General features: G+C 75.3%; 47 protein-coding genes (1 of these 47 running past the window's edge). 15 read left to right on the top strand and 32 right to left on the bottom strand.

The features are described from left to right. The 4 genes from uvrA to K1Y72_RS12545 form a co-directional block, all read right to left on the bottom strand. Positions 1-1651, bottom strand: partial view of an excinuclease ABC subunit UvrA gene (gene uvrA, locus K1Y72_RS12560; protein ID WP_220166281.1) — the 5' portion only. Its footprint begins 1187 nt before the window's first position; the window shows 1651 of its 2838 coding nt (coding positions 1-1651); the start codon lies at positions 1649-1651; the stop codon falls past the left edge of the window. A gap of 264 nt (positions 1652-1915) precedes the next feature. Continuing rightward, positions 1916-2512, bottom strand: a complete 597-nt coding sequence (locus K1Y72_RS12555) for a GNAT family N-acetyltransferase (protein WP_220166279.1) — start codon at positions 2510-2512, stop codon at positions 1916-1918. 67 nt (positions 2513-2579) lie between these two features. Then, positions 2580-4307 carry an MFS transporter gene (locus K1Y72_RS12550; protein ID WP_220166277.1) on the bottom strand — a complete coding sequence of 576 codons (1728 nt, stop codon included), beginning with the start codon at positions 4305-4307 and terminating at the stop codon, positions 2580-2582. A 98-nt stretch (positions 4308-4405) separates the two neighbouring features. Next, positions 4406-5215: an MBL fold metallo-hydrolase gene (locus tag K1Y72_RS12545; RefSeq protein ID WP_220166275.1), complete on the bottom strand. Its 810-nt coding sequence runs from the start codon at positions 5213-5215 to the stop codon at positions 4406-4408. Positions 5216-5532: 317 nt separating this feature from the next. On the opposite strand from K1Y72_RS12545, the gene K1Y72_RS12540 reads away from it, so the two are divergent. Further along, positions 5533-6774 (top strand): amidase family protein, encoded by a 1242-nt coding sequence (locus K1Y72_RS12540; RefSeq protein WP_220166273.1) that lies wholly within the window; start codon positions 5533-5535, stop codon positions 6772-6774. 88 nt (positions 6775-6862) lie between these two features. Here the strand turns inward: K1Y72_RS12540 and K1Y72_RS12535 are convergent, their stop codons facing one another. Continuing rightward, entirely contained in the window at positions 6863-10669 is a 3807-nt protein-coding gene (locus K1Y72_RS12535) for a tetratricopeptide repeat protein (RefSeq protein WP_220166271.1), read from the bottom strand. A gap of 124 nt (positions 10670-10793) precedes the next feature. Between K1Y72_RS12535 and K1Y72_RS12530 the strand changes: the two genes are divergently transcribed. Next, positions 10794-11459 carry an MBL fold metallo-hydrolase gene (locus tag K1Y72_RS12530; protein WP_220166269.1) on the top strand — a complete coding sequence of 222 codons (666 nt, stop codon included), beginning with the start codon at positions 10794-10796 and terminating at the stop codon, positions 11457-11459. Positions 11460-11562: 103 nt separating this feature from the next. Here K1Y72_RS12530 and K1Y72_RS12525 read toward each other — a convergent pair whose 3' ends face one another. Further along, complete coding sequence (locus tag K1Y72_RS12525) at positions 11563-11709, bottom strand: GPGG-motif small membrane protein (protein WP_220166268.1); 147 nt, start codon at positions 11707-11709, stop codon at positions 11563-11565. A 262-nt stretch (positions 11710-11971) separates the two neighbouring features. Beyond that, positions 11972-13399, bottom strand: coding sequence for an aldehyde dehydrogenase family protein (locus K1Y72_RS12520; RefSeq protein WP_220166267.1), 1428 nt, complete (start codon positions 13397-13399; stop codon positions 11972-11974). A 173-nt stretch (positions 13400-13572) separates the two neighbouring features. Between K1Y72_RS12520 and K1Y72_RS12515 the strand changes: the two genes are divergently transcribed. The 3 genes from K1Y72_RS12515 (at position 13573) to K1Y72_RS12505 (ending at position 16148) form a co-directional block, all read left to right on the top strand. Then, complete coding sequence (locus tag K1Y72_RS12515) at positions 13573-14658, top strand: S-(hydroxymethyl)mycothiol dehydrogenase (RefSeq protein ID WP_220166266.1); 1086 nt, start codon at positions 13573-13575, stop codon at positions 14656-14658. Then, positions 14658-15287, top strand: coding sequence for an MBL fold metallo-hydrolase (locus K1Y72_RS12510; protein ID WP_220166265.1), 630 nt, complete (start codon positions 14658-14660; stop codon positions 15285-15287). The genes K1Y72_RS12515 and K1Y72_RS12510 overlap by 1 nt, the downstream gene beginning before the upstream one ends. A gap of 138 nt (positions 15288-15425) precedes the next feature. Continuing rightward, positions 15426-16148, top strand: a complete 723-nt coding sequence (locus K1Y72_RS12505; RefSeq protein ID WP_308287031.1) for a hypothetical protein — start codon at positions 15426-15428, stop codon at positions 16146-16148. Here K1Y72_RS12505 and K1Y72_RS12500 read toward each other — a convergent pair. Both K1Y72_RS12500 and K1Y72_RS12495 read right to left on the bottom strand, forming a co-directional pair. Continuing rightward, the gene (locus K1Y72_RS12500) at positions 16109-17713 is read right to left on the bottom strand and encodes an adenylate/guanylate cyclase domain-containing protein (protein WP_220166264.1); all 1605 of its coding nucleotides are present in this window, start codon (positions 17711-17713) and stop codon (positions 16109-16111) included. The genes K1Y72_RS12505 and K1Y72_RS12500 overlap by 40 nt on opposite strands. Before the next feature lie 256 nt (positions 17714-17969). Next, positions 17970-18473 carry a winged helix-turn-helix transcriptional regulator gene (locus K1Y72_RS12495; protein WP_220166263.1) on the bottom strand — a complete coding sequence of 168 codons (504 nt, stop codon included), beginning with the start codon at positions 18471-18473 and terminating at the stop codon, positions 17970-17972. A gap of 113 nt (positions 18474-18586) precedes the next feature. Between K1Y72_RS12495 and K1Y72_RS12490 the strand changes: the two genes are divergently transcribed. Then, positions 18587-19963 carry an MFS transporter gene (locus K1Y72_RS12490; protein WP_220166261.1) on the top strand — a complete coding sequence of 459 codons (1377 nt, stop codon included), beginning with the start codon at positions 18587-18589 and terminating at the stop codon, positions 19961-19963. A 3-nt stretch (positions 19964-19966) separates the two neighbouring features. Here K1Y72_RS12490 and K1Y72_RS12485 read toward each other — a convergent pair whose 3' ends face one another. The 5 genes from K1Y72_RS12485 to K1Y72_RS12465 form a co-directional block, all read right to left on the bottom strand. Further along, complete coding sequence (locus K1Y72_RS12485) at positions 19967-20740, bottom strand: hypothetical protein (RefSeq protein WP_220166259.1); 774 nt, start codon at positions 20738-20740, stop codon at positions 19967-19969. Further along, the gene (locus K1Y72_RS12480; protein WP_220166257.1) at positions 20733-21233 is read right to left on the bottom strand and encodes an RNA polymerase sigma factor; all 501 of its coding nucleotides are present in this window, start codon (positions 21231-21233) and stop codon (positions 20733-20735) included. Before K1Y72_RS12480 ends, K1Y72_RS12485 begins: the two co-directional genes overlap by 8 nt. Before the next feature lie 94 nt (positions 21234-21327). Further along, the gene (locus K1Y72_RS12475; protein ID WP_220166255.1) at positions 21328-22719 is read right to left on the bottom strand and encodes a vWA domain-containing protein; all 1392 of its coding nucleotides are present in this window, start codon (positions 22717-22719) and stop codon (positions 21328-21330) included. 4 nt (positions 22720-22723) lie between these two features. Further along, complete coding sequence (locus K1Y72_RS12470) at positions 22724-23605, bottom strand: AAA family ATPase (RefSeq protein ID WP_220166253.1); 882 nt, start codon at positions 23603-23605, stop codon at positions 22724-22726. Further along, on the bottom strand, positions 23602-24069 hold the full coding sequence (locus tag K1Y72_RS12465; RefSeq protein ID WP_220166659.1) for a hypothetical protein: 468 nt from the start codon (positions 24067-24069) through the stop codon (positions 23602-23604). Before K1Y72_RS12465 ends, K1Y72_RS12470 begins: the two co-directional genes overlap by 4 nt. A gap of 174 nt (positions 24070-24243) precedes the next feature. Between K1Y72_RS12465 and K1Y72_RS12460 the strand changes: the two genes are divergently transcribed. Further along, entirely contained in the window at positions 24244-24597 is a 354-nt protein-coding gene (locus tag K1Y72_RS12460; protein ID WP_220166250.1) for a hypothetical protein, read from the top strand. A gap of 42 nt (positions 24598-24639) precedes the next feature. On the opposite strand, the gene K1Y72_RS12455 is transcribed toward K1Y72_RS12460, so the two are convergent. From K1Y72_RS12455 to K1Y72_RS12405, 11 genes are all read right to left on the bottom strand, one after another. Then, complete coding sequence (locus K1Y72_RS12455) at positions 24640-26838, bottom strand: acyl-CoA dehydrogenase family protein (protein WP_220166249.1); 2199 nt, start codon at positions 26836-26838, stop codon at positions 24640-24642. A gap of 77 nt (positions 26839-26915) precedes the next feature. Further along, positions 26916-27932 (bottom strand): TerC family protein, encoded by a 1017-nt coding sequence (locus tag K1Y72_RS12450; protein WP_220166248.1) that lies wholly within the window; start codon positions 27930-27932, stop codon positions 26916-26918. Positions 27933-28104: 172 nt separating this feature from the next. Next, a complete protein-coding gene (locus K1Y72_RS12445; protein WP_258572370.1) occupies positions 28105-29229 on the bottom strand; it encodes a glycosyltransferase family 4 protein in 1125 nt (374 codons plus the stop codon). A 64-nt stretch (positions 29230-29293) separates the two neighbouring features. After that, on the bottom strand, positions 29294-30907 hold the full coding sequence (murJ, locus tag K1Y72_RS12440; protein ID WP_220166246.1) for a murein biosynthesis integral membrane protein MurJ: 1614 nt from the start codon (positions 30905-30907) through the stop codon (positions 29294-29296). A gap of 34 nt (positions 30908-30941) precedes the next feature. After that, the gene (locus K1Y72_RS12435) at positions 30942-31919 is read right to left on the bottom strand and encodes a hypothetical protein (protein WP_258572349.1); all 978 of its coding nucleotides are present in this window, start codon (positions 31917-31919) and stop codon (positions 30942-30944) included. A gap of 9 nt (positions 31920-31928) precedes the next feature. After that, entirely contained in the window at positions 31929-32885 is a 957-nt protein-coding gene (locus K1Y72_RS12430) for a copper transporter (RefSeq protein ID WP_220166245.1), read from the bottom strand. After that, entirely contained in the window at positions 32882-34138 is a 1257-nt protein-coding gene (gene steA, locus K1Y72_RS12425; RefSeq protein ID WP_220166244.1) for a putative cytokinetic ring protein SteA, read from the bottom strand. Before steA ends, K1Y72_RS12430 begins: the two co-directional genes overlap by 4 nt. A gap of 125 nt (positions 34139-34263) precedes the next feature. After that, complete coding sequence (recN, locus tag K1Y72_RS12420) at positions 34264-35961, bottom strand: DNA repair protein RecN (protein WP_220166243.1); 1698 nt, start codon at positions 35959-35961, stop codon at positions 34264-34266. A 60-nt stretch (positions 35962-36021) separates the two neighbouring features. Beyond that, entirely contained in the window at positions 36022-36951 is a 930-nt protein-coding gene (locus K1Y72_RS12415) for an NAD kinase (protein WP_220166241.1), read from the bottom strand. Further along, positions 36948-37748, bottom strand: a complete 801-nt coding sequence (locus tag K1Y72_RS12410; RefSeq protein WP_220166239.1) for a TlyA family RNA methyltransferase — start codon at positions 37746-37748, stop codon at positions 36948-36950. The genes K1Y72_RS12415 and K1Y72_RS12410 overlap by 4 nt, the downstream gene beginning before the upstream one ends. Next, entirely contained in the window at positions 37745-37945 is a 201-nt protein-coding gene (locus K1Y72_RS12405) for a hypothetical protein (RefSeq protein WP_220166237.1), read from the bottom strand. The genes K1Y72_RS12410 and K1Y72_RS12405 overlap by 4 nt, the downstream gene beginning before the upstream one ends. Before the next feature lie 114 nt (positions 37946-38059). Between K1Y72_RS12405 and K1Y72_RS12400 the strand changes: the two genes are divergently transcribed. Beyond that, complete coding sequence (locus K1Y72_RS12400; RefSeq protein WP_220166235.1) at positions 38060-38401, top strand: SCP2 sterol-binding domain-containing protein; 342 nt, start codon at positions 38060-38062, stop codon at positions 38399-38401. On the opposite strand, the gene K1Y72_RS12395 is transcribed toward K1Y72_RS12400, so the two are convergent. From K1Y72_RS12395 to K1Y72_RS12380, 4 genes are all read right to left on the bottom strand, one after another. Further along, on the bottom strand, positions 38398-39447 hold the full coding sequence (locus K1Y72_RS12395) for a glycerophosphodiester phosphodiesterase family protein (protein WP_258572348.1): 1050 nt from the start codon (positions 39445-39447) through the stop codon (positions 38398-38400). The genes K1Y72_RS12400 and K1Y72_RS12395 overlap by 4 nt on opposite strands. Positions 39448-39521: 74 nt before the next feature. Beyond that, entirely contained in the window at positions 39522-40616 is a 1095-nt protein-coding gene (locus K1Y72_RS12390; protein WP_220166233.1) for a glycerophosphodiester phosphodiesterase family protein, read from the bottom strand. Between the two features lie 70 nt (positions 40617-40686). Then, entirely contained in the window at positions 40687-41700 is a 1014-nt protein-coding gene (locus tag K1Y72_RS12385) for an HAD-IIA family hydrolase (protein ID WP_220166231.1), read from the bottom strand. 44 nt (positions 41701-41744) lie between these two features. After that, complete coding sequence (locus K1Y72_RS12380) at positions 41745-42170, bottom strand: tetratricopeptide repeat protein (RefSeq protein WP_220166229.1); 426 nt, start codon at positions 42168-42170, stop codon at positions 41745-41747. 72 nt (positions 42171-42242) lie between these two features. Between K1Y72_RS12380 and K1Y72_RS12375 the strand changes: the two genes are divergently transcribed. Continuing rightward, positions 42243-43550, top strand: a complete 1308-nt coding sequence (locus K1Y72_RS12375; RefSeq protein WP_220166227.1) for a DUF1015 family protein — start codon at positions 42243-42245, stop codon at positions 43548-43550. Positions 43551-43565: 15 nt separating this feature from the next. Further along, the gene (locus K1Y72_RS12370; protein ID WP_220166225.1) at positions 43566-44504 is read left to right on the top strand and encodes an MBL fold metallo-hydrolase; all 939 of its coding nucleotides are present in this window, start codon (positions 43566-43568) and stop codon (positions 44502-44504) included. 33 nt (positions 44505-44537) lie between these two features. Here K1Y72_RS12370 and K1Y72_RS12365 read toward each other — a convergent pair whose 3' ends face one another. Both K1Y72_RS12365 and K1Y72_RS12360 read right to left on the bottom strand, forming a co-directional pair. Continuing rightward, the gene (locus K1Y72_RS12365; protein WP_220166223.1) at positions 44538-46301 is read right to left on the bottom strand and encodes a GMC family oxidoreductase N-terminal domain-containing protein; all 1764 of its coding nucleotides are present in this window, start codon (positions 46299-46301) and stop codon (positions 44538-44540) included. After that, complete coding sequence (locus K1Y72_RS12360; protein WP_220166220.1) at positions 46298-47116, bottom strand: hypothetical protein; 819 nt, start codon at positions 47114-47116, stop codon at positions 46298-46300. The genes K1Y72_RS12365 and K1Y72_RS12360 overlap by 4 nt, the downstream gene beginning before the upstream one ends. A 159-nt stretch (positions 47117-47275) precedes the next feature. Here K1Y72_RS12360 and K1Y72_RS37130 point away from each other — a divergent pair, with 159 nt between their 5' ends. The 4 genes from K1Y72_RS37130 to K1Y72_RS12340 all read left to right on the top strand — a co-directional run bounded on the left by K1Y72_RS37130 (position 47276) and on the right by K1Y72_RS12340 (position 54918). After that, on the top strand, positions 47276-48862 hold the full coding sequence (locus K1Y72_RS37130) for a GMC oxidoreductase (RefSeq protein ID WP_220166218.1): 1587 nt from the start codon (positions 47276-47278) through the stop codon (positions 48860-48862). A gap of 476 nt (positions 48863-49338) precedes the next feature. After that, entirely contained in the window at positions 49339-51021 is a 1683-nt protein-coding gene (locus K1Y72_RS12350) for a stealth family protein (RefSeq protein ID WP_220166216.1), read from the top strand. A gap of 43 nt (positions 51022-51064) precedes the next feature. Further along, positions 51065-52090, top strand: a complete 1026-nt coding sequence (locus tag K1Y72_RS12345) for a hypothetical protein (protein WP_220166214.1) — start codon at positions 51065-51067, stop codon at positions 52088-52090. Next, complete coding sequence (locus tag K1Y72_RS12340; RefSeq protein ID WP_220166212.1) at positions 52087-54918, top strand: stealth family protein; 2832 nt, start codon at positions 52087-52089, stop codon at positions 54916-54918. The genes K1Y72_RS12345 and K1Y72_RS12340 overlap by 4 nt, the downstream gene beginning before the upstream one ends. 57 nt (positions 54919-54975) lie before the next feature. On the opposite strand, the gene K1Y72_RS12335 is transcribed toward K1Y72_RS12340, so the two are convergent. Continuing rightward, entirely contained in the window at positions 54976-56046 is a 1071-nt protein-coding gene (locus tag K1Y72_RS12335; RefSeq protein WP_308287030.1) for a hypothetical protein, read from the bottom strand. A 9-nt stretch (positions 56047-56055) separates the two neighbouring features. On the opposite strand from K1Y72_RS12335, the gene K1Y72_RS12330 reads away from it, so the two are divergent. Next, positions 56056-57671, top strand: a 1616-nt coding sequence (locus K1Y72_RS12330; RefSeq protein ID WP_220166210.1) for a hypothetical protein, incomplete at its 3' end; no start/stop codon positions are given.

Below are 57671 nucleotides of genomic sequence, written 5' to 3'. Positions count from 1 at the left end.
GCTCGACGACGATCAGGGTGTTGCCCATGTCGCGGAGGCGCAGCAGCGTCTCCAGCAGGCGGTGGTTGTCGCGCTGGTGCAGGCCGATGGACGGCTCGTCCAGCACGTACAGGACGCCGACGAGGCCGGAGCCGATCTGGGTGGCCAGCCGGATGCGCTGCGCCTCGCCGCCCGACAGCGTCGCCGAGGCGCGGTCGAGGGACAGGTAGTCCAGGCCGACGTCCAGCAGGAACCCCAGGCGGGCGTTGATCTCCTTGAGGACCCGCTCGGCGATCTGCTTCTCGCGGTCGGTCAGCTCCAGCGCGAGCAGGAACTTGGCGCACTCGCCGATCGGCAGGGCCGAGACCTCGGCGATGGACCGGCCGCCCATGGTGACCGCGAGCACGTACGGCTTCAGCCGCGCGCCCTCGCACGTCGGGCAGGGGATCTCGCGCATGTAGCCCTCGAGCTTCTCGCGCGAGGAGTCGCTCTCGGACTCGGCGTGCCGCCGGTGGATGTAGGGGATCACGCCCTCGTAGGAGGTGTAGTACGACCGGGTGCGCCCGTAGCGGTTCTTGTAGCGGACGTGGACCTGGGTCTCGTGCCCGTTGAGGATCGCGCGGCGCGCCTTCAGCGGGAGCCGGTCCCACGGGGTGTCGAGGGTGAAGCCCATGGCGTCGGCGAGGGCCGACAGCAGGCGCAGGAAGTACTCGCTGACGTGGCCGCCCGACCACGGCTGGATCGCGCCCTCGGCGAGCGACAGCTCCCCGTCGGGGACGATCAGCTCGGGGTCGACCTCCATCCGGGTGCCGATGCCGGTGCACTCCGGGCAGGCGCCGAAGGGCGAGTTGAAGGAGAACGAGCGCGGCTCCAGCTCGTCGAACGACAGGTCGTCGTAGGGGCAGTAGAGGTGCTCGGAGTACATCCGGGTGCGGTTCTCGTCGCCCTCGTCCAGGTCGACGAAGTCCAGGACGATGGTGCCGCCGGCGAGGCCGAGCGCGGTCTCGACGGAGTCGGCGAGGCGCTGGCGGGCGCTCTGCTTCACCGAGAGCCGGTCCACCACGACCGAGATGTCGTGCTTCTCCTGCTTCTTGAGCGCGGGCGGCTCGTCCAGCCGGACCGCCCGCCCGTCGACCAGGGCGCGCGAGTAGCCCTTGGACTGCAGCTCGCGGAACAGCTCCAGGTACTCGCCCTTGCGGCCGCGGATGACCGGCGCGAGCACCTGGAACCGGGTGCCCTCGGCCAGCTCCAGCACCCGGTCGACGATCTGCTGCGGGGCCTGGCGGGTGATCGGCCGGGCGCAGATCGGGCAGTGCGGGTGGCCGATGCGCGCGTAGAGCAGGCGCAGGTAGTCGTAGACCTCGGTGATGGTGCCGACGGTCGACCGCGGGTTCTTGCTGGTGGACTTCTGGTCGATCGACACCGCCGGCGACAGGCCCTCGATGAAGTCGACGTCGGGCTTGTCCATCTGGCCGAGGAACTGGCGCGCGTAGGACGACAGGGACTCGACGTAGCGCCGCTGCCCCTCGGCGAAGATCGTGTCGAACGCCAGACTCGACTTGCCCGACCCGGACAGGCCGGTGAACACGATCATGGAGTCCCGCGGCAGGTCGAGCGAGACGTCCTTCAGGTTGTGCTCGCGTGCTCCACGCACGATGAGTCGGTCATGCACGGCGTTGTGTGGTCCTGTTCTGGGCTCGTAGAGATGGGACGGCCATCCGCTCGCAGGCTAGCCAGGGGGTACGACAGAACGTCCCCGGTCACATAACAGCGGCGGGGCGCGGCGCATTTCACGGCCGGTCCCACCCGTCCCTCGCGGACGTCCCGCCACGCGAAACCGTACACGTGTTCGAAGATCGGTCGCCACCGGAACCGGCCATAGCGCGCGTTCACGGCGCGTCCGGCCGGCCCGCGCGCCGGTCGGCCCGCGCCCCGGTCAGTACGCGGCGGCGGGGGCGGCGGCGAGGCCGGCGCGGTCCAGGACCCAGATCTCGCGGCGGCCGGTCTCGGCGGGGGCCTCGGGCGCGTGGTCCTCGGTGCGCTGGTGGCGGAAGCCGAGCTTGCGCGGGACGGCCGCGCTCGCGCGGTTGGCCCGGTCGCAGTGGATCTCCACGCGCTCGACGCCGGCCAGCCGGAACGCGGCGGCGGTGAGCAGCCCGGCGCCGGTGGTGGCGAGGCCGCGGCCGGTGCGGGCGCTGTGCACCCAGTAGCCGATCTCCAGGGCGCCGGGGCCGATGCGGGCGTGCAGGCCGACGGTGCCGATCGGGCGCTCGCCGGCCGCGTCCGCGGGGTCGAACATCAGGTAGACGAAGGACGCGCCCTCGTCCCACTCGCGGTGGCTGGTCGCGGCGAACTCGACCTGGGCGCTCTCGGCGGGCGGGTCGGTCGCCCAGGGCATCCACCGGTGCAGCTCGTCGTGGGAGGCGACGGCCGCCTCGTGCAGGGCGGGCGCGTCCGCGGGGCGCAGCCGCCGGAGCACGACGGCGGGATGCACGATGCGTTCGGGGGGCCGGGCGTTCTCCGATGGGCTCATGCTCCATCGTGGACGGCGGCGGCGGGGCCCGGCCACCGAATTACCGGCCGCGCCCCGCCGCATCCCGCTAGGCGTCGGCGCCCTCGTCGAAGGGCACCGTCACCGGGGCCTCGGTGACGGCGGGGGCGTCCTGCTCCTCGTGGACGAAGCGGCGGCCGCGCAGCGCCGAAGCGAGCGCGGCGATCAGCGACATGGCGATGGCCAGCGAGAACACGATGACCAGGCCGTGGTGGAACGGCCCCGCGATGAGGTGCGGGAAATAGGCGTGGCCGGTCAGGGTCGCGCGGTCGCCGGCGCCGAGGCCGTCCAGCGCCCCGGCCGGGCCGAGCAGGCTCTCGATCGGGTTGTAGCCGAGGAACGCGGCGAACAGCGTCCCGACGGGCGGCAGGTTCGCGATGCGGGAGGCGGTGGCCTGGTCGACGCCGTGCGCGGTGAGGCCGCTGGACAGGGTGGCGGGCAGCCGGTCGGCCAGGCCGGCGATCATCAGCGAGAAGAACACGCCGATGGACAGCACCATGCCGGCGTTCATGAAGGTGGCGCGCATGCCCGAGGCGACGCCGCGCTGGTCGGCGGGGACCGCGTTCATGATGGCGGTCGTGTTGGGGGCGGCGAACAGGCCCGAGCCGACGCCGTTGACGAAGATCAGCAGCGCGAACTGCCAGTAGGCGAAGTCGGTCGGGACGAGCAGCAGCCCGGCGAAGGCGGCGGCCGACAGCAGCAGGCCGCCGGAGGCGAAGGCGCGGGCGCCGTAGCGGTCCGACAGGTGTCCCGAGACCGGGCCGGCGACGAGGAAGCCGAGGGTGAGGGGCAGCAGGTAGATGCCGGCCCACAGCGGGGTGTCCTCGAAGTCGTAGCCGTGCAGCGGGAGCCAGATGCCCTGCAGCCAGATGATCAGCATGAACTGCATGCCGCCGCGCGAGACGGCGGCGAGCAGGCTCGCGGCGTTGCCGGCGCTGAACGCCCGGATGCGGAACAGGTCGAGGTGGAACATGGGCTGCTCCACCTTCGTCTCGATGACGCAGAACGCCGCGAGGACCGCGATGCCGCCGATGATGCCGGCGAGCACCCAGGGGTTCGTCCAGCCCATGTCGTGGCCGCCGTAGGGCTGGATGCCGTAGGTGATGGCGGCGAGCAGGGCGGTGAGGCCGGCGGCGAAGGCGACGTTGCCGAGCCAGTCGATCTTCGCGCCGGCCTTGCGGACGGCGGTCTCGACGAGGCTGCGGTAGGCCCAGACGGTGCCGGCGACGCCGATCGGCGCGGAGGCGAAGAACACCAGCCGCCAGTTGACCTCGCTGAGCAGGCCGCCCGCGACGAGGCCGAGGAAGGTCCCGGCGATGCCGGCGACCTGGTTGACGCCCATCGCCATGCCGCGCCGCCGCGCCGGGAAGGCGTCGGTGAGGATGGCGGCGGAGTTGGCCATGAGCATGGCGCCGCCGATGCCCTGGACGATCCGCCAGGCGATCAGCCAGACGGCGCCGCGGCCGCCGGTGAAGGGGTCCAGCGCCAGCACGACGGTGCCGAGGGTGAACACCGCGAAGCCGGCGTTGTAGATGCGGACCCGGCCGAACATGTCGCCGAGCCGGCCGAGCGTCACCACCAGCACCGCCGACACCAGCATGTAGCCCATGAGGATCCACAGCAGGTAGCCGACGTTGCCGGGTTCGAGCGGGTCCAGGCGGACGCCGCGGAAGATCGCCGGCAGGGAGATGATCACGATGGAGGAGTTCACGGTGGCCAGCAGCATGCCGAGGGTGGTGTTGCTGAGCGCGACCCAGGAGTAGTGCTTCGTGCGCACCAAGGGGCTCCCTCTGGACGGGAAGTGGTTACTTTGCCTAACTAATATTACGCCCCGGGCGGGTCGGCCGCGAAAGTACGGAATGGGTGTCCGTACGGTTACCTGTCGTCATCCAGTGCGAATCTCAGGTAGCGCTCCGCGCTGCGCCGGACCGCCGCCCGCCCGTCGGTCCGGACGACGCGCCGCCACCAGCCCCCGTACACGCGCGCGAAGTCGTGCCCCTCCAGCAGGCCGAGCGCGCGGCGCACGACGCGCGGCCGCTCGGGGATCAGATTCGGGTAGCTGTACATGAAACCGACCCAGTCGCGGTCGCTCACGACCTGGACGATGTCGCCGGACAGCAGCGCGCCCGCGCCGTCCTCGCCGTCCCGCCAGTGGAGCACCTGCCCGCCCGCGAAGTGGACACCGGCGTTGATCAGGGTGAGGCCGCCGCCGAGGTCGAACCGGTCCCCCGACCAGAACGCCACCGCGTCGTCGGCGCGCGGCAGCCACGCGCGGTCCTTCTCGTGCAGGTGGATCGGGGCGTCGAAGGCGTGCGCCCACTCCACCATCGACCCGTAGAAGTGCGGGTGGCTGACGGCGATGGCCCGGACGCCGCCGAGGTCGCGGACGGCGCGGACGGTCGCCTCGTCCAGGTGGCTCACCATGTCCCACAGCACGTTGCCGCCCGGCGTCCGCACGAGCAGCGCCCGCTGCCCGATGCCGGTGGAGGGCTCGGTGCCGATCCCGACGACGCCGGGGCCCTCGTCCTCGACGCGGCCGCGGTGCCCGGCGGCGCGCAGGCCGGCCAGGTCGGTCCAGCGCTGCCCGTCCCAGCCGACGTACTGGCGCTCGTCGAGGCAGATGGGGCAGTCGGGGCGGTCGTGGCCGTACTGCACGCCGCAGGTGACGCAGATCGGAAGGCTCATGCCCCCATTTTGTTCCCGCCGCAACGACGGCGGCCGGTACCGGCCACGGGCCGTACGCGCGGGACTACTCCCACGAGTGCCCGGCTTGTACCCGACACCGCACATATAACGCGTTGTTTCGGGGATGAAGGACGCGCCCACCCGCCGCAGCTCGACAGTTTGGACTCGGGGATGCGAAACGTAACCTCCGCACGACGTACAGGCAACGCTCCCGAAACCTCGCCGGGATGGACTGTCCACAAGGATCGATCAGAGGAGGGGAAGCCCGTGGCCCGACCGTCCGCCCACCCGGAGCTCCTGAGCGAGGTGCGGACGTCGTGAACCGCGAACCCGCACGCCGCCTGTTCCTGGCCCGCAACGGCGTCGCCGCCGGCCCCGCCCCCGTGGCGGTGCCCGCCCGGCCGCGCGTGGCCGTCCTGCCCGCCTCCGTGCGGCTCCGGCCCGAGGCCCTGGAGGACCCGGCCGAGGCGACGCTCGCCGAGGCCGCCTGGCTGATCCGCGAGGGGCTGCTCACGCCGGCCTCGCTCGTGGCCGCCTACCTGGCCCGCATCGACGCGCACGACAACCTCTACCAGGCGTACGCCGAGGTCCTCGCGGACGAGGCGCGCGCGGCCGCCGCCCGGCCCGCCGAGGGGCCGCTCGCCGGGCTGCCGATGGTCGCCGGCGACTCCTTCGCCGCCGAGCGGCTGCGCGCCGCGGGCGCGATCGTGCTCGGCACCGCGAGCACCACCACCGCCAACGCCTGGGCGCCGATCAACCCGGCCCGCGACGCCGGCACCGCCTGCGCGGTCGCCGCGCGGCTCGCCGTCGCCGGCGTCGGCACGGCCCGCACCGGCGGCGTGCTGCCGCCCGCGCTGCGGCAGAACCTCACCGCGATCCGCCCGACGATGGGCCGCAGCCTCGCGCACGGCCGCGACGTCGCCGGCCCGCTCGCCCGCGACGCCATGGACGCCGCGATGGTGCTGTCGGTGCTCGCCGGTCCCGACCCGCACGACCCGCGCACGCTCGGCCTGCCGCCGCTGCCCGACCTGGTGCGCGCCGCGACGCCGATCCGCCGGGCCAAGCGGGTGCGGCTGCGCCGCCCGACCTGGATCGGGGTGCCCGCCGACTACCCGCGCACGCCCGCGCACAAGGAGTTCCTCGCGACGCTGGAGCGCATCGGCGGGGTACGGCTCCGCGAGGTCGCCTACCCGCAGGGCTGGGACCTGCTGTCGGGTCCCTTCACCGACGGCCGGCCCGCCGAGCGCGCCAAGGCGCACCTGCTGCGCGAGCTGCTCCTGGAGGGCGCACTGGAGAGCTGCGACCTGCTGCTCCAGCCCGGCCCGACGCCGTTCGCGGCGCTCGGCCTGCCCGAGGCGGCCTTCCCGATCGGGTTCGACGCGACCGGGATGCCGGTCGGCACCATCCTCGGCGGCGGCCCCTACGAGGAGGACCGGCTGCTGGAGGTCGTCGCCGCCTACCAGGCCGAGACGTCCTGGCACCTGCGCCGCCCGGCCGACCCCCCGCAGATCATGCGCGCCCCCGCGCGCGGCCCGCTGACCGCCGTCCGGTCGGCGTGACGCGCGGCGCTCCGGCGAGGACGGCCCAGCCGTCACCGCCGGAGCCGGGCGCGTCCTGACGCGCCCGCCCCCGCTCCCCGTTCCGCCGTCAGTCGGTGTCGAGCCACTGCTCGATCGCGCGGATGCGGCGGGCGCAGTCGTCGGCGCCGGCCTGGTCGCCCTCGGCCAGGCAGGCGTCGCGCAGCCGGCTCAGCGCGTCGTGCCGGCCGCGGTGGTCGCCCATGTCGCGGCGCAGCTCGATCTCGGCGCGGAACTGCTCGGCCGCGGCCGCGTGCTCGCCGCGGTGCTGGAGGGCGCCGCCCATGACGTGGCGGGCGCCCGCGAGCTCGCGGGCGTCGCCGAGCTCGGTGGCGAGGTCCAGGGCCTGGCGGCCGGTGGCGAGGGCGGCGGTGTCGTCGCCGAGGGCCAGGTGGATGGCGGCGAGGTGGACCAGGGCGGTGCTCTCGCCGTGCCGGTCGCCGACCTCGCGGAGCAGCCGCAGGGCGTCGCGCTCGGCCTTCAGCGCCTCGGTGTGGCGGCCGGTGCCGCGCAGCACGACCGCGACGGTGTCGGTGCCGACGCCCATCCCGTACCAGTCGCCGATCTCGCGGCGGACGGCGAGGGCCTGCGCGGCGGCCCGCTCGGCCTCCTCGGGCAGGCCGAGCCGCAGGTAGGTGCGGGCGAGGCTGCCGAGGGTGCCGGCGAGGCCGGCCTTCGCGCCGAGCCGGTGCCAGAGGTCCAGCGCCTCCAGGCCGAGGACGAACGACTCCTCGTGCCGCCCCATCCGGCGCATCACGATCGCCAGGTGCTCCAGGTCGTGGGCTTCGCCGTGCTGGTCGCCGATCTCGCGGCGGATCTCCAGGGCGCGCACCAGGTGCTCGCGGGCCTCGCGGTGGCGGCCGAGGCGCCAGTGCACGATGCCGAGCTCCGACAGCGCCTCGGCCTCGCCCTGCCGGTCGCCGGTGTCGCGGTGCAGGGCCAGGGCCTGCCCGAGGTAGGTGAAGGACGCGGCGAAGCGGGCGTCCTCGTAGGACAGGCGGCCGAGGGTGGCGAGGGCGCGGGCCTCGCCGGGGCGGGCGCCGAGCATCCGGTAGGAGCGCAGCGCCTGCTCGCCGTCGCGGCGGGCCAGGTCGCGCATGCCGAGCGCGGTGTACATGCGGGCGAGCTCGGTGAGGGCCTGCGCGGTGCCGAACCGGTCGGCCTGCTCCTGGCGGATCGCCAGCGCCTCCAGCCCGAACGAGACGGCGTGGTGGACCGAGCCGCGGCGGCGCCGCACCTGCGACAGCGTCAGCAGCGTCTCGGCGACGCCGTGCGGGTCGTTCAGGTCGCGGCGCAGTTCGAGGGCGTGCCGGGCGTGCCGCTCGGCCGGCGGGTAGTCGGCGAGGGCGTTGTGAGCGCGGGCGAGGGTCTCGTGGGCGCGGGCGACGCCGGCCCGGTCGCCGAGCGCCACGTGCAGGTCCAGGGAGCGGCTCGCGTGCACGATCGCCGACGGGTAGCGGCCGAGCGCCACGTGCACGTCGGCGAGGGTGGCGAGGGTGACGGCCTCGCCGTGGCGGTCGGGCGGCTCGACCGACCGGAAGCCGCGGCGGGCGTCCTCGCCGTAGGCGATGGCCTGCAGCGACCGGCCCTGCTGGGCGTGCGCGACGGCGAGGGCGTGCATCATGACGGCGGCGGCGCCCCAGTCCTCCTCGGCGCGGGCGGCGCGCAGCCCGGCCTGGTGGACGGCGATGACGTCGTCGCTGTAGCGGCGGAAGTCCTGGAGGTCGAACAGCGCGTCGGCGAGCTCCCAGCAGGTGCGGTGCAGGCCGAGGCGGGCCGCCTGGTGGACGGCGGCGACCAGGTTGCGGCGCTCGGCCTCGAACCAGGAGACGGCCGCCGCCCGCGCCCCCGCGGCGGGCGGCGCCGTCCCCTCCCCCGCCGCGGCGGGGCGCGGCGAGCGGTCCAGCGCGGGCCGGCGGCGGGCGCCGAGGGCGGCGCCCGCGGCGCGCGCCTCGGCCAGGTAGCCGGCCAGCAGGCGGCGCTGCGCGGCGAGGCGGTCGCTGTCGAGGTCCTCGGCGAGGCCGCGCTCGCGGGCGAAGTCGCGCAGCAGGTCGTGCAGCCGGTACCGGCCGGGCCCGACCTCCTGGACGAGGTAGGTCTGGCGGAACGCGGCGAGGGCGGCGCGGGCGTCGGCGGCGGGCCGCCCCGTGAGGGCGGCGAGCGCGGCGGGCGTGAAGTCGGGCCCGGCGAGCAGGCCGAGCCGCCGGAACGCGGCGCGGTGGTCGCGGCGCAGCCCCCGGTAGGCCAGCTCGAACGTCGGGCTGAGCAGGGCGTGCAGGCCCGGCGGGCCGGGCCCGGCGAGGACCCCGGCGGGCGCGGGCGCGTCGCTGACGGCGAGCTCCTTGACCGTCGCGGCGATGGAGTCGGCGGGGTTGTCGGCGAGGCGGCCCGCCACCACCGCGAGCGCCAGCGGCAGCAGCCCGCACTGCTCGGCGAGGCGGACGGTGGCGCGGCCCTCGTCGCGGACCCGCCGGTCGGCCGGCCCGAGCACCGCCGCGATCATCTCGACGGCCTCGTCGGGCGCCATCTCGCGCAGCTCCAGCGTCCGCACGTCGGCGCCCTCCAGCAGGTTCGGCATCCGCCGCTGGGTGGTGACGACGACCATGCCCGCGTCGGTCGCGGCGGCCAGCGGCCGGACCTGCCCGACGTCGGCGGCGTTGTCCAGGATCAGCAGCATGCGGCGGCCCGCCAGCAGCGACCGGCACTGCGCGGCGAGCTCGTCCTCGGCGCGCGGCAGCAGGTCGCCGGGGACGCCGAGGCCGCGCAGCACCTGCCCCATCGCCTCGGCGGGGGTCGCCGGGGCCGGGCCGGTGCCGCGCAGGTCGGCGAAGACCACGCCGTCGGGGAAGCGGTGCGCGGTGCGGTGCGCCCAGTGCAGCGCCAGCGTCGTCTTGCCGATGCCCGCCATGCCCTCGATGACCACGCCGCGCGGCGGCACCTCCTGCGACAGCAGCAGGTCGAGCTTGCCCAGGCTGACGGTGCGGCCGGTGAAGAACGGCTTGTCGTCGGGCAGCCGCACCGGGCGCCGCGCCGCCGCGCCGGGCGGCGCGTCCAGCGGGACCTGCACGCGGCCCGCCAGCGTCGCGTGCGGGGCGGGCCGCCCGGCGGGCTCCAGCGCGGCGTCGGACCACTCGTCGCCCCAGGGGCTCGCGGCGTTGCGCAGGCCGTCGGGGTCCAGGATCGTCAGCGGGCGGAGCGCGCGGTCGAGGATGCCGCGGTTGCGCCAGATCCGGAACCAGCGGACCAGGGTCTCGCGGGAGATGCCCGACCAGTTGGCGAGCTCGGCCTGGCTGAGGCGCTGCGGGACGCGGACCTCGTCGCCGAACCGCTCGCCGAAGCGGTGCCCGAGCTCCAGCAGGTGGTAGGCCAGGCGGCGCGGGTGCTCGGCCGAGGACACGGCGGCGCGGCGGCCCGACAGGTCCGCCGAGCGCGCCACGCCCTCCATCATCGCCTCGGTGACACGCGGGTTGGCGGCGAGCAGGTCGCCGAACCGGCCGCGGTCGACGCGGAGGACGGTGAGGCGCTCCAGGGCGGCGACCGAGCCGCGCTGCGGGTGGCCCCAGGGGGCGAGCGCGCCGATGAGGTCGCCGGCGCCGAACAGCTCGATGATCGACTCGTCGCCCTCGCTGGACAGCACGTACTCCTTGGCGAGGACGGTGCTGGCGATGCGCCCCCGGAACAGCACGTACACGCCGGAGGCGAGCGCGCCCTGATGGCAGAGCAGGCCGTCGGCGGGGATCTCTGCGCGCCGTCCCATCGCCCGCAGCGCCTGCCGGTCGTCGGGAGCCAGCCGCTGCCAGAAACTGCCCGGCCGGGCGTCGTGCTCGTCGAGCACCCGGTCCTCCCCTCCGACGTCGTCCCCCGTCGCCGCCTCCATGGTGGAACGGGCCGGGCCGGCGTTCCGCCAGAAAGGACACGCATGGGGTGCGTCGCGTGACGCAAACGGGTGCCGGGGCGCGCGATGGTGGACACTGTCCGGGGAACGTCCACCAGGAGGGCCGATGAGCTACACGGGAAACGTCGAGCCGGGCGGCCGGGCCGACGTGCGGGAACTGCCGGGCCTGACCGTTGCCAAGGCGTCGGTCGGCCCCTACGACAACAACGCCTACCTGCTGCGCTGCACCGCGACGGGCGAGCAGCTGCTGATCGACGCGGCCAACGACGCGGCGCGGCTGCTGGAGCTGGTCGGGGACGGCCCGCTCGACCGGATCGTCACCACCCACCGGCACCAGGACCACTGGATGGCGCTGGCCGAGGTCGCGGCCGCGACGGGCGCGTCCGTCGTCGCCCATCCGCACGACGCGGAGGCGCTGCCGCTGCCGGTCGCCGAACCCGTCGAGCAGGGCGGCACGGTGCGGGTGGGCCGGGCGGTCCTGGAGGTGATCCACCTGCGCGGCCACACGCCCGGGTCGATCGCGCTGCTGTACGACGCCGGCGGCGACCTCGCCGACCGGCCGCACCTGTTCACCGGCGACAGCCTGTTCCCCGGCGGCGTCGGCAACACCTGGGGCGACCCGACGCTGTTCCAGCAGCTGGTGTCGGACGTCGAGGAGCGGGTCTTCGACCGGCTCCCGGACGCGACGTGGTTCTACCCCGGCCACGGCAAGGACTCCACGCTCGGCCGCGAGCGCCCGTCCCTGCCCGAATGGCGCAAGCGCGGCTGGTGACACCCCTCGCGGCCGGGCGGGCGGGGGTTTCGGCCCGCGCACCTGTGGGCGGCGGTGCGCGGGCGGCTTGCGGCGGTCGGGCCCCGGTCGGTCCGGGGCCGGATCAGTGGAAGATGCTCACACCGCCCGGGCCCACCAGGAGGCCGACGACGATGAGGACGATGCCCCAGAGCAGGTCGCGGCGCGCCACGATGACGTAGATGCCCGCGATGACCAGAACGACTGCGATGAGCCACAGGATGGTGTACATGCCGCCGTACTCCCCGCGGGCAAAGGGGACAAACAACTCCGCGCAAAGTCGCAGGACAGAGCACCCGCGGGGCCGCGCGCACACGTTCACGAGGGCCCCGCGGAGGGGTCTCGGCGGGCCCGGCGCAGGGCGCTGAACCAGCGGACGGCGCGCGCCGTCCCGGCGATGTCGGTGCCGAGGCGGCGCGAGCCGGCGCAGGCGACGTCCCCGAGGTCGACGACGGGCGCGGCGGCGCCCCGGGAGCGCCGGGCCGCGCGGCGCGTCAGAGGGTGAGGCCGGTGAGGATCAGGGTCCGCTCCTCGGTGTAGTCGGCCATGGCGGCCGCCGGGCCCTCGCGGCCGACGCCGGAGTCCTTCACGCCGCCGTAGGGCATCTGGTCGGCGCGGTAGGAGGGGACGTCGCCGATGACGGCGCCGCCGACCTCCAGCTCGCGGTGCGCGCGGAACGCCACGTCCAGGCTACGCGTGAACACGCCCGCCTGCAGGCCGAACGCCGAGTCGTTGACCAGCGCGAACGCCTCGTCCACGCCGTCGACGACCTGCACGGCGAGGACCGGGCCGAAGACCTCCTGGCGCAGCACCTTGGCGCCGGCGGGGACGTCCGCGAGCACGGTCGGCGCGTAGGTGGCGCCGTCGCGCTTCCCGCCGGTGAGGACGGTGGCGCCCGCGGCGACGGCCTCGTCCACCCACGCCTCGACGCGCTCGGCCGCCTCGACCGACACCAGCGGGCCGACCTGCGTCGCGTCGTCCCACGGGTCGCCGGTGACCAGGCCGCCGACGGCCTCGACGAGCTTCGGGGTGAACTCCTCGGCGACCGCCCGGTCGACGTAGACCCGCTGGACGGCGATGCAGCTCTGCCCGGCCTGGTAGTTGGAGAACAGGCCGATGCGGGACGCGGCCCAGTCCAGGTCGGCGTCGGCCAGCACGACGGCCGCGGCGTTGCCGCCGAGCTCCAGCGTGACGTGCTTGCGCGGCACCCGGTCGTTGATGGCCCAGCCGACCGGGACCGAGCCGGTGAACGACACGACGGGCAGGCGCGGGTCGTCCACCAGCGCGGACGCGCGGTCGTTCGGCACCGGCAGCACCGACACCATCCCGGCGGGCAGGGCGGTCTCGGCGGCGAGCTCGCCGAGGACCAGCGCCGACAGCGGGGTGGCCGGGGCGGGCTTCACCACGATCGGGGCGCCCGCCGCGATCGCCGGCGCCACCTTGTGGGCCGTCAGGTTCAGGGGGAAGTTGAACGGGGCGATGCCGAGCACCGGGCCGCGCGGGACGCGGCTGGTGTAGGCGATCCGGCCCTGGCCGCCGGGGTCGGTGTCCAGGCGCTGGACGACCGGCGCGGCCCGGCGCGCCTCCTCGGCGGCGATGCGGAACACCGACACCGCGCGCTGCACCTCCGCGCGCGCCCACAGCAGCGGCTTGCCGTTCTCCCCGGTGATCAGCCGGGCGATCTCCTCGGCGCGCTCGGCGAGCCGCCGCGAGATGTGCGTCAGCGCCTCGGCGCGCACGTGCACCGGCAGCGCGGCGGCCTCGGCGCGGACGGCGTCCGCGGCGGCGACCGCCTCCTCCACCTGGGCCTCGGTGGGGACGGCGACGACGGCCACCTCGCGGCCGTCGAAGGGGTGGGTCACCGCGAGCGTCTCGGTGCCGGTCGCGGCCCGGCCGGCCAGCCAGAAGGGAGTCACGTTCATGCCCCCGACGCTAGCCCTTCGCCGCCCCCGTCCGCCTCGCCACCGTGTCCAACCGGCCCGCCCCGGCTGGCCGTCCCGGCGAGCCCGGCGCGCGGCCGTCCGGGGTTCGCGTGCCTGCCCGGACGCGGTGCTGCCTAGACTTCGGGGACCAGCCGACGACGAAGGGTGACGCCATGGCGCAGCAGGTTCGCGGGGTCATCGCCCCGGGCAGGGGCGAGCCGGTCCGGATCGAGACGATCATCGTGCCGGACCCGGGGCCCGGCGAGGCCGTGGTGAAGGTCCAGGCGTGCGGGGTGTGCCACACCGACCTGCACTACAAGCAGGGCGGCATCAACGACGACTTCCCGTTCCTGCTCGGGCACGAGGCCGCCGGGATCGTGGAGTCGGTCGGCGCGGGCGTCACCGAGGTCGCGCCCGGCGACTTCGTCGTCTTGAACTGGCGGGCGGTGTGCGGGCAGTGCCGCGCCTGCACGCGGGGCCGCCCCTGGTACTGCTTCAACACCCACAACGCCAAGCAGAAGATGACCCTGGAGGACGGCACCGAGCTGTCCCCGGCGCTGGGGATCGGGGCGTTCGCGGACAAGACGCTGGTGGCCGCCGGGCAGTGCACCAAGGTCGACCCGGCCGCCAAGCCCGAGGTCGCCGGGCTGCTGGGCTGCGGCGTCATGGCCGGGCTGGGCGCGGCCATCAACACCGGCAATGCCCAGCGCGGCGACTCGGTCGCGGTCATCGGCTGCGGCGGCGTCGGCGCCGCAGCCGTCCTGGGAGCGCGGCTGGCCGGCGCCGCCAAGATCATCGCGATCGATCTGGACGAGCGCAAGCTCGCCACCGCGCAGAATCTGGGCGCCACGCACACCGTGCACGCCAAGGACACCGACGTCGTCAAGGCCGTGCAGGAGCTGACCGGCGGTTTCGGCGCCGACCTGGTCATCGACGCCGTCGGGCTGCCCGCCACCTACGAGCAGGCGTTCTACGCCCGCGACCTGGCCGGGACCGTCGTGCTCGTCGGCGTCCCCACCCCCGAGATGAAGATCGAGCTGCCGCTGATCGACGTGTTCGGGCGCGGCGGGTCGCTGAAGTCCTCCTGGTACGGCGACTGCCTGCCCTCCCGCGACTTCCCCATGCTCATCGACCTCTACCTCCAGGGCCGCCTGGACCTGGACGCCTTCGTCACCGAGACCATCGACCTGGACGGCATCGAGGCCGCGTTCGACAAGATGCACCACGGCGACGTCCTGCGCTCGGTGGTGATCCTGTAATGGCCGCCCGCATCGACCACCTGGTCACCTCCGGCACGTTCTCCCTCGACGGCGGCACCTGGGACGTCGACAACAACGTGTGGATCGTCGGCGACGACACCGAGGCGATCGTCATCGACGCCGCCCACGACGCCGCCGCCATCCGGGACGCCCTCGGCGGGCGGACGCTGCGCGCGATCGTGTCCACCCACGGCCACGACGACCACGTCGACGCCGCCCCCGCCCTCGCCGACGCCACCGGCGCCCCCATCTGGCTGCACCCGGCCGACCTGATGCTGTGGAAGCGCAAGCACCCCGAGCGCGAGCCGGACGCCGCGCTGTCCGACGGGCAGGTCATCGAGATCGGCGGGACGGCGCTGACCGTCCTGCACACCCCCGGCCACAGCCCCGGCGCCGTCTGCCTGCACGCCCCCGCCCTGGGCACCGTGTTCTCCGGCGACACCCTGTTCCAGGGCGGTCCCGGCGCGACGGGGCGGTCCTTCTCCGACTTCCCGACGATCATCACCTCGATCCGGGAGCGGCTGCTCACCCTGGCGCCCGAGACGGTCGTCCGCACCGGCCACGGCGACAGCACGACCATCGGCGACGAGGCCCCGCACCTGGAGGAGTGGATCGCCCGCGGCCACTGAGCCCGGCCATGGTGACGCGAATGTCGCCTTCGCGGGACATCCGCCGCGAAAGGCGGCACCCGCGAGGGTCTGCGGCATAGTGTCCCCTGGACATCCGATGATCGAGGGGGCGCGATGCGGCCGAGGCGACCGCGGACCGTGGCGGCACTGCTGGCGGGCGGGACGCTGGCGGCGGGCTGCGGGACGGCGTCCGGCGCGCCGCCCGAGGGGATGCTGAGCCTCGCTCCCCCGTCCGCGCCCGCGCCCGCCGCGGAGGCGGGCGACCGGGCGGCGGCGTCCCCGCCCGCCGCGCCGCGGGCGCCGGTGCGGCCGCTCGGCAAGCGCGGCGCGTGGCGCGTCACCACCTACTTCACCGCCGTCGAGAGCTACTACAAGGGCCGCCCGCAGGCGGTGCGGGGCTGCCCGAAGCTGCACTGCACGCGGGGCGGGACGCCGCTCGGGTCCTACCCGGCCGACTTCCTCAAGGTGATCCAGACCGAGGGCAGCGGCCGCATCACCGCCGGCCCCCGGAAGGGCCGCTACCTCAACTGGTCGCACAGCGTCGGCTGGTGGCTCGACACCGCCACCCGCGACTCGGGGGCCCGCCCGCTGCGCCCGTGGGGGTCGGCGGCCGCCGACAAGGACGTCCTCACGCGCGGGCGGCGGTTCGTGGTGGCCGACTGCGGGCGGCAGGAGAACGGCAGGCCCGTCCCGGCCAAGGTCTGCGCCGCGTTCCGGCGGGCGTCCTGGACGGTGACGGACCTGTTCCGGCCCGGCTACGGCGGGCAGCACCACGCCGACGTCTACATCGGCGAGGAGACCGGCCCCGGTTTCCGCCGGTACTACACGACGCTGCTCGGCGCGACGCTCGGCGCCGCCTGAGCCTCGGGCAGCGGCGCGGCGAGCGTCGTCGGCTCGTCGCGGCCGCGCAGCACCACCTGGTCGCCGGGCGCCCAGCGCGCCGCCTCGTCGGGGTCGGCGGCCTCCACCAGGCGCGCGGCGGCGAGCACCCGCGCGTCGGTGGTCTTGGCGAGGTCGGTGAGGCGGGCGGCCTCGTTCACCGGGTCGCCGATCACCGTGTACTCGAAGCGCTCCTCGGCGCCGATGTGGCCGGCGACGGCCTCGCCCGCCGAGACGCCGACGGCGGCGCCGAGGCCGGGCACCTCGCCGCGGAGCCGGGCGGCGAGCTCGCGGGCGGCGGCGAGGGCGCGGCCCTCGGCGCCGGGCAGGTCCAGCGGCGCCCCGAAGATCGCCAGGGCGGCGTCGCCCTCGAACTTGTTGATCCAGCCGCCGTGCGCGCCGACGACCTCGACGACGACGGCGAAGAACGCGTTGAGCAGCGCGACGACCTCGGCGGGCGGCCTCCCGGCGGCGAGCCGGGTGGAGCCGATGACGTCGACGAACAGCACGGCGACGCGGCGCTGCTCGCCGCCGAGGTCGATGCCGCGCTCCAGCGCGACCCGGGCGACGTCCGCGCCGACCTGGCGGCCGAACAGGTCCTGGAGGCGGGCGTGCTCGCGCAGCCCGGCGGCCATGTGGTTGAACCCGGCCTGCAGCAGCCCGATCTCGCTGGCGTCGTAGACCGGGACCTGGACGTCCAGGTCGCCGCGCTCGATCCGGGCGAGGCCGAGCCGGACCGACTCGACGGGGTCGGCGGTGGCGCGGGCCGCGCCGTAGGTGACGAGGCAGCCGGCGAGCAGCGCGGCGCCGGCGAGGGCGAGCACGGCGAGCGCGAGGTCGCCGACGGTGACGCCGGGCGTCACGAACGCCCCGGCGGCGAGGACGATCAGCCCGAGCAGCGGGACGGCGGTGCCGAGGCCCCAGGCGAGCACCGAGCGGGCGACCACGCCGGGCAGGCCGGTGCGGCCCGGCACGGCGTTGCGGAGGGCGGTGGTGACGGCGCGGCGGAGCAGCCGCTCGGCCAGCAGGTACACGATGGCGCAGGTGGTGACGCCGCCGAGCAGGCTCGTCAGGCCGAGCTTGACGGCGAGCAGCGCCGAGAACGGCGCGTTGATGACGACCCAGGCGACGGTCCCGACGCACCAGAGCGCCAGGTGCGTCGCCATCAGCCGGACCGGCGCGTACAGCAGCAGCACGCGCTCGCGCCGGTCGGGCTCGCGGTGCGAGACCACCGCCCGGTTCACGCGGCGGAAGAACCGGGCGCCGAGCACCAGCCCGACCGGGACCGCCAGCACCACGTAGGTGGTGAACAGGGCGAGGTTGACGGCGCGCAGGTGGCCGGGGACCGTTCCGGCGGGGTCGGGCACGAGGACGGTGAACAGCAGCACCACCAGGGCGCCGCCGAGGTTGGCGAGCGCCGCCGCGACGATCACCAGGGCGCGGGCGCGCCGCGCCACCTGGGACCGCGAGTCGCCGGGCAGGCCGTCGATGAGCCGCCACAGCAGCCCGGAACGGGCCTCCGAAGGCGCCGTTCCGGGGGTGTCCATGACGCAGGAGACTAGCCGAGCCCCACCACTGTTCCGTACATCACACCCACAACTCCCCAAACACGACACCCGCCCCGTCCCACACCAACCGCCAGCACCGGCACCGTCGCACCCGCATCTCCAGACGACCACCCGGTCATCGAACGTTGACTTGCGGCGTGTTGGGCTCTTGAAACGTTTCAAGAGGCCAACACGCCGCAAGTCAACGAGGGGTGACCGAGTGGTCATGGGCGGGAGCCGGGGACGGGAGGGGGCGTTAGGGGCGGACGGGGTCGAGGAGGCGGTGGGGTTCGGAGAGGGCGCGGGTGATGGGGTCGTCGCGCCATTCGGCGTCCATGCCGGGGCCGGGGCGGATCTCCCAGTCCTCGACGGCGGGGTGCGCGCCGCAGGCGGTGCAGGCGCCCTCGGAGTCGATGCGGGCGGCGCAGGCGGCGTGGAAGAACAGCCGGCAGGGGCCCGCGTCGGAGAAGTTGTCGGCGCCCCACCGCGAGAGCAGGTGGATGACCGGCCAGAGGCCGCGACCCATCGGGGTGACGGCGTACTCCTGGCCCTCCTTGGACAGGACGCCGTCGCGGACGAGCGCGGCGAGGCGGGCCGAGAGGACCGCGCGCGGGACGTCCAGGTGGATCTGGAAGTCGCTGAAGCGCCGCACCCCGAAGAAGACGTCCCGCAGGATCAGCAGCGTCCACCGCTCCCCCACGATCTCCAGGGCGCGCGCGAGCGAGCAGTTCTGCCCGGAGTAGTCCTTGCCGAGTGCCATGGCCCCAGATTACCCCCCGGACGGTTCAATGAACGAACCAGACGTGTTACGGTCGTGCCGCAGGCCGGTTCGTTCATTGAACCTGCCGGTGTCCCGAGGATCGAGGAGCCCGCATGACCACCCTGGCGTCCGCCCGCGCCGCCCGGTCCGCACCCGCCGCCCCCGCGGCCGTGCTCGGGCTGACCAGCGCCGCGACCCTGCTCGCGCTGATGAACTACACCGCGCCGTTCGCGGTGCTCGCCGACACCGCCGCCGGCCTGCACGCCGGCGCCACCGCCCGCGTCTGGCTGATGAGCTCGATCAGCCTCGGCCTCGCCGCCGCGCTGCTCACCGTCGGCAGCCTCGCCGACGACCACGGCCGCCGCCGGGTGTTCACCGCCGGCGCGCTGCTGCTCGCCGCCTCCAGCGCCGCCTGCGCCCTCGCCACCACCCCCGCCGTCTTCGTCGCCGGCCGGATCGTGCAGGGCGCCGCGAGCGCCGCGCTGCTCGCCGCCGGGCTCGGCACCCTCGGCGCAGTCTTCACCGGCGCCGAGCGGGTCCGCGCGACCGGCGTGTGGGGCGCCATGGTCGGCGCGGGCATCGCGCTCGGGCCGGTCGCCGCCGCCCTGCTCACCCTCGCCGGCTGGCGCCTCTGGTACGGCGCGGCGGCCGTCGCGTCGCTGGCCCTCGCCTCCGCCGCGCGGGCGCTGCCGGAGTCGCGCGCCGCCGTGCGGCGCGGCCTGGACCTGCCCGGCGCGCTCACCATGACCGGCGGCGTCGCCGCGCTGCTCACCGCCGTCACCCTCGGGCGGACCGGCTGGACGCGGCCGCCCGTCCTCGCCCTGCTCACCGCGGCCGCCGTCCTGCTCGCCGCGTTCGCGCTGGTCGAGGCCCGGCACCGGGCGCCGATGCTGGACCTGGCGCTGCTCCGGCACCGCCCGTTCGTGCTGTCGGTCGCCGCCGCCCTGATCACCGGCCTCGGGATCATCGGGGTGATGAGCTACCTCGCCACCGTCTTCCACACCGGGTTCGGGTACAGCCCGCTCGCGGGCGCGCTGCTGCTCGCCGTCTGGTCGGGCCTGTCGTTCCTGTTCGCGCTCCAGGCCCGGCGGCTGCCCGCCCGCTTCACCGCCGGGCGGCTGCTCGCCGCCGCCCTGGTGATCAGCGCGGCCGGCGAGTTCGCGCTGCTCGGCCTGTCCCCCGGCACGCCCTGGTGGCGGCTGCTGCCCGGCCTGGTGATCGCCGGGGCCGGCAGCGGCCTCGGCAACGCGATGCTCGCCCGCGTCGCGGTGGAGAGCGTCCCGCCCGAGCGCGTCTCGGTCGGCTCGGCCGCCAACAACACCGCCCGCTACATCGGCGCCGCGCTCGGCGTCGCGGCCGTCGTCGCCGTCGCCGCGACGGCGGGGACGGCCTCCAGGGCCGCGCTGGTGCACGGCGCCGACACCGCGATGCTGGTGTCCGCGCTCGTGTGCCTGGCGGGCGCCGCCCTGGCGGCCGTCCTCACCGACTGACCCTCAGTCGTGGAAGCCGCGCGCGGCGAGGCGGGCGGCCATGGCGCGGGCGTCCCGCTCGTGCCGGGCGAGGCCGGACGACGCCGGGGCGGCGTTGTGCAGGTCCCAGTACACCGCGATCGCGCCGCCCTGGCGGACCGCCACCGCCCGCTGCACCTGCCCGTCGGCCGCGTAGTCCAGGCGGACCGCCTCGTCCCCGAAGGCCGGATGGGCCACCTTGATGCCGCGGCAGGTCGCGGCGAGGCGGACGATCCGCGCCATCGTCAGGCGCGCGGACCCGGCGCCGTCGAAGATCAGCACCTGCTCGCCGCGCTCGGTGGTCGTCGCCTCGTTGCCCGGCTCGGCGTTGCCGTTGTAGGCCAGGTCGAACCGGCGGACGACGCCGTCGATGTCGTCGGCCCACGGATCGGGCTCCTCCTCGGTCCCGCCGCTGCACGCGGGCACGTTCAGCCCGCCGTCGTCGGACGACCAGCGCTCCGGGTCGCGCGCGGCGGCCGCGGCGTAGAGCAGGTCGGACCGCACCATCTCGCCCTGCGGCCGCGCCGACGCGGTGGGCGGGGCGGACGGCGTCGCCGTCACCGGCGGCCGCGCCCCGGCCGTCCCGTGCACCAGCAGCGTCCCCGACCCGGCGGCGACCACCGCGGCCACGGTCACCGCCGCGACGCGGGCCCGGGCGCGGCGCCGGGCGCGCCGCACGATCTCCCGCCCGTCGGGGGCCACGACGCCCCCGGCCACGTCCCGGCGCAGGTCCTCGAACGCCTCGTCGATGTCAAACACGCCCGGCCTCCTCGCGCTCGCCGTCGTCCAGCAGTTCCGCCAGCCGCTGCCGCCCGCGCGACAGGCGCGCCTTGACGGTCCCCTCCGCGACGCCCTCGCGGGCGGCGATCTCGGCGACCGGATAGCCGCCCATGTGGTGCAGCACGATCGCCCGCCGCTGCGGCTCGGGCAGCCGGGACAGCGCGGCGACGAGCGCCACCGAGTTCTCCCCCGGCGGCGCCACCGGCGGCGGCGGACCGTGCCGGAGCTGCCCGGTGAGGGCGCTGCGCGCGCGCCGCCAGCGGCTCACCGCGAGCCGGTACCCGACGCGCGCCACCCACGCCCGCGGCTGGTCGTAGGCGCTGATGCGCCGCCACCGCGCCCAGGCGCGGGTGAACGCCTCCTGGGCGACCTCCTGCGCCTCCGCGAGGCTCCCCGTGTACGCGTACAACTCCGCCACCAGCCCTGGATAGGCAGCGCGGTAGAAGTCCGCGAACCCTGCTTCGTCCGCCACCTGGCCTCCTCTTCGCCGTCGCGGGATACACGCGGCGGGAGCCTGCGGGGTTGCGCGCCGTGGGCGCCTTTCTCAAGCCGGTCCCAGCCCGGTCTCAGGCCAGTTCCTCGATGAACGCCGCGAGCTGGGCGAGGTTGCGGCACTCGTACATGTCGACGATCTCGCCGTAGCGGGACGCCGCCGAGTCGCCGGTGTCCCAGTAGCGGCGCTGCTCGGGGTTCAGCCAGTAGGCGTGCCGCGCCCGGCCCGCCAGCTCGCGCAGGACCGGCAGGGACAGCTCGCCGTAGTTGGAGCGGGCGTCCCCGAGGATCAGCAGCGCCGTCTTCGAGGTGACGGCGTCGCCGTACCGCTCGGCGAACATCTTGACGGCGTTGCCGTAGTTGGACCGGCCGGTGATCCAGACGAGGTTCGCCTCGCTCGCCATCCGCGTCATCGCGTCGGCGACGTCCACGCCCGGCTCGAAGAACTTGGTGATCTCGTCGGTGCCGTCGATGAAGGCGAACGCGCGGACCTTGCTGAACTGCTCGCGCAGCGCGAACGTCAGCAGCAGCGTGAAGTGCGCGAACGCGGTCACCGAGTCGCTGGCGTCGCAGAGCACGACCAGCTCGGGCCGGTGCGGGCGGCGCGGCCGGTGCACGGTGGCGAGCGGGACGCCGCCGCTGCCGAGCGAGGCGCGGACGGTGCGGCGGAAGTCCAGCCGGCCGCGCCGCCCGGCGCGCTGCTTCTGCGCCAGCCGGGTCGCGAGGCGCCGCGCGAGCGGGTACACCTCGCGGCGCAGCGCGGTGAGGTCGGCGCGGCTCGCGCGGCTGAAATCGAGCTGCTCCAGCGGCGGCCGCACCGACAGCCGGGCGGTGCGCTCGACGCCGGTGTCCTCGGCGATGCGGCGCCGCACCTCGGTCGCGACCATCTCCTCGAACCGGTCGATGCGGTCGCGGAAGGTGCGGCGCGCGACCCGCTCGGCCATCCCGCCGCGCTCCTGCCCGTCCAGCACGGCGGCGAGGAGCCCGGCCATCAGCGTCTCGGGCGACAGCGCCCGCAGCACCCCCGAGGAGAACCAGGACGCCTGGCCGGGCGCCTGCCCGAACGCCGCGACGGCCTCGCGGGCGAACTGGCGGAGCGCCGCCTCGTCCCCGGCGGCGATCAGGTCGGCCAGCTCCCGGCGCCGCTCCTGGACGACCGGGTCGAGCGGCGGCGGGACGGGGCGGCCCCCGGCGTCCAGGGTGCGGCCCGGCCGGTCGGCGGCGTGCGCGGCGCCGTCGCCGAGGGCGGCGGGGAACCACAGGTCGAACAGCGTGTCGAAGGTGGCCCGGTGGGCGGGGCGCTTGACCAGCGTCGCGGCGTAGGCGGCGCGCAGCGACGCGCGATCCAGCAGGTCGATGGCCTGCATCGCGCGCACCGCGTCCAGGCCCTCGGCGAGCGACACCGGCAGGCCCGCCTCGCGGAGGGCGCCGACGAACCCGGTGTGCCGGTCGACCAGGGACCCCACCGGCTCAGCCCTTCAGCCCGAGTTCCCGGGCGGCCCGGCGCTGGTCGGAGACGTGCTTGAGGACGACGCCGAGGGTGCGGGCGACGGCCGCCTCGTCCAGCTCGTCGAGGCCGAGGGCGAGCAGGGTCCGCGCCCAGTCGACGGTCTCGGCGATCGACGGCGCCTTCTTGACCTCCAGGCCGCGCAGCGTCCCGACGGTCCGCACGAGCTGCTCGGCGAGCGCGGCCTCGATGCCGGGGACCTGGGCGAGGACGATGTCGCGCTCGCGGTCCGCGTCCGGGTAGTCCATGTGCAGGTACAGGCAGCGGCGCTTCAGCGCCTCCGACAGCTCCCGCGCCGCGTTCGAGGTGATCACCACCAGGGGGCGGCGGACGGCGGTGACGGTGCCGAGCTCGGGGATCGTCACCTGGAAGTCCGACAGCACCTCCAGCAGCAGGCCCTCGACCTCGACGTCGGCCTTGTCGGCCTCGTCGATCAGCAGGACGGTCGGGTGCTCGCGGCGGATCGCGGCGAGCAACGGCCGCTCCAGCAGGAACTCCTCGCCGAAGATGTCGTCGTGGGTGTCCTGCCAGCCGCGGTCGGCGGGCGCGGCCTGGATCGCCAGGAGCTGCTTCTTGTAGTTGAACTCGTAGAGGGCGCGGGCCTCGTCCAGGCCCTCGTAGCACTGCAGGCGGATCAGCTCGGAGCCGGTGGCGGCGGCGACGGCCTTGGCCAGCTCGGTCTTGCCGACGCCGGCCGGGCCCTCCACCAGCAGCGGCTTGCCGAGCGCCTGGGCGAGGAACACCGTCGTCGCGATCGCGTCGTCGGTGAGGTAGCCGCCGGCGGCGAGGCGCGCGGCGACGTCGGCGGGCGAGGCGAACTCCGCCGCCGGGGCGTCCGCGCTCACTGCGCGGCCTTCGCGGTGGGGGTGGCCTTGGCGGTGGACTTCGGGGCGCCCTTGCCCTTGGACTTGGTGTAGGTCTGGCCGGTCCCGGCGAACAGCAGCTTGGTCCCGCCGTCGGTGAGCGTCACGCCCCAGTACGACGCCTTCTGCGGGTCGCCGCCCTCCCAGGAGAAGCGGTACTTGTCCTTGCCGTCGGGGATCGCGGTGCCCTTCCAGTACTCCTTGCCGCGCAGCACCCACACGCCGGTGCCGTTCGCGGCGAACTGGAAGTAGTCCTTCTGCGCGCCGACCCAGCGGCCGACGAGCGGCTTGACGTCGGCGGCCCGCACCGTGGGCAGCGGCGCGAGGGTGGTCGGCGGCGGAGGCGGCAGCGTCGCGTCCTTCTTCTCGCCCCCGCCGCAGGCGGTCAGCGCGAGGGCGGCGCCGAGCACCGCGCAGGCGAGGGATGCGGTCGAGCGGACCCGCATGTTCACGGGTGACCTCCGGGGATTCTGGGCGGGGACGGGCGGAGCGGGACGCGGCGGGGCGGGGTCGGGCGCCGATCGGTACCGTATCCGGCCCGGGATGGAACTTGCGAGGTACGGGGTGTTTGGTCCCGCAGGATGATGCCAGGTCCCGGTCCGCCGACCTATAACCGGAACATGACGACTCACCGGCTGCCGCACGACGAGCTCGGCGCGGCTCTGCGGGCCCCCATGGCCGCCCGCCGCGAACTGGGGCCCGACTACGACGAGGCGTTCGCCCAGTCGATCGTCGAGCGCCTCGAGGAGGCGCTCGACGCCCGCACGGCCCCCGCCCCCCGCCGCGCGGTGCGCGCCGCGCCGGCCGACCGCCCGCCGCGCGACTTCAGCATCGCCGTCGTGGTGATCACGCTGGCCGCCGCGATCCCGCTGAGCGCGATCGGCGCCACCCAGGCGGGCATGGGCGGGCTGCTCACGGTCTGGCTGGCGATCGTGGCGATCAACCTCGGCTACCAGTTCCGGCCCCGCTCCTGAGCCCGGTCCCGCCGCGGCGGGACCGGACCCGGGACGCGGACGCTACCTCTTCACCGGCTCGGGGTCGCGCGGCAGCCCGAGCAGCCGCTCGCCGATGATGTTGAGCTGCACCTCGGTGGTGCCGCCGTAGATCGTCATGGCCCGGCTGAACAGCATGGCGCGCGCCACGATGCCGCTCTCGGCCAGCGGGACCTCGGTGGCCGCGGCCTCGCCCTGCGCCGCCCAGCAGTGGTCGGCGACGTCCTGGTTGAACTGCACGCCGAGCAGCTTGCGGACGCTGGCCTCGGCGCCCGGCTCCACCCCGTTCAGCTGCTTCAGGGTGGTGCGGAGGCCGAGCAGGTCGATGGACTGGCCCTGCGCGACGAGCCGGCCGACCTCGGCGGCCGCGACCGGCCCGAGCTCACGGCCGGCGAAGAACTTCAGCAGCTCGGGCACGCCCATGCCCATGCCGCCGCCGGTCGACAGCGACACCCGCTCGTTGGACAGGGTGTTGCGGGCGACCTGCCAGCCCTTGTTCACCTCGCCGACGACGCAGTCGTCGGGCACGAACACGCCGTCGAGGAACACCTCGTTGAAGATGGCCTCGCCGGTGAGCTCCTTCAGCGGCCGCACGTCCACGCCCTCGGACTTCATGTCCACGAGGAAGTAGGTGATGCCGTCGTGCTTGGCCGCCGACGGGTCGGTGCGGGCGATGCAGAAGCCCCACTGGGCGAACTGCGCGACCGAGGTCCAGATCTTCTGGCCGGTGAGCTTCCAGCCGCCCTCGACCCGCTCGGCCTTCATCGACAGGGAGGCGAGGTCGGAGCCCGCGCCGGGCTCGGAGAACAGCTGGCACCACACGATCTGGCCGCGCAGCGTCGGGCGCAGGAAGCGCTCCTTCTGCTCCTCGGACCCGTAGCGGACCAGGGACGGCACCAGCCAGGCGCCGATCACCAGGTTGGGCGCCTTGACCTTGGCGGCCTTCAGCTCCTGCTGGATCAGGATCTGCTCGACCGGGCCCGCGCCGCGCCCCCAGGGCTTCGGGAAGTGCGGGACGGTCCAGCCCTCGTCGCCCATTTTGGTGTTGAGCTCGCCCTTGTCGGAGATCGCGGCGAGCTCGGCGATCTCGCCGCGGATCCGCTCGCGCAGCGGCTCGGTGTCGTCGTCGAGCTCCAGCTCGACCTCGCGGCGGCCGCCGGCCAGGGCCTTGTCCGCCACGATCGCGGCCCAGTCCTTGGCCGGGCCGAGCAGGGCCCGCAGGGTGAGCGCGCGGCGCAGGTAGACGTGCGCCTCGTGCTCCCAGGTGAACCCGATGCCGCCGAGGATCTGGATGGCGTCGCGGGCGGTCTGCACGCCGGCGTCGACGGCGATGACGGCCGCGACGGCGGCGGCGAAGCCGGCCTCGGGCGCGCCCTCGTCCAGGGCGCGGGCGGCGTCCCAGGCGGCGGCGCCGGCCTGCTCGGAGGCGATCAGCATCCGGGCGGCCTTGTGCTTGACGCCCTGGAACTGGCCGATCGGGCGGCCGAACTGCTCGCGGACCTTGGCGTACTCGCTCGCCGTCGTGACGAGCCAGCCGGACAGGCCGGCCGCCTCGGCGCCGAACAGCACCGCCGCCAGGTCGCGGACCCGGCCCTCGGTGAGGCCGTCCAGCACCCGGTCGGCCTGGACGGCGACGCCGTCGGCCTCGACGCGGGCGACGCGCCGGACCCGGTCCAGGCTGTCGACCGGGGTGACGGTGACGTCGCCGGCGTCCACCACGACCCACTCGGTGGCGTCGCCGACCGCGACCGGCAGAACCAGCACGTCGGCGAGCGCGGCGCCGAGGACGGTCGCGGCGGTGCCGCTCACCACCAGCGCGCCGCCGTCGCGGCTGCCGGTGAGGCCGCCGGTCAGGGCGAGGGCGGCGGTGGTGCTGCCGTCGGCGAGGCCGGGCAGCAGCGCGGCGCGGGCCTTGCCGGCGCCGGACGCGTCGATCGCGGCGCTGGCGAGGACGGTCGGCAGGAACGGGCCGGGCGCGGCGGCGCGGCCGAGCGCCTCGACCGCGACGGCCAGCTCCAGCAGCCCGTAGCCGGCGCCGCCGAGGTCCTCGGCGAGGTGCAGGCCGAGCAGGCCCTGCTCGGCGAGGCCGGTCCAGAACGCCGGGCGCTCCTCGGCGCCGGCCTCCAGGGCGGCCCTCACGACCGACACGGGGATGTTGCGCTCGGCGAACCCGCGTACCGAATCGGCGAGTGCCTCATGCTCTTCGGTGAGCCCGATGGCCATGCGTCACCTTCTCTCGAACCGCTGTTGGACGCGATTCTAGAACAGCATTCTGATTTACCGCTGCAGTGACCCCGGTCTCAGTCCCGGCGCTCGCCGGTCGCGGCGCGCTCACCTGCGGACTCGTCCTCGCCGGCGGCCGGAACGGGCACGCGCGCCGGGTTCTTGGACGACGCCAGGCTGGCCGCGGTGGTGGCGACCAGGGTGCCGGCGATGACCGCGAGCGACAGCCAGGTCGAGATGTCGGGGGCCCAGTGCGCGCCGTACTCGTGCAGCGCGTGGAAGATCAGCTTGACGCCGATGAAGCCGAGGATGAACGCCAGGCCGTGGCCGAGGTAGACCAGCCGGTCGGTGAGCCCGTCGAGCAGGAAGTAGAGCTGGACGAGGCCCATCAGCGCGAAGGCGTTGGCGGTGAACACCAGGTAGGGCTCGGTGGTCAGCCCGAAGATCGCCGGGATGGAGTCCAGCGCGAACAGCACGTCGGTGGACCCGATCGCGATCATGACGATGAGCAGCGGGGTGGCGACCAGCTTGCCGCCGCGCCGCACGACGGCCTTGTTGCCCTGGTAGTCCTCGGTGGTCGGGACGGCGCGCTTCACCCAGCGCAGCAGGAAGTTCTCCTTGAACTCCGCGTCCTCGTCGCCGTGGCGGACGAGGCCGATCGCGGTCCAGATGAGGAAGGCGCCGAAGAGGAAGAACACCCAGGTGAAGGTGGACAGGGCGGCGGCGCCGACGGCGATGAAGACGCCGCGCAGCACCAGCGCGATGACGATCCCGGCCATCAGCACGGTGTGCTGGGCGTGCTTGGGCACCGCGAACCGGGCGAGGATCACCATGAAGACGAACAGGTTGTCGACGCTCAGGCTCTTCTCGGTGACGAAGCCGCCGAAGTACTGCGCGGCGTGCGTCCCGTCCCAGAAGATCCAGACGCCCAGCCCGAACGCGACCGCGAGGCCGATGTAGACGGCGGACCAGAACGCGGCCCGGCGGGTGGTGAACTCGCGGGTGTCGTTGCGGTGGATGACCAGCAGGTCGGTGAGGATGACGGCCAGGATCCCGACGATCGTCAGGGCCCAGACCCAGGGGGCGACGTGCACGAGGGTGCCTCCGAGCGCGAAGATGCCTCGGAGGTCTCTCCCGCCCCGCTGCGGGGGCCGGCGCTCCGGGCCGGTGCGGACCGACCGTATTGACGAAGGCGCCGTTGGGGGATACTCCCCTCCATATCCCCTACAACGCGGCGGCGCCCCGGTCCGTTCCCGGCGGGCGGGACTATTTGCGTTCCGTCAGGCCCCGGTAGATCCCGGCGAGCTGATCGACGGCGTCCCGCTCGGTCGGCAGCGTCCCGGCCCGTCGCAGCGCGGCGGCGCCGAGCCGGGCGGCGAGCTCCGGATCGTCCAGGACGCTCGCGACGGCCCGCTCCAGCGCCTCCGCCTCGCCCGGCTCGACGAGCAGCGCGGCGTCCGCGCCGACCATGACCGGGATGCCGCCGACACGGGTCGCCACCAGCGGCCGCCCGGCCCGCAGGATCTCCTGGACGATGAGGGGCTGGCCCTCCCAGACGCTCGGCACCACCGCCACGTCGGCGGCGGCGAGCAGGTCCGGGACGTCCGCGCGGTGGCCGAGCAGCCGGACCGGAAGGTCCTCGGCGCCGATGCGGGCCTCCAGCTCGGGGCGGAGCGGCCCGTCGCCGGCGATCGCGACGAGCGGCTTCGGGGCGCGCCGGTCCCAGCCGGCCGCGGCGTCCAGCAGCGTCGGCAGGCCCTTCTGGTCGGCGAGCCGGCCCACGGTGACGATCAGCGGCCGCTCCCCCGCGCCGAGGGCGGCGCGCACGCGGTCGCGGGCGGCCGGGTCCGGTGGGGCGTCCGGGGCGGGCGAGGGCACCAGCGCGAGGCCGACGCGGCGGGCGTGCAGGGCCCGCATCCGCTCCTCCAGGTCCGGGGAGACGCCGAGGACCATCGCGGCGCCGCGCGCCACGACCCGCTCCAGCGCCCCGTAGACGGCGGCGGTGCGGCCCCCGGCGAGCACGGCGTTGTGCAGCGTGACCACGACGGGGGCTCCTCCGCGCGACAGGCGCAGCGGGCCGGGCGCGACGCGCGCGGTCGCCGCGATCGCGAGGGCGCCCGCGCGCAGGCCGTGGGCGTGCACCACGTCGGCGTCCGCGAGCAGCCGCCGCAGCCGGAGGACGGCGCGGGCGTCCTGCACGGGGCGCGGCCGGTCGGCGACGTCGACCTCGGCGAACCGGACGCCGGGGCCGGTGAAGCCGTAGGACTCCTCGGTCGCGGCCGGGCCGCACACCACGACGCCCGCGCCGCGCTCGGCGAGGCCGGCGGCGACCGCCCGCACGTGGCGGCCGAGGCCGCCGGCGGCGGTGCCGAGCACCAGCGCCACCCGCAGGCCGTCCAGCCGCTCCGGCGCGGCCGGCCTCTTCCCGTCCGGCTCCTGGTCGGGCTTCTTCTCGTCAGGCATTGCGCGTCACCCTCCGGCTGAGGACGGCCCGCAGGTCCCGGCCGTCGATCACGAATGTCACCGCCACGAACACGCCTACCGCGATCACGGCCGCGAAAACCGCGACCGCCACATTGGCCACCTGCGCGCCGATCCCGAACCAGGCCGCGACCGCGTACCCGGCGGCGGCGCCCGCCGCGCCGCCCGCCAGCCCGGCGGCCAGCACGCGGGGCAGGCCGCGGACGGCGGCGCGGCCGCGGGCCCGCACCAGCGTGGCCAGCAGCAGGACGCCGGCGACGGTCATGCCGAGCGCGTTGCCCGCGCCGAGCGCCGCCACGACCCACTTGCGGTCGGCGGCCGCGACGAGCGCCACGTCGGCGGCCATGACCGACAGCCAGCCGGCGATGGTGGCGAGGGCGCCCATCTTGCCGCGCCCGCAGGCGTACAGCACGCGGCCGAGGTGGGCGATGAGGCCGTAGCCGAGCAGGCCGGGCGCGAACGCCAGCACCGCGCGGGCCAGCACCTCCTGCTGGTCGGGGCGGCCGGGGTTGAAGACGGCCGAGGCGGGCAGCGCGACGGCGGCGAGGGCGGCGGCGCCGAGGCACGACACCAGGACCACCGCGCGGGTGGTGGCGGCGGTGATGGCGTCGAAGCGGTCCTGCTCGCCCGCGCTGATGCGCGCCGACAGCATCGGGAAGGCGCTGGTGGCGATCGGCACCGCCAGGATCGCCCAGGGCAGCAGGTAGATCGCCCAGGCGTACTGGTAGTTGGCGAGGGCGCCGCCGGTGCCCGAATAGCTGAGCCGGACCACCAGCAGCGCCGAGAGCTGCTGCGCGACGACGGTGGCGAGGCCCGCGGCGGCGAGGCGCCGCACCCGGCGCGCCACCCCCGGCGGGAAGCGCAGGGTGGGCCGCAGGCCGAGGCGGAGCCGCCAGGCGGCGACGCCGGCGGTCGCGGCGAGGGCGACGCCGCCGAGGGCGGTGCCGATCCCGAGCGTCAGCTCGGCGGGCAGCGGCAGGTGCGCGAGGTCGTTCTCGTAGCCGCGGCCGAGCGGCGCGTACACCAGGTAGGCGGCGATCACCACCAGGCTGGACATCAGCGGCGCGAGGGCGGGCGCGACGAACCGGCGGTGCGACTGCAGCAGCCCGTAGAGCACCACGGCCAGCCCGTACATGACCATCTGCGGGGCCATGATCGCCAGCAGGTCGCCGCCGACCGCGACGATGTCGCCGCGCGCGCAGCCGGCCAGGTCGGGGCCGACCAGCAGCTCCATGATCGGGCGGGCCAGCACCGCCATGAGCAGCGACAGCGGCACCATGGCGAGCACGATCCAGCTCAGCAGCGCCGAGGTGATCTGCCGGACCTGGGCGCGGTCGCCGCGCTCGGCGGGCCCGGCGAGCACCGGCACGACCATGCTGGCGAGCGCGCCGCCCGCGACGATCTCGTAGACGATGCTCGGGAGCTGGGTGGAGGTGAAGTACGCCTGGCTGAGGCAGGAGGTCGTGACGGTCTGGGAGAAGACGAAGGTGCGGGCGAAGCCGGCCAGCCGCGACAGCACGGTGATGACGGCGATGATGACGGCGGCGCCCGCGAGACCGCCGGTGAGGCGGCGGAGGCTGGTGGACACGTGGGTGGCGGGTTCTTCCGGGGGGAGGGAGCGGTCAGGCGACGGGGCCGGCGGCGGGCGCGTCCTCGGGCGCGGCGGTCCCCGGAGCGGCGGGGGCGGCGGGCGCGGCGGCGGGCGCCGGGGCGGCGACCGTGCGGCGGCCGAGCATGTCGATCCGGTTCAGCACCGGGTTGCCCGCGATGACCTTGGTGAAGGACACGAACTCGCTGGCGGCGTTCAGCCCGACGACGCCGGCGAGGGCGGCGAGGCGGGGGCCGCGGCCGAGGCGCCCGGCGGCCAGGCCGAGCAGCGCGCCGAGCGCGTTGGCGCCGGTGTCGCCGAGCATGGCCCGCTCGGCGAGGTCGGTCGGCAGCAGCGCGGCGGCGGCGCCGAGCGGCGCGGCCGCCACCGCGCCGCCGCCGGTGAGGGCGAGCGGCGTCCCGGCGAGCAGGCCGACCTTGACGGCGCGGCCGGGCCGCAGGTCGAACAGGTTCATCAGGTTGGCGCCGCCGGCGATGAGGACGCCGTTCAGCGCGACGTCGAGCGCGCGGCCGGCGCGGGACGGCGCGGGCGAGCCCGCGACGGCCGCGGCGGCGAGGCCGGTCGCGCCGATCCCGAGGATCTTCACGGCGCCGGTGGTGACCTCGCCGCGGGCGAGGGCGCCGAGGTGGCCCTTGAAGCCGCGCGAGCCGGCGGTGCCGATGAGGTCGTCGTAGCCGCCGAGGACGCCGGCCGCACCGCCCGCCAGCAGCGCCGCCGCGCGGTCACGGCCGGCCGGGCCCGGCGCGAGCAGGCCGCCCGCGGCGGCGCCCAGCACGAACGCCGGGCCCTCCAGCAGGGTGACGGGCTCGCCCCGGTGGTTGGTGCGGCCCCACACCTCCGCGCCGGGCCGTCCGGCGAGGCCGGGCGGGCGGGCGGTCAGCGCCGTGTAGGCCGCGCGGGCGGCGAGGGCGCCGAGGGCCGTGCCCGCCAGCAGGCGGACGGCGGTGCCGGTTCCGGCGGCGGTTCCGGCGGCGGAGGTGCGTCGCGTCATCGAGAGTCTCTATCCGTTCTTGCCGGCGGCGGGCGCCGGTGACGGCAGGTAGCCGCTCACGCCGTCGCCGATCCCGTACTGGCCGGCCTTCCCGGCCATCTCGTTCTGCAGCGCCAGGACCGTCACGACCTGGCCGGAGGCGGTGTCCACGGTGTCGACCGAGGAGATGCTCCGCGCCTCGTCGCCGTCGCGCAGGGCGGCGACGAGGCCGCCCTTGGCGGCGGCGGTCTGCGGGCCGCCGAGCACGCTGCCGCGCGCGCCGGCGTCCAGCGCCGACGCCACCGCGAGCAGCGCCTTGTTGTCGGCGTCGCCGCCCTCGGCGGTGTAGGGCGTGGACGGGGCGACCATGATGGCGAGTGTCGCATGCTGGCCGGGCTTGCCGCTGGTGGTCACGTAACCCGCCTGCCGGAATCCGTTGAGGATCGACCCGCCGACGGCGTCCTCGCGGCCGGTGTCGGCGGGCGCCTTGGCGACCAGCGCCGACGCCAGCACCTGCCCCGCCTTGCCGTAGGGCGTGGCGTCGGCGGCGAACTGGACGCCGGCCGGCTTCAGCTGGGCGGCGAGCTCGTCGACGGTGGCGGCCTGGTCGTCGTCGAGGAACTTCTTCTGCAGCGTGACGCGGCCGGTGACGGTCGCGCCGGCCTGCTGCGCCAGCTCGCCGAGGCGCTCGATGCCGTCGTTGCCGGCGCCGGGCGTCTCCACCAGCACGACCGACTGGCCGGCGAGCCGCCCGGTGACGATCTGCGGGCCGAGGATCTGGGCGAACTGCTCCTCGCCCTTGGTCTGCCGGGTGAGCTGGGCCTGCTCCTGGCGGAGCGTCTCGTTGCGCTTGGCGGCCGCGGTCGCCTCCCGCTTCAGGCCCGAGGTGACCGAGTCCGACAGCGTGGTGGAGCCGAGGATGATGCCGAGCGCCAGCGCCAGGAAGATCGCGACGATGGAGACGAGGTGGTAACGGAAATCGATCACGTGAACAGTCCGGTCAGCCAGAAGAGGAAGGCGTGCCAGCGGTCGGCCAGCAGGGGGCGGATGACGTCCCCGGCCGGCGACATGAACACGGCCGTGGTCATGGCGATGAACGCGCCGATCACCAGGAACAGCAGCGACCAGGTGGAGATGCGGCTGCGGTACAGCCGGGAGACGCCCTTGGCGTCGACCAGCTTGCTGCCGACGCGGAGCCGGGTGAGGAACGTGCTGGCCATGCCGGCGCGGCCCTTGTCCAGGAACTCCACCATGTTGGCGTGGGTGCCGACCGCGACGATGAGCGAGGCGCCCTTGTCGTCGGCGAGGAGCATCGCGATGTCCTCGCTGGTGGCGGTGGCGGGGAAGGTGACGGCCTCGCGGCCGAGCTCGTGCACCCGCTTCAGGCCGGGCGCGCGCCCGTCCCGGTAGGCGTGCACGACGATCTCGGCGCCGCTGGTGAGGGCGGCGTCGGAGACCGAGTCCATGTCCCCGACGATCATGTCGGGGCGGTAGCCGGCCTCCAGCAGCGCGTCGGCGCCGCCGTCCACGCCGATGAGGACCGGCCGGTACTCGCGGATGTAGGGGCGCAGCGCCGCGATGTCCTCGCGGTAGTGGTAGCCGCGCACCACGATCAGCGCGTGCCGGCCGGCGATCTCGGTGGCCACGTCGGGGACGCCGACGCCGTCGATGAGCAGGTCGCGCTCGCGCTTGACGTACTCCATCGTGTTGGCGACGAACGCCTCCAGCTGGTGGGCGAGGCCCGCCTTGGCGGCGGTGATCGCCTCCTGCACCGATGCCGCGGTCTGCGCGGTGCCCTTGGCGACGACGTCCTCGCCCTTGTGGACGCTGGAGCCCTCGACGCGGACCTGGTCGCCCTCGCTCACCCGGGTGAAGATCTCGGGGCCGACGTCGTCGAGCAGCGGGATGCCGGCCTCGACGAGGATCTGCGGCCCGAGGTTGGGGTAGCGGCCCGAGATGCTGGGCGCGACGTTGACGACGGCGCCGACCTGGCAGGACACCAGCGCCTCGGCGCTCACCCGGTCCAGGTCGACGTGGTCGATGACGGCGACCTCGCCGGGCTGGAGCCGCTTGGTGAGGTCCTTGGTGCGGCGGTCCAGCCGGACGGTCGCGGTGACCCCGGCGCGGCCGTCGTCACGACCGCGGCCGAGCGGGAGGCCGCGGCGCGGCCGCCGGGCCGGCCTGGCCGGCTCGTCCGGCCGCCGGGCGCGGCTCTCGGTGATCGGAGAAGGGTCGTTCATCGGCTGCCATCCTGCCAGAGCGCGCGGGCCCGCACCCGCACCGTCCACGTGCGGGGCGTGTCCGTTCGCGTACCGTCTGTCGTTTTACCGGGGGGTGGCGGATCGGTGGCGCGCCACCTGCCCGGTCATGGCTCGCGGGCGGCGAGGTCGAGCAGCTCCTCGGCGTGGGCGCGGCCGAGCTCGGAGTCCTCCAGGCCCGCCAGCATCCGCGACAGCTCGCGGACGCGGCCCTCGCGGTCCAGGGCGGTGACGCCGCTGCTGGTGACGGTGCCGTCGTGGGACTTCTCCACCAGCAGGTGCTGGTCGGCGAACGCGGCGACCTGCGGCAGGTGGGTGACGACGATGACCTGGGCGTTGCGCGACAGGCGGGCCAGGCGGCGGCCGATCTCGACGGCGGCCTTGCCGCCGACGCCGGCGTCGACCTCGTCGAACACGAACGTGGGGACGGGGTCGGCGCCCGCGAACACCACCTCGATGGCGAGCATGACGCGCGACAGCTCGCCGCCGGAGGCGCCCTTGTGCAGCGGCAGCGGGGTCGCGCCGGGGTGCGGGGCGAGGCGGACCTCGACCTCGTCGGCGCCCTGCGGCCCGTACTCCTCGGTCGGGGTGACGCTGACGACGACGCGGGCGTGCGGCATGGCGAGCGCCGCCAGCTCCTCGGTGACGGCGCCGGAGAACCGCTCGGCGGCGCCCTGGCGGACGGCGGTCAGCTCGGCGGCCTCGGCGTGCAGGTGCCCGGTCAGCTCCTCGAACTCGGCGCGCAGCTCGTCGATGCGGTCGTCGTCGCCCTCCAGCTCGGCGAGGCGGGACGCGGAGGCGCGGGCCCACTCCAGGACCTCCTCCACCGACTCGCCGTGCTTGCGGACGAGGGAGGTGACCTCGGCGCGGCGCTCCTGCACGACGGCGAGGCGGCCGGGGTCGGCGTCGACCGACTCGGCGTAGGCGGCGAGGTCGGTGCCGACGTCGGAGACCAGGTAGCCGGCCTCGGCGAGGCGGTCGGCGAGCGCGGCGAGCTCGGGGTCGTGGTCGCGGACGGCGTCCAGGGCGTTGCGGGCGGCGCCGAGCAGCCCGACGACGTTGGCGGCCTCGAACGCGGCGGCGGGGTCGCCGAGCAGCGCCTCGTGGGCGGTGTCGGCGGCGCCGCGCAGCGCGTCGGCGTGGCCGAGGCGCTCCTCCTCGGCGGCCAGGTCGACGTCCTCGCCGGGCTTGGGGTCGATCTTCTCGATCTCGGTGAGGGAGAACCGCAGCAGGTCGGCCTCGGCGCGGCGCTCGGCGGCGCGGGTGGTGAGCTCCTCCAGCAGCGCGGCGACCTGCCGGTGCCGCTGGTAGGCCTTGGTGTAGGCGCGCATCGGCTTGGTGAGCGCGGACCCGGCGTAGCGGTCGAGGGCGCCGCGCTGGCGGCCGGCCTGCAGCAGCCGCTGCTGGTCGGACTGGCCGTGCACGGCGACCAGATCGTCGGCGAGGCCGATGAGCAGGCTGACGGGGACCGAGCGGCCGCCGAGGTAGGCGCGCGAGCGGCCCTCGGCCGACACCGACCGGGTGACGATCAGCGCGCCGTCGTCGAGCTCGCCGCCGGCCTCCTCGACGCGCTCCAGCACCCGCCCGGCGGGGTCGACGACGATGCGCCCCTCGACGGTGGCGCGGTCGGCGCCGGGCCGGACCCGCTGCGGGTCGGCGCGGCCGCCGAACAGCAGGCCGAGGCTCGTCACCACCATCGTCTTGCCGGCCCCGGTCTCGCCGGTGACCACGTTGAACCCAGGGGACAGATCGAGCACGGCCTCGTCGATCACCCCGAGGCCCTGGATCCGCACCTCATCGACCATCGGACGCACCAGCGTCACAACCCCTCGCAAGAACAGTCCCGGTTTCGGCGCCTGTGGAGATTATCCCCTCCCGGGCGCGTCCGGTTCCTCCTGGCGCGCCCGGGAACGTCCGCGCCAGCCGGTGACCGGCAGGCCGAACTTGGTGACCAGCCGGTCGGTGAACGGGGTGAGGTGCAGGCGGGCGAGCTTCACCGGCCGGTGGCCGCGGCGCACCTCGACCCGGGCGCCGGGCGGCAGGTCCAGGGTGCGGCGTCCGTCACACCACACGACCGCGCGCGGGGTGCCCGGCATCACCTCGATCGCGACGAGGCTGTCGGGCGAGACCACCAGCGGGCGGGCGAACAGCGCGTGCGCGCTGATCGGCACGACCAGCATCGCCTCGACCTCGGGCCACACCACCGGGCCGCCCGCCGAGAAGGCGTAGGCGGTGGAGCCGGTCGGGGTGGCGCAGACGACGCCGTCGCAGCCCCAGTTGGACAGCGGCCGGCCGTCGATCTCGGCGACGACCTCCAGCATCCGCTCGCGCTCGGACTTCTCCACGGTCGACTCGTTCAGCGCCCAGCCGGTGCCGATGACCTCGCCGTTGCGGCGGACGGTGATGTCGATCGTCATCCGCTCCTCGACGTCGTAGTCGCGGCTGACGACGCGCTCGACGGTCGCGGCGAGGTCCTCGCGCTCGGCCTCGGCGAGGAACCCCACGTGCCCGAGGTTCACGCCGAGCAGCGGGGCGCCGGCGGGGCGGGCGAGGTCGGCGGCGCGCAGCAGCGTGCCGTCGCCGCCGAGGACCATGACGACCTCGGCGCCCTCGGCGATGCCGTCGCCGCACTCCATCACCTGCACGCCGGTGCAGCCGATGTCCTTGGCCTCGTCGGCCAGGACCCGGACCGCGATGCCGGCGGCGGTGAGCTTCTCGATGACCAGCTGGGCGCTGCGGACGGCGTCCGCGCGCCCGGTGTGCACGACCACCAGCACTGTTCTCGCGTCGTTCACTGCGGCCCTTCCGTGATGGCCTCGGCCAGCTCGTCCTCGTCCAGCGGCGGCGCGCCTGCGCGCAGCCACAGGAAGTACTCCACGTTGCCCGACGGGCCCGGCAGCGGGCTGGCGGTGACGCCGTTCACCCCGAGGCCGAGGGTCGCGGCGTGCGCGGCGACGTCGCGGACGGCGGCGGCGCGCAGCAGCGGGTCGCGCACGACGCCGCCGGCGCCGACGCGGTCCTTGCCGACCTCGAACTGGGGCTTCACCATCATGGCGTAGTCGGCGGCGGGCGCCACGCACCGCCGGATCGGGGCGAGCACGAGTCGCAGCGAGATGAACGACAGGTCGCCGACGACCAGGTCGGGCGCGGGCTCGCCGAGGTCGGCGGGGGCCAGCTCGCGGATGTTGAGGCGCTCGCGGACGGTGACGCGGTCGTCGGTGCGCAGCGACCAGGCGATCTGCCCGTAGCCGACGTCGACGGCGTACACGTGCGCGGCGCCGTTGCGCAGCAGCACGTCGGTGAACCCGCCGGTGGAGGCGCCGGCGTCCAGGCAGACCCGCCCGGCGACCGTCAGGCCGGGGAACGCCGCGAGCGCGCCGGCGAGCTTGTGGCCGCCGCGCGAGACGTACTCGGGGCCGCTCTCCTCGGCCTCGACGAGGACGGCGGCGCCGGTGTCGACCTGGGTGGCGGCCTTGCCGGCGGTCTGGCCGCCGACCTTGACGCGGCCGGCGTCGATGAGCTGGGTGGCGTGCTCGCGCGAGCGGGCGAGGCCGCGCCGCACCAGCTCGGCGTCCAGGCGGCGGCGGCTCATGCGCCCTCGTAGGTGGGCGCGCCGGGGATGGCGCTCGGCGGCGCGTCGGCCGACACCAGCAGCTCCTGCAGGCGCTGGTGGACGTCCTCGAAGACCTGCACGTGCTCGGCGACCGGGCGTCCGGCCAGCTCGCCGAGGCGGGCCAGCGCGTCGTCGACGCGGGCGTCCCCGGACGCGGCGGGAGCCTCGTCGGCCATCTGTTCACCTCCAAGAACGCCCCGGCCCGCGTGCCGCGGGTCGCTGAGGGCTCGCTCCGAACGCTACCGTCCCTTGCGGACATCGTTGGCGACCGAACGGGGAACGGCCTGACCATGGCGAACGAGGAGGAGTGCCGCGCGGCGCTGGACCGGATCGCGCTGCGGCTCGCGGAGGTGGACGGCGACAAGCTGGCCGAGCACGTGGTGGAGCGGACCGTGAGCTGCCGCGTCCCCGATCTCGGGCTGGCGTTCCGGACGCGGCTGCACGCGGGGGGCCTGGATCCCTTCGAGCCGGCGGACGACCCGAAGTCGGCGCAGGTGCGGCTCACGGTGTCCAGCGACGACCTGGTGGCGCTGGCGGCCGACACGCTGAGCCCGGCGAAGGCGTGGGCGTCGGGCCGCCTGAAAATCGAGGCGAGCATCTTCGACCTGCTGCGCCTCCGCAAGGTCCTCTAGCGGGGGTCGGGGGCGCGGTAGGGGCGGGGCAGGGCGTAGCCCCGGGCGGCGAGGACGGTGCGCAGCCGGTCGGGGTAGTCGGTGATGAGGCCGTCGACACCGTCGTCGATGAGCTTGTTCATGGTGGGCGCGTCGTTCACCGTCCAGGGCACGATCCTCAGGCCGATCCGGTGCGCCTCGGCGACCATGGCGCGCGTCACGTAGGGCCGGTAACCGGGGGCGGGGGCCGCGCCGTCCGGCGGGGCGCCGTGGACGGGCGACACGACGGCGGCGCCGAGGGCGCGGGCGGCCCGCACCGGGTCGCCGCCGAAGTCGTCGATGTCCAGGCCGCCGAGCCAGGGCGAGCGGCCGGGGCGCCCGGACTGCAGGTGGCCGGGGTCGGCGAGAGCGCCGAGGGGCAGCCGTGGCTCGGCCCGGCGCATCAGCCGCAGGGCGCCCCAGTCGAAACTCTGGACGATCACCTGGCGGGCGATGCGGGCGCGCCGGATCTCGCGGGCGGCGACCTGGACGAACCGCTCGCGGGGGGTGGGGCCGCCGGGCTCGGCCTTGAGCTCCACGTTCACCCGGACGCCGGTGGCGCGCGAGCGCCGCACGAGGTCGAAGACCTCGGCGAGCAGCGGCATCCGCGCGCCGGGCGCGGCGCGCTGGCCGGGGAACCTCGGCAGCGTCGCCGACCCGCAGTCCAGGGTGCGGACCTGGGCCAGGGTGAGGGCGTTGACGTACGCGCCGACGTAAGGATAGGCGGGGTCACCGGGCGCGGCGGGCCCGGTGTCGCGGCAGGTGGCGGCGCCGACGCGGCGGTCGTGGGCGACGACGGCCCGCCCGTCGCGGGTGAGCCGCACGTCGAGTTCGAGGGTGCTGACGCCGAGCCGCAGCGCATTGGCGAACGCGGGCAGGGTGTTCTCCACGACGAGCCCGGCCCCGCCCCGGTGGGCCTGCACGTCGAAGGCCGGACCGGCGGCGCGGGCCGTCCCGCCGGGCACGGTCGCGGCGACGAGTGCCGCCGCGACCGTCACCACTGTGGCCATGGTGCTGTAGCGCGTCATGCGCACACCGTGACGACTGCGGGCGGGCGCGCGAGCGCGAACCGGGCAATGCTTTCGTAAAGCCTGGCGGCTCCTTACGGCTGTTCGGGGACGCGGTAGGCGCGGGGCAGCGCGTAGCCGCGCTCGGCGAGCACGGCGCGCAGCCGGTCGGGGTAGTCGGTGATGAGGCCGTCCACGCCGTCGTCGATGAGCTTGTTCATGGTGGGCGCGTCGTCCACCGTCCAGGGGATCACCTTGATGCCGAGCCGGTGCGCCTCGGCGACCATGGCGCGCGTCACGTAGGGCTTGTAGCCGGGGTCGGTGACCTTGCCGTCCTGCGGGAAGCCGTGCACGGGCGAGAAGGCGGACGCGCCGAAGGAGCGGATCGCCTTCAGCGGGTCGCCGCCGAAGTCGTCGATGTCCAGGCCGCCGAGCCAGGGCGAGCGCCCGGCCTGCCCGGTCTGCAGGAAGTCGTAGTTGGTGAGGGCGACCAGGGGCAGCCGGGGCTCCACCTGGCGCATCCGCATCAGGGAGCCCCAGTCGAAGCTCTGGATCGTCACCTGGCGGACGATGCGGGCGCGCCGGATCTCGCGGGCGGTGACCTGGACGAACTGCTCGCGGGGCGCGGTCTCGGCGGGCGCCCCGGCCTCGACCTTGGTCTCCACGTTCAGCTTGACGCCGTTCGCGTGCGCGCGCTTGACCAGGGCGAAGACCTCGCTGAGCAGCGGCATCCGCGCGCCGGGCGCGGCGCGCTGGCCGGGGAACTGCGGCAGCGTCGCCGAGCCGCAGTCCAGGGTGCGGACCTGGGCGAGGGTGAGGGTGTTGACGTACTCGCCGACGTAGGGGTAGGCGGGGTCGCCGGGCGCGGCGGGGCCGGTGTCGCGGCACTTGGCCGCGCTGATCTTGCGGTCGTGGGTGACGACGGCGCGGCCGTCCTTGGTGATCTGCACGTCGAGTTCGAGGGTGCTGACGCCGAGGCGCAGGGCGTTGGCGAACGCCGGCAGGGTGCTCTCCACGACGAGGCCGAGGCCGCCGCGGTGGGCCTGCAGGTCGAAGGCCGGCGGCCGGTGGGCGGGACCGTCGGCGCGGGCGGTGCCGGCGAGCGCGGGCCCGCCCGCCGCGGTGAGGGCGGCCGCGGCGAGCGCGGCGGCCCGCGCCTTCCTGGTGCTCTGGTTCCTCTGGTGTGCCATGCGCCACACCGTCGCGGCCGCGGGCGGCGGGCGGGCGTGATGCGGGTGAGGGGCCCGCCAACAGTTGGTGTCAGGCGTCCTGCGGCAGGCCGAGGGCGGCGAGGGCGTCGGTGACGGCCTCAGCGGGGGCGGGGCGGTCGTCGCGCCAGGCGGCGGCCGCGAGGGCGCGCAGGCCGTCGTAGGGGTCGCCGCCGCCGGTGACCTCCAGGCGCTCCCCCGCCCAGCGGGCGGTCCAGCCGCCGCAGGTGCGGGCGTCGCCGTCCGCGCCGGCCTCGGGGTGGGCGGCGAGCAGTCCGGTGAGGTCGGGCGCCAGGTAGGTGGGGCGGTGCTCGGGGACGGCGGTGAGCAGGTCCAGGGGCCGGGTGACGCCGGTGAGCACCAGGAGGCTGTCGGCGCCGCCGTTGTGGGCGCCCTCGATGTCGGTGTCCAGGCGGTCGCCGACGACGAGGGGCCGCTCCGCGCCGGTGCGCAGGATCGACTCGTGGTGCAGGGGCCGCTCGGGCTTGCCGGTGATGATCGGCTCGACGCCGGTGGCGGTGCGGATGACCTGCAGCAGCGACCCGTTGCCGGGCTTCGGCGCGCCGTCGCCGCCGGGGATGGTGGCGTCCCGGTTGGACCCGACGAACAGGGCGCCGCGCTGGACGGCCTGCGCGCCCTCGGCCAGGATCCCGTAGTCGAGGCCGGGGGTGTAGCCCTGCACGACGGCCCGGGGCCGCTCGGCGGCCGTGGAGACGGGGCGGAGGCCCCGGTCGTAGAGGGCCTTGCGGAGGCCGGTGCCGCCGACCACCAGGACGGGCGCGCCGGCGGGGAGCCGCTCGGCGAGCAGCCGCGCGGCGGCCTGCGCGGAGGTGACGACGTCGGCGGCGTCGGCGGGCACCCCGACGCGGTGCAGCAGCGCCGCGACGGCCGACGGCGTCCGGGAGGCGTTGTTGGTGACGAACGCGAGCCGCTGCCCGGCTGCGCGCGCCTTGGCCAGGGACTCGGCGGCGTTCGCCACCGGCCGGTGGCCGACGTACACGACGCCGTCCAGGTCGAGCAGCGCGACGTCGTAGGTCTCGCAGAGCGGCCGGTCGCAGCCCTTCATGGGGTCTCCTCGTTCGTCACTCGTGGTCGTCGGCGGCCCGGTCTTCACCGGCGGGCGGCCAGGGTGGCGCGGACGTGCCGCAGGGCGTTGGCGTAGTCCTTGTTGTCGGGGCGCATCGCGGCGGCGAGGGCGAGGGGCTCGACGGCGCCCGCGAAGTCGCCGGCGCGGCTGAGCGACAGGCCGAGCCCGAACAGGGCGTAGTCCTCGGCCGGGTCGGCCTCCACGATGGCGCGGAAGCTGTCGGCGGCGTCGCGGAAGCGCCGCGCCCCGTACTGGGCGCGGGCCAGGGCCTCGCGGACGCTGCGGGAGCCGGGTTCGGCCTCGGCAGCGCGGGCGAGGAGCTGGACGGCGGCGGCCGGGCTGCCCGCCTTGATCAGCTCCAGGCCGCGGGTGTACCACTCGTAGACGCCGCCGCCGGGCGGGTGCTCGCCCGGGTGGTCCGCCGGCCGGTCGGCTCCGCGCCCCTCCATGTGGACCTCCCCCAGGCTCGCGATCACTATGACGGTACCCGCCGCGGGGGCGGCGGGGCGCCGGTGACTACCATGCCCACAGTGGACGTCGATCTCCCCTCCGGGAGCGATCCGGAGGAGTTCAGCGCGCGGGTGTTCGGCGCGCCGGGGCCGCGCGGCGGCGCCGGCGGCCTGGAACTGGCGCCGTTCCGCGGGGTGCGGTTCGACCCGCGGGTCGTCGGCGACCCCTCGGCGGTGACCAGCCCGCCCTACGACCTGATCGACGCGGCGGCGGTGCGGCGGCTGGAGGAGTCCGACGCGCACAACATCGTCCGGCTGATCGCGCCGCGCGCCGACTACGCCGAGGCCAGCGCCACGCTGCGGCGCTGGCTGGAGCAGGGGGCGCTCGCCCCCGACGGCGCGCCCGCCCTGTACGTCTACGAGGCCGCGGCGGGCGGCCGGGTGCTGCAGCGCGGCCTGGTCGGGGCGCTCGGGCTGCGCGCCGAGTCGGCGGGCGTGGTGCTGCCGCACGAGAACGTCTATCCCGGCCCGGTCCGCGACCGGCTGGCGCTGATGACGGCGACCGGCGCCAACCTGGAGCCGATCTTCCTGATCTACGAGGGCGACGGGGACGCCTCCGACCTGGCCGACCGGGCCGCCGCCGGGCCGCCGCTCACCGAGGTCCGCGCCGGGGACGGCCTGGTGCACCGGCTGTGGGCGATCACCGACCCGGCGGCGCTGGCGCGCATCGCGGCCGACCTGGCGCCCCGGCGGGCGCTGATCGCCGACGGCCACCACCGGTACGCCACCTACCGCGTCATGCAGGCCGGCCACGCCGAGGCGGGGCCCTGGGACCGGGGCCTGGCGCTGCTGGTCGACTCCACCCGCTACCCGCCGCACCTCGGCGCCATCCACCGCGTCCTGCCGGGCCTGGACCCCGCCGAGGCGCTGGAGCGCGCCGCGCCGGTGTTCCGGGTGGCCGAGCACGCCGCGCTGGACACCGCGCTGCCGGCCCTGCGCGCGGCGGACGGCCCGGCGTTCCTGCTCGGCGGCGGCGCGGGCCTGCACCTGCTCACCGACCCCGACCCGGCGCGGCTGGGGGCGGCGATGGCGGGCGCGGGCTCGGCGCGGCTGCGCGCCCTGGACACCGCCGTCCTGGACCGGCTGCTGGTGAACGGCCTGTGGCGGGTCGCCGAGGACGAGCGCAGCGTCGAGGTCGTCCACGACGACCCGGCGGCGGCGCTGGCGCGGGCCCGGGAGGCGGGCGGCACGGCCGTCGTGCTGAACCCGCTGCGGGTCGCCGACGTGCTGGCCATCGCGGCGGGCGGCGAGCGGGTACCGCGCAAGTCCACCTCGTTCGGCCCGAAACCGCGTACCGGCCTCGTGCTGCGGCTGCTGTAGGGACATGATCGGGGGATGGACACCTCCACGACCGTGACGCCGCTCGGCGGCGACGTCCACGAGATCGACACCAGGATGGCCGGCTACACCGGTATCACCGCCGGTTACGCGATCCTGTCGGACCGGCCCTGCCTGGTGGAGCCGGGCACCGCCGGGTCGGCGCCGGTGGTGCGCGACGCGCTCGCCGGGCTCGGCGTCGGCCCGGACGACCTCGCGACCGTCGTGGTGACCCACATCCACCTCGATCACGCGGGCGGCGTCGGCGACATCGCCGCGATGTACCCCAACGCCGAGATCGTCGTGCACGAGCAGGGCGCCCGGCACCTGGCGGACCCCGCGCGGCTGATGCGGAGCGCCCGGATGGTGTGGGGCGACGCGCTGGACACGCTGTTCGGGGAGCTGCGGCCGACCGACCCGGCGCGGATCCGGGCGGTCGACGACACCGGCGTGATCGACCTCGGCGGCGGGCGGCGGCTGGAGTCGCACCACTCCCCCGGGCACGCCAAGCACCACGTCGGCCTGCTGGACTCGGCGACCGGCGACCTGTACGTCGGGGACGCCGCCGGGGTGTACGTCCCCGAGACCGCCGAGGTGCGGCCCGCGACGCCGCCGCCGGACTTCGACCTGGACCTCGCGCTCGCCTCGCTGGCCCGGTTCCGGGCGCTGCGCCCGCAGCGGCTGCTGTTCGCGCACTACGGGCCGGTGGCGGAGGTCGAGGCGACGCTGGAGCGGTCGGCCGAGGAGCTGCGGGTGTGGGTGGACGCCGTCCGCGACGCCCGCGAGCAGGACCCCGACCTCGACCACGCCGTCGCGATGGTCCGCGACCGCGTCCGGGACCGCTACGCCTTCCTCGGGCCGGACGCCGACCCGGAGGTGGCGGCCAAGTACGAGGTGCTGAGCGGCGTGGAGAGCAACGTCGCCGGGATCATGCACGCGCTGTCCCGGCACGCCTGACCGCTCGGCTCCCAGGGCCGGTCACAGGGCCGGTCACAGGGCGCGGGAGACGCGCGGGTCGGTGGAGGGGACGGGGTCCTCGTGCCCGACCCAGGCGTGCCCGCCGAAGTGCCCGGTGAAGATCTTCTCGGCGGTGCGGGTGGCGAGGGCCTGGGTGGTGAGCGTCGGGTTGGGGCCGCCCAGGCTGTTGGCGAGGGCGGAGTTGTCGGCGACGTAGAGGGCGTCCACCCAGCGGCTGCGGGCGTCGCCGTTCAGGACCGAGTCGTCCGCCGACAGGCCCATGCGCATCGTGGAGTGCACGTGCAGCAGCAGCGGCGCCCAGTCGAAGCGGTAGACGCGCTTGGCGCCCGCGCCGCGCAGCAGGTCGGCGGCCTTGCGGGCCAGGAACTCGCGGTTGGCGAGGGTGCGGCGGGTGCGCTCGCGGGAGCGGAACACCACCTTGGGGACGGGACCGTGCGCGTCGGGCGGCAGCACCGACCGCGTGACGCGGTTGTGGGCCTCGACGTCGTCGTCGGTGAGGATGAGGACGTTCAGCAGCCGGTCCACGCCGTGCGTGAGGACCTCTTTCAGTTCGGCGCCGGCGACGCGGCCGGTGCGGCCGTCCCAGTTGCCGGTGAGGCCGCGGCCGTTGCGGTAGCGGCCGCGCAGGCCGCTGTCGGACATGTTCATGACGAACGCCTGCATGGCGGGGGTGAGGCCGATGTTCTCCAGCGCGCCGTGGCCGGGGAAGTCGCAGCGCGCCGCCGAGCTCGGGCCGCGCGAGTTGCCGGTGTCGCCGTCGAACAGGCCGGTGACGCCGTCCAGGAAGTGGTCGGTGTAGCCGCGGCCGACCCAGCCGTTGGGGTCCGGCAGGCCGCTGTTCAGCCAGAGGCGGGGCGTCTCGGTGGCGCCGCCGGCGAGGACGACGACGCGGGCGTCCTCGCGGTGCCGCTCGCCGGTCGCGCCGGTGACCCAGGTGACGCCGGCGGCGACGGTGCGGCCTTCGCGCCGCTCGGTGTGGACCTTCACCGCGTAGGAGTCGGCGAGCAGGGTGACCGCGCGGCCGTGCGGCGCCCACGCCGGCGCGGTGATCGCCATGGGGACGTAGCTGTTGTCGGTGGAGCGCTTGGCGAACTGGTTGCGGGGCGCGGCGGCGGGCTCCATGCAGCCCTGGAAGCAGTAGCCGCAGAAGGTGCAGCCGGTGGCCTCGGGGTAGTGCAGCCGCGCCGGGTCGCCGGTGCGCCCGGCCGTCCCGCCCGGCTGCAGGATGGCGTTCTCCTGCGGCCGGTAGGACCAGCCGGTGGTGTCCTTGCGGGTCTGCACGGGGATGCCGAGGTGCTCGGCGCCCGACAGGAACACCGTCTCCTTGACGCCCATCGCGGCGGTCTGGACGGGCAGCGTCGCCTCGGCCCACTCGTAGTAGGGGATCAGCTCGCGGTAGCCGAACGGGAAGGCGTGCGCGGCGTCGTAGCGGGACCTGTCGGCGCCGTCGTAGCCGTGGAAGACGCCCGCGTACGCGCGCGGGGAGTTGCCGTAGTAGTGCAGCGTCGTGCCGCCGACGCCGGCGGCCTGGAGCAAGTAGGAGTTCTGGGGCTCCTCGCGCAGCCAGGCGGGTTCGGTGCGGTCGGCGGGGCCGAAGCGCAGGAACCCGGTGAGGGGGTTGTTGGCGTCGTTCTCCAGGTGCGTCCACTCGCGGCGCGGGTCGGCGTAGCGGGCGCCGGCCTCCAGCAGCAGCACGTCCAGGCCGCGGGCGGCCAGTTCCTTGGCGACGACGGGCCCGCCGCCGCCCGCGCCGATCACGATCACGTCCCGGCTCATCCGGTCGCCTCCCTGCGTCCCTGGTAGTAGCCCCGGAACTCCGGGCGTCCCTCGGCGGCCGGGACGTAGCCGGTGAGCGTCCAGCCGACGGGCTTTCCGGTCAGCGTGCGCGTCCCGGCGTCGTAGACGCCCCATTCGGACAGGCCGCCGAGCGCCGACAGCTCCATCAGCGCGCCGCCGAGGAACCGCAGCAGTCCCGAGGCGGTCCGCTTCAGCGGTTCGGGCAGGCCGGCGTCCAGGGCGGCGACGAGGTCGGCGTCGGCGCCCTCCAGCAGCTCGAAGACCCTGGCCTTGTCGGCGTAGGTGAGGCGCGCGAACGGCGACCGGAACGGCCCGACCAGCGAGGCGGGCCGCACCCGCAGCGCCTCGATGTTGAGCAGCAGCGCCACCAGCGGCGACAGCGGGATCGACGAGCCGGGCTTCACCGGCAGCGCGCCGCCGGCGCGGACGCCGCCGAGCAGTGCGGGCGCCCCGGCGAGCAGCGCGTCGGTGTAGGCGGCGACGACGGGGGCCGGCAGGTAGCGGTCCAGGGCGTCGACGAGGAACTCCGGCAGCCGGGCCTCGACGCCGCCCGGTTCGGTGCGGGGCGTGCCCTGGTTGCGCGAGTAGGGGTCGGGGCCCGGCAGCACGAACACCGCGAGACCGGTGAGGGTGTCCAGCGTCCAGGCGGCGAGCGGGTCGGCCGCGGCGGCGCGGGCGGCGGGCGCGCCCGCCACCGTCCCGGCCGTCGCGGCCGCGGCACCGAGGCCGACGGCGCCGAGCAGCGTGCGGCGCCGCAGCGGGGAATCGCCGGGGATCGGGGACTCGTCCGGCATCACACCTCCCTCGGGATGATCAGAACACGCTATTGGACCGGCCGTCAGCGTTCTCATCACCGGGCGACGGAATGCGCCCCCGCGAATACACCTCCGTCCACATATCGGCCGCGCGCGCCGCGGATGACACTGGCGCCCCCGCCCCGAACGGAGAGCAGCGTGAACGAGCAGATGGAGCGGCGCCGGTTCCTCGGCCTCGCGGCCGGCGGCACCCTCGCCGCCCTGACCAGCGCCACCCTGGGCGCCCCCGGCACCCTCGGCCGCGCCCTGGCCGACTCCCGCACCGACTTCCCCGCGATCGTCATCGGCTCCGGCTTCGGCGGCGCGGTCGCCGCGCTCCGCCTCGGGCAGGCCGGCGTGGACACCCTGGTCGTCGAGCGCGGCCGGGAGTGGCCGATCCCGAACGACCGCGACCTGGTGACCGGCAACCAGGACCACCCGGTCAGCCAGATGTTCTGGATGCGGCGCATCACCGACTGGCCCGCGGTCGTCCCGACGCTCCTGTCCCCCGTCGCCGGGATCATGGAGCTGTCCAGCGAGGCCAACCTCAACATCGCCTGCGGCGCCGGCGTCGGCGGCGGGTCGCTGGTCTACACCGGCGTCACGGTCCCCCCGCCGCGCAAGTACTTCGAGCGCCTCTACCCGCGGCTGTCGTGGGAGGAGTTCGACACCGTCTGGTTCCCCAAGGTGCGCGCGATGCTCGGCGCCTCCACGATGCCCGACGACATCTACAACTCGGCGCCGTTCACCCACTCGCGGGTGTGGGACGCCCACATGTCCAAGGTCGGCTACTCCCCCGAGCTGCTGCCGTCCACCTTCGACTGGGACGTCATCCACAAGGAGCTCGCCGGCACCGTGCGGCCGTCGGCGATCGCCGGGGAGACCGACTTCGGGTGCAGCGACGGCGCCAAGAAGAGCCTCACCCGCAACTACCTGCCGGCCGCGCTCGCCACCGGGAAGGTGCAGCTGCGCTCGCTCACCGAGGTCGTCGCGCTCGGCCGCACCCCGGCGGGCCGCTACACCGTGGACGTCCGCCACCTCACGCCCGACGGCAAGGCGACCGGCACCGAGTCCTACGTCTGCGACCGGCTGTTCGTCTGCGCGGGCACCCTCAACACCAACCGGCTGCTGGTCGCCGCCCGCGAGACCGGGACGCTGCCCGACCTGCCCGCCGACATCGGCTCGGGCTTCGGCGACAACGGCGACCAGTTCAACCTCTACGCCTACACCGACCTGCCCGCCGGGCCCTCGCAGGGCTCGCCGTGCCGCTCGGGCACCTTCCACGACACCGAGTTCGACGTGCCAATGCGCGCCGAGAGCTGGCAGCTGCTCGGCGCGCACGGCCTGCCGGTGATCCACACGCTGTCGATGACGGCCGACTTCGACAACCGCGGCACCTTCGCCTACGACAAGCTCACCAGGAAGGTGAAGCTGGCCGACTGGACGCGGGAGAAGTCCAAGCCGTCGGAGAACGCCGGGTCGGCGCTCAACCAGAAGGTCGTCAACGGCGTGCCCGGCGTCGTCCCCTACTCGCTGACCTGGCCGTTCACCCTCACCGCGCACCCGCTCGGCGGCGTCGCCCTGGACCGCAGCACCGACCTGTTCGGGCGCGTCAAGGGCAACAAGGGCCTCTACGTCCTGGACGGCTCGCTGATCCCGGGGACGGTCGGCGGCGCGAACCCCTCGCTGTCGATCACCGCGATCGCCGAGCGGGCGATGGCCGCCATCGTCCGCGAGGGCGGCTGACGCGCGCGGCACGGAGGAGGGGCCGCGGATGCACGTTCCGTGGCCCCTCCTCACGTTCCGCATAGGTGAACGCCCCCTTAATTCGGCTCTTTCCGGTCGCCCGAGAAGCGCGAACTGAAACGTCCTTAACACGGCCGTGCCGTGCGGGACCGGCAAGTGCGCCCAGAGACGCAATCGTTCCGTTGCCGCTTTGTCATGCGCTTCCTTATCGATCTTGTCCATCTTCTGTCAGTCGCTGACACGCGTTGCCTCCCTTCGCGTGACCTTCGTCACATTTCCGGAGGGTAAACAGTGCCTTTCCCCGGGACGTCTTCCCGGTGCCGATCGAGACCGCGCCCACCGGCGCGGACCCGCCCGGCCCCGTCCCCAAGGAGAGCCACCCGTGCACCTTCGGTACCACCCGCCCCGGCGGCCCCTGCCGTCCCGCCGCCCCGGCGCGCCCGCCGCCCCCCGCCCGCCGCACACGGACGCGGCCCATGGCTGACCGGAACCTCCCCCAGCCGCCCGCCCCGGGCCTCCGCGGCAGGCTGCCGGCCCCGGTCCGCAGCCGCCTGTCGGCGATGGTGAGCCCCGAGCTGCGGCTGCGCGTGGAGAACCGGCTCTTCCAGCACCGCCACCGCGCGCTCATCAGGGAGCGCGTGCTGGTCACGGTGGACGGCCGGGCACGGGTCGCCGAGCCGCGCGACGACCTGTCGCCGCAGCAGGTCTGGCGCGACACGCTGGGCCTGGTGTGCGCGGCGCTGTCCGGCGCGGGCGTCCCGTTCTTCTGCGTGCGGCCCGTCGCCCCCACCGAGTCCGCGGTCGCGGTGTCGGCGGACGACCGGCAGCGCGTGATCGCCGCGCTGGCCGCCGCGATCGCCGCGGCCGGCGCCTACGTCGGCCCGCTGAAGGACCCCGACCGCAGCCGGGCCGGGATGGGCGACGCCGCCTGGGCGAAGGTCGCCGCGCGCACCGGGTTCCGCATCAGCCGCAACTTCTGCACCCCCGACGGCACCGCCGTCCTCGGCCCCGAGCACTGCTGCGTCGTGGAGTTCTGGGAGCCCGCCGACGGCCGCCTGGTCGCGCCGCGCCCCAACCTGGTCAGCCCGTCGCTGCCCGCCGAGGGCGAGACGGTCCTGGTCGGCGGCGACCGCCTCACCCCGCTGGTCGGCCGCGGCACCGAGGAGCCCCGCTACCCGACGCGGCCGGAGTTCCTCATCCCGCTGATCGACGACATCGCCTTCCCCATCGACGCCGTCTACACCTGGGTCGACGGCGGCGACCCGGCCTGGCGGGCGCGCCGCGACGCCGCCCGCGCGGACGCCGGCGGCCTGCACGCCCACTCGGCCAACGACGCCCGCTACATCAGCCGCGACGAGCTGCGCTACTCGCTGCGCAGCCTCACCGCCTACGCGCCGTGGATCCGCCACGTCCACCTGGTCACCGACGCGCAGGTGCCGCCCTGGCTGGACGTGACGCACCCGCAGATCACCGTCGTGGACCACAAGGAGCTGTTCCAGGACCGCGGCGCGCTGCCCACCTTCAACTCCCACGCCATCGAGTCGCAGCTCCACCACATCGACGGCCTGTCCGAGCACTTCCTGTACTTCAACGACGACGTGTTCCTCGGCCGCCTGGTCGACCCCACGACGTTCTTCGCCCCGAACGGCACGACCCGCTTCTTCCTGTCCAGCGCGCTGCTGGACCTGCCCGACCCGACCGCCGACGACCAGCCGGCCGTCGCCGCCGGCAAGAACACCCGGCGGCTCGTCAAGGAGACCTTCGGCACCGTCCCGACCCGGCGGATCAAGCACACCCCGCACGCGCTGCGCCGCAGCATCCTCGCCGAGATCGCCGCCCGCTACCCCGAGGAGGCCGCCGCCACGGCCCGGCACCGCTTCCGGCACCCCGCCGACCTGGCGATCCCCTCCTCGCTCTACCCCTACTACAGCTTCCTCAGCGGCCGCGCCGTCGAGGGCGACCTCAGCTACCGCTACATCGACCTCGCCGGAGCCGAGGCCGCCGACCGCCTCGCGGTGACGCTCCGCGACCGCGGCTACGACTGCTTCTGCGTCAACGACACCGAGTCCGATCAGCTCGGCCAGAGCGAGCAGCGCGCGCTCACCGAACGGTTCATGAACGCCTACTTCCCGGTGCCGAGCCCCTTCGAGATCGGCTGACCGGGCCGTGCCGAACCCGACGAGCAGGAGGGGGACCGCGCCGATGAACGCCTCCCGGTACTGGCGGATGGCCCGCGCCGACCCGGGCTGGTTCGCCCACCGCGTCCGCGAGGAGGCCGAGGCGCGCGCCGCCGACGCCCGCCGCCGGGTGCGCCGCGAGACCGACGCCGCCGTCCGCGCCGCCCTCGCCCGCACCGGCGCCGCCCGCGCCGTCGCGGCCGGCCCCGCGGTGCCCGCCGGCTACTTCGCCGTCCTGGACGGCTGCACCCTGAACGTGCAGGCCGAGCTCCCGGCCGGCGGCGCCGACCGCGCCGAGGTGCTGTTCACCCGGCGCGGCCACGAGCTGCGCGCCCCGGCCGTCGTCGGGCCGGGCGACCAGGTGAGCGCGACGGTCCGCCTCGGCGGCGCGGCCGGCGGCGTCCCGCTCGGCCGGGGACGCTGGCGGGTGTCGCTCGCCCTGTCGGGCCCGGCCGGTGTGCGGCGCGTCGCGCTGCTCGGCGGCGCGATGCCCGCCGGGCGCGCCGGCCCGACCGTCGACGTGCCGCCCTGCCCGGTCAGCGGCGCCCGCTACGTCCCCGAGGCGTCCCCGTCCGGCCTCAGCTCCCTGCACGTCACCGCGCCCGAACCGGCCGCCGAGGTCGCCCGCCTGCACCTGTCCCTGGCCCGCGCCGAGATCGACGTCCGGCTGGTCGGCGCCGCCGCCGGGACCGTGCGGATGGCGTTCCAGGCGCGCGGCTCGGGCGCCGTCCACACCGTCACCACCGCGCCCGTGCAGGGGCCGGGCGGGGTGGTGTTCCGCGCCCGCGTCCCGCTGGCGGCGATGGCCCGCGACAGCGGCCCCGGCGAGCGCGTCTGGACCGCCGTCGCCGACGTGCCCGGCCACGGCCGGCTCCGCGTCGGGCGGCGCCTGCACGACGTGCGCGACCCGCGCCGGACCCTGCGGGTCGCGCAGCGCACCCTGGCGGCGGCGCCCGGCCTGCTGCTGCGGGTCCGCCCGTACTACACCGGCGGCGGCGACCTGGCCCTGGCCTGCACGCCCCGCCCCCCGTCCCCGAAGGACCCCACTTGAAGATCACTTTCCTGCTGACCTGGGCCGACGCGATGGGCGGCACCGAACGCGCGGTGTTCACCCAGGCCGCCTACCTGGCCGCCCGGCACGAGGTGGAGATCCTCAGCGTGTTCCGCACCACCGCCGAGCGGTTCTTCGCGGTGGACGCCGGCGTCGCCGTCCGCTACCTGGTCGACGAGACCGGCCCGGTGCCGCGCCCCGTCCGGGCGAGTGCCCTGGACGACGACACCTGCCGAGCGCTCGCCGCGAGCCCGAGCCGGCTCATCGACGCCCGCTGGGAGAAGGCGTTCTCCCGCCTCAGCGACCTGGAGCTCGAACGGGCCCTGCGCGACCTGGACGCCGACGTGCTGGTGTCGACCTCGCCCGCGCTGATGGCCGTCACCACGACGCTGCCGCCGCCCCGCGTGCTGACCGTGCACCAGGAGCACCGGCCGTCGCAGATCCGCGGCGGCACCGGCGAGCCGCTGTTCCGGTTCGCGCCGCGCCTCGACGCCCTGGTGGTGCTGACCGAGCGGACCCGCGAGTGGTTCGCCGAGTCCCTCACCGGCTGCGCCCCCCGCCTCGAAGTGATCGTCAACGCGGTCCCGGCCGGGTTCCGGCCCCGCTCGTCCCTCGCTGCCCGGTCGGTGACGATGGCGCGCCGCCTCGTCCCCGACAAGCAGGTCGACCACGCGATCCGCGCGTTCGCCCAGGTCGCCGAGGTGCATCCGGACTGGGAGCTGCGGATCTTCGGGGACGGCCCGCAGCTCCCGCGCCTCCGCCGCCTCGTCGCCGCCCTCGGCCTGCACGACCAGGTGCTCCTGCTCGGCCCGACCCCGCACATGGCCGAGGAGTGGGCCAAGTCGAGCGTCGCGCTGCTGACCTCCCGCGACGGCGAGGCGTTCCCGCTGGTGCTGACCGAGGCGTTCGCCGCCGGCGTCCCCGCCGTCGCCTACGACTGCCAGACCGGCCCCGCCGAGATCATCACCCACGGCGAGGACGGCTTCCTGGTCGCCCAGGACGACGTCGACGGCCTCGCCGCCGCCCTCCTCAAGCTCATCGGCGACGAGGAGCTGCGCCGCGCGTTCGGCGCCGCCGCCCTCCGCGCGTCCGCCCGCTACGACATCGACACCGTCATGGCCGACTGGGACCGCCTCTACGAGGACCTGCGCGACGGCCGCGACGACCCCGCCCGCCTGGACGCGCTCGCCGACCGCGTCGCCACCTGGACGCTCCGCACCGGCGGCAGCGGCTTCGCGCCCGCCGTCCCGCCGCCCGCCGCCCGCCCGCGCGGCGCCCCCGCCGACCGCGAGAACCGCCTGCGCGGCGGCGACCTGGTGCGCTTCGGCGGACGGCTCTGCCGGCAGGCCGACGACCTGATGCCCGCCGACGTCACCCGCGCCAACCTGGAGTTCGTCGCGGACGCCCTGGACGGCGCCGGCGTCCCCTACACGCTGCTGCGCGACCGCGCCGTCCGGCACCGCGCCGTCGTCCTGCCCGCCCACCGGGCCGCGGCGATCGCCGCGCTCACCGCCGCCGCCGACGGCCGCGCCGTCTACGCCGAACCGCTCCGCCCCGGCGGGCACGCCCTGCCCGGCACGCTGCTCGCCGAGATCGAGGACGCCCACGACATCGCCGGGCTGCGCGTGTTCCGGCCCGTCGTCACCTCCTCGCGCACCCTGTCCTACGGGCCCGGCTACGGCTGCGACGTGGAGTTCTGGACCGACGACGAGGACGGCGAGAACCTCGTGCCGCTCCGCCGCACCCTGCTCGGCGACACCGTCCCGAAGGCCGTCATGGCGCCCGGCCGCGTCCGGGTCGGCGACCGCGAGCACCCGTCCGTCGCCGCCCTGGACCGCACCCTGGTCACCGATATCGCCTTCCCCATCGACGCCGTCTACACCTGGGTCGACGGCGACGACCCGGCCTGGCGGGCCCGCCGCGACGCGGCGTTCCGCGACCTCGGCCGCCCGCCGGTCGAGGCGGCCGGATCCGACGCGCGCTTCCGGTCCCGCGACGAGCTGCGCTACTCGCTGCGCAGCCTGGAGATGTTCGCGCCCTGGCTGCGCACGATCCACATCGTCACCGACCGGCAGACGCCCCCCTGGCTGGACACCGCCGACCCGCGGATCCGCATCGTCGACCACCGCGACATCTTCGGCGACCGGGGACGGCTGCCCACCTTCAACTCCCACGCCATCGAGTCGCAGCTGCACCACATCGACGGCCTGTCCGAGCACTTCCTGTACTTCAACGACGACGTGTTCCTCGGCGCCCCCGTCACCCCGCAGCACTTCTTCCGCTCCAACGGCACCAGCCTGTACTTCCAGTCGCCGACGGCGGTGCCGCTCACCGACGTCGGCGACGGCGACGACTTCAACTTCAGCGCCGGCAAGAACAACCGCGCCCTGATCGAGGAGGCGTTCGGCCGCACCCTCACCCACGCGTTCCTGCACGCCCCCGCCGCGCTGCGCCGCGACGTCCTCGCCGACATCGCGGGCCGCTACCCCGCCGAGGTCGCCCGGACCGCCGCGAGCCAGGTCCGGGCGCTGACCGACATCGCGATCCCCTCGTCGCTGCACCACTACCACGGCTACTTCACCGGCCGCGCGGAAGCCGGAACGATCAGGTGCGCCTACGTCAACGTCGGCGACGCGAGCCAGCACCCGCGCCTCACCCAGATCCTCACCCAGCGCCAGTACGAGGTGTTCTGCCTCAACGACACCCACCACGGCGACCTGCCGGCCGACGAGCAGGGCCAGGTGGTGTTCGCGTTCTTGGAGGGTTACTTCCCGGTGCCCGGCCGCCACGAGAAGGGCAGCGCCCGCAACCGGGCGGCCCACCCCTGACAACGCCGACGGGGCCGCCGGATCCTCAGATCCGGCGGCCCCGTCAGGCGTGCTCGCTCACTCGGCGGAAGGCTTGCCCTCCGCACCGTCCTCACCGGCGTCGTCCTCGTCGCCCGCGTCGCCCGCGTCCTTGGACTCGGCGTCCTGCCCGGCCGGCTCCAGGAACACCGCGGGCGCCTCGGGCGCCGCCGCGGCGGGCGCCTCGACGTCGACCGGCTCGGCCGGGCGGAACGCGAAGGCCACCGGGTCCACCGGAGCGGCCTCGCCGGCGTCGCCCGTCTCGGCGTCACCCGCACCATCCGCGTCGGCAGGCTCGCCCGCCTCGACCTCGACGGCCGTGTCCGTCGCGACCTCGACGAGCGCGCCGTCTTCGCCCTCGACGAGCGCGTCGCTCTCGATCTCGACCGCCTCGGCCGCCTCGCCTGGGGCGCCCTCCTCGGGCTCCTCGCCCTCCTCGGTGTCGAGGATCTCCAGGCCCTCCAGCTCGGCGTAGCGCTCGGCCGCGTCGGTCTCACCGTCGCGGTCGGCGGCGGCGGCGCGCGCGAACCAGTCGGACGCCTCGATCTTGCGGTCGGCCTCGGCCAGCGCGTCGGCGTAGGCGTAGAACAGCCGCGCCGACCAGGGCCGCAGCCGCCGGTCGCGGAGCTCGGGGATCTGCAGGGTGACCACGGCGGCGTCGAGCTGGCCGAGGTCGCGGCGCGCCCCCGACTCCACGATGCGCAGCTCGACCAGGCCCTCCTGGTCCAGCTTGGCGGCCTCCGGCGACTTGGCCAGGTCCAGGGCCCGCTCCGGGCGGTCGAGACCGCGCTCGCAGTCCGCCATCACCGGCAGGTAGGAGTCGTCGCCGCTGCCGAGCCGGCGCGCGGCCCGCAGCTCGGCGAGGGCCTCGGCCCACTCGCCCGCCGCGTAGGCGGCGAGACCCGCCGCTTCCCGCACGATCCCGACGCGCGACGCGACGCGGCGCGCGGCCCGCGCGTGCTTGTAGGAGAGCTCCGGGTCGTCCTCGGCCAGCCGGCCCGCCATCACCAGGTGGCGAGCGACGCGCGCCGCCAGGTCCCTCGGCAGGGTGCGCAGCTCGGCGCGCGCGTCGGCGTCCAGCTCCTCACCGGTGACGTCGTCGGGCAGCACCGGGTCGTCGTGCTTGGGCGCGGGACGCTCGCGGTCCTCCTCGAACCGCTCGCGCGGCCGGCGGTTCCGGTCGTCCCGGCCGCCCTCGAAGCGACGCCCGCCACCCGGACCGCCACGCTCCTGCCCGGGACGCCGATCGTCACGCCGCCCCTGGTAACCGCCGCCGCCGCGCCGGTCATCGCCCTGCGGGCGCGGCCCACGGTCGTCACGACGGCCCTGGTAGCCGCCGCTCCGCCGGTCCGACCCGCGATCGTCGCGGTTCTGGCCGCCACCGGGCCGCCGGTCGTCCCCGTACTGGCGAGGCCCACGGTCGTCACGGCGCCCCTGGTAGCCACCGCCACCGGAACGCCGATCATCGCCGAACTGGCGCGGACCACGGTCATCACGACCCTGGTACCCACCGGAACGGCGCTCGCCGCCGCCCTGACGCGGACCGCGGTCATCGCGGTTCTGGTATCCCCCGGACCGCCGGTCGTCCCCGTACTGGCGGGGTCCCCGGTCGTCTCGACCCTGATACCCACTGGAACGGCGCTCGCCGCCGCCCTGACGCGGTCCACGATCGTCCCGCCCCTGGTAGCCGCCAGGCCGCCGGTCGTCCCCGAACTGACGCGGACCACGGTCATCGCGGTTCTGGCCACCACCGGGCCGCCGGTCGTCGCCATACTGACGCGGACCGCGGTCATCACGACCCTGCCCGCCACTAGAGCGCCGGTCGTCGCCGAACTGACGCGGACCACGGTCATCGCGGTTCTGGTAACCCCCGGAACGCCGGTCATCGCCGTACTGGCGAGGCCCACGGTCATCCCGGTTCTGGCCTCCGCCAGGACGGCGGTCGTCCTCGTACCGGCGCGGACCACGGTCGTCACGACCCTGATACCCGCCGGAGCGCTGGTCATTACCGAACTGCCGGGGCCCGCGGTCGTCCCGACGCCCCTGGTAGCCACCGCCACCGGAACGCCGGTCATCACCGAACTGCCGAGGCCCACGGTCATCACGACCCTGGAATCCGCCAGAACGCCGGTCGTCACGTCCCTGATAGCCGCCGCCTCCAGGACGACGGTCATCGCCGAACTGACGCGGCCCACGATCGTCCCGACCCTGGAATCCACCAGGCCGGCGATCGTCCCGGCGTCCCTGATAGCCACCGCCACCGGAACGACGGTCATCACCGAACTGACGCGGCCCACGATCGTTGCGGTTCTCCGCACGCGGGCCACCGAACTCACCACGGCGGTCGTCGAAACGCTTGAACGGGCGGTCCTGGCCGCGGTCATCGCGACGACCGCCGCCGGCCTGCTGCCGGTCCTGCCAGCCACCGCCGGGACGCCCCCGACCGCCCTGCTGGCCACCGCTCCGAGGCGCACCGCCACGAGGACCACCGCTCTTGCGAGCGCCGCCGCTCCCCGCTCCGCCGCGAGCATTGCCCCCCTGACGGAAAGGCGTACTACGCCTGCCGTCCTTGCCTCGCCGCTCGCGGTTGTCGTCGCTGCGGCCGTCCTCTTCCGCGCTCATCACGTTCCGTCACTGTTCTCGATGGTTCGGTGGACCCTTGCAGCCTACTTGTCGGCCGGGCCTAGACATGCGTCGAGGGCCGCCCCAGTAATTGAGGCGACCCTCGACAAAAA

The sequence above is a fragment of the Actinomadura parmotrematis genome (genome assembly GCF_019458805.1).
In the GTDB taxonomy this organism is placed as follows: Bacteria; Actinomycetota; Actinomycetes; order Streptosporangiales; family Streptosporangiaceae; genus Spirillospora; species Spirillospora parmotrematis.
This window is presented reverse-complemented; position numbering and strand designations above follow the sequence as displayed.

Bases quoted from the DNA above. Each gene is read 5' to 3' on its own strand.
- K1Y72_RS12490 (WP_220166261.1), top strand. From the start codon at position 18,587: ATGACCACCCTGGCGTCCGCCCGCGCCGCCCGGTCCGCACCCGCCGCC.
- K1Y72_RS12405 (WP_220166237.1), bottom strand. From the start codon at position 37,945: ATGGCCGACGAGGCTCCCGCCGCGTCCGGGGACGCCCGCGTCGACGAC.
- K1Y72_RS12500 (WP_220166264.1), bottom strand. From the start codon at position 17,713: ATGGACACCCCCGGAACGGCGCCTTCGGAGGCCCGTTCCGGGCTGCTG.
- K1Y72_RS12435 (WP_258572349.1), bottom strand. From the start codon at position 31,919: ATGACGCGACGCACCTCCGCCGCCGGAACCGCCGCCGGAACCGGCACC.
- K1Y72_RS12465 (WP_220166659.1), bottom strand. From the start codon at position 24,069: ATGCGGGTCCGCTCGACCGCATCCCTCGCCTGCGCGGTGCTCGGCGCC.
- K1Y72_RS12375 (WP_220166227.1), top strand. From the start codon at position 42,243: ATGCCCACAGTGGACGTCGATCTCCCCTCCGGGAGCGATCCGGAGGAG.
- K1Y72_RS12390 (WP_220166233.1), bottom strand. From the start codon at position 40,616: ATGGCACACCAGAGGAACCAGAGCACCAGGAAGGCGCGGGCCGCCGCG.
- K1Y72_RS12515 (WP_220166266.1), top strand. From the start codon at position 13,573: ATGGCGCAGCAGGTTCGCGGGGTCATCGCCCCGGGCAGGGGCGAGCCG.
- K1Y72_RS12400 (WP_220166235.1), top strand. From the start codon at position 38,060: ATGGCGAACGAGGAGGAGTGCCGCGCGGCGCTGGACCGGATCGCGCTG.
- K1Y72_RS12360 (WP_220166220.1), bottom strand. From the start codon at position 47,116: ATGCCGGACGAGTCCCCGATCCCCGGCGATTCCCCGCTGCGGCGCCGC.
- K1Y72_RS12350 (WP_220166216.1), top strand. From the start codon at position 49,339: ATGGCTGACCGGAACCTCCCCCAGCCGCCCGCCCCGGGCCTCCGCGGC.
- K1Y72_RS12530 (WP_220166269.1), top strand. From the start codon at position 10,794: ATGAGCTACACGGGAAACGTCGAGCCGGGCGGCCGGGCCGACGTGCGG.
- K1Y72_RS12395 (WP_258572348.1), bottom strand. From the start codon at position 39,447: ATGACGCGCTACAGCACCATGGCCACAGTGGTGACGGTCGCGGCGGCA.
- K1Y72_RS12495 (WP_220166263.1), bottom strand. From the start codon at position 18,473: ATGGCACTCGGCAAGGACTACTCCGGGCAGAACTGCTCGCTCGCGCGC.
- K1Y72_RS12385 (WP_220166231.1), bottom strand. From the start codon at position 41,700: ATGAAGGGCTGCGACCGGCCGCTCTGCGAGACCTACGACGTCGCGCTG.
- K1Y72_RS12380 (WP_220166229.1), bottom strand. From the start codon at position 42,170: ATGGAGGGGCGCGGAGCCGACCGGCCGGCGGACCACCCGGGCGAGCAC.
- K1Y72_RS12345 (WP_220166214.1), top strand. From the start codon at position 51,065: ATGAACGCCTCCCGGTACTGGCGGATGGCCCGCGCCGACCCGGGCTGG.
- K1Y72_RS12525 (WP_220166268.1), bottom strand. From the start codon at position 11,709: ATGTACACCATCCTGTGGCTCATCGCAGTCGTTCTGGTCATCGCGGGC.
- K1Y72_RS12535 (WP_220166271.1), bottom strand. From the start codon at position 10,669: ATGGAGGCGGCGACGGGGGACGACGTCGGAGGGGAGGACCGGGTGCTC.
- K1Y72_RS12370 (WP_220166225.1), top strand. From the start codon at position 43,566: ATGGACACCTCCACGACCGTGACGCCGCTCGGCGGCGACGTCCACGAG.
- steA (WP_220166244.1), bottom strand. From the start codon at position 34,138: ATGAACGACCCTTCTCCGATCACCGAGAGCCGCGCCCGGCGGCCGGAC.
- K1Y72_RS12460 (WP_220166250.1), top strand. From the start codon at position 24,244: ATGACGACTCACCGGCTGCCGCACGACGAGCTCGGCGCGGCTCTGCGG.
- K1Y72_RS12520 (WP_220166267.1), bottom strand. From the start codon at position 13,399: ATGAACGTGACTCCCTTCTGGCTGGCCGGCCGGGCCGCGACCGGCACC.
- K1Y72_RS12365 (WP_220166223.1), bottom strand. From the start codon at position 46,301: ATGAGCCGGGACGTGATCGTGATCGGCGCGGGCGGCGGCGGGCCCGTC.
- K1Y72_RS12410 (WP_220166239.1), bottom strand. From the start codon at position 37,748: ATGAGCCGCCGCCGCCTGGACGCCGAGCTGGTGCGGCGCGGCCTCGCC.
- K1Y72_RS12555 (WP_220166279.1), bottom strand. From the start codon at position 2,512: ATGAGCCCATCGGAGAACGCCCGGCCCCCCGAACGCATCGTGCATCCC.
- K1Y72_RS12510 (WP_220166265.1), top strand. From the start codon at position 14,658: ATGGCCGCCCGCATCGACCACCTGGTCACCTCCGGCACGTTCTCCCTC.
- K1Y72_RS12455 (WP_220166249.1), bottom strand. From the start codon at position 26,838: ATGGCCATCGGGCTCACCGAAGAGCATGAGGCACTCGCCGATTCGGTA.
- K1Y72_RS12545 (WP_220166275.1), bottom strand. From the start codon at position 5,215: ATGAGCCTTCCGATCTGCGTCACCTGCGGCGTGCAGTACGGCCACGAC.
- recN (WP_220166243.1), bottom strand. From the start codon at position 35,961: ATGGTCGATGAGGTGCGGATCCAGGGCCTCGGGGTGATCGACGAGGCC.